Below are 57,671 nucleotides of genomic sequence, written 5' to 3' on the forward strand. Positions count from 1 at the left end.
AATGCCGATCATTTTTAGCTTGGCTATTGACCATTTATTTTACGATCGCGATCACACTTCTGAGTATTCTATCTCAGGAAGAAGGCATTGCTTCTACTGGTCACTTATTTCTGCCATCCTGCACTAGGTGGCGGGATGCTAATGTTTCTTTACTTAGCACTGCTTTATATGTCTATTGGATTAATTGAAACTGGGGTGGCATTAACTCTATTTTTTACTTACCCAATCTTCACTTCGCTATTTTCTTGGCTATTGTTAGGTATTCCCCCTACTAGCTTTCGGTGGATGGTGATGATAGTGGTATTAGTAGGAACTTTTTTGACTATTCCCTACAGTCAGACTACCTCCTGAATCCTTACTAAGTAATTAAAATGAATATCATACTCTAATTCAGCAACGCCTCATTTTATTTTTTAGTTTCGGAAGCATGACTGAGATAATTACCAAAAACTTGACTCAAAGCATCAGCTTTTAAATGATAATTCCAACGACACATTTGTGTCATTACTTTCATCAAACTATAACCAATCTCAAGACCATATTTGAGATGAGAAAACTTGATAATATCTTGACCAGAAGTTCGCTCTTTTTGATGATGATTTAAGAGTCTAATTACACGAGAGATACTGCCAATAACTCGCCGCAAAACCGAATCACCAAAACCCCATCTAGTGATTCCCCAAAACTTAGCCAAATGATTAACTTCATCTTGTAAAGGTTGAGCGATAGCCATTTGTAATGCCCCTGTAGAATGAGACATTAACCATATATAAATAGATACAGCACTCCATTCAGAACTAATTCTACCTACTCCATGATTATAGATTTCTGCCCGTACATTTCCAGTAGGTTGATAACCATGAACGGTATTAGGTTTTTGCTGTAATTTTTCCCCTGTAAGTTGTTGATAAATCTTGCTAAAAGCAGGAGCGTGTTGTCGTTCTTCTTTTTCCCAAATGCCAACTTCAATTATTTTCCCATTTTCATCAGTTACACCTCCCATAAATCTAGCTAGTTGAGGATGAGCTGTTTGTAAATAACCCCAACTTTCTTGGGAATAAGAACGAATGGGTGCTTCTATTTCTACTGCGGAGGCAATTACTTGTAAAAATAATTTTGGTTCGATACCAATAATTTGACTATGATTTATAGCTTGCCAATTAATTTTTTGCCATGGTCTTTGTTGAGGATTTTCAAATTGTTGGGGTAAGTCTAATAGTCTTTCTGTGAGAATATCTTGAGAAAGATAGCGTTCGAGTAAATAATTGATTCTAGCTCTGGTTTGTAGATAGTTAGGAGTGGAATGGCAATAACCAGCTAGGTCAAATTGCGTCTGATTAGTGGAATTAATTGTTGTTACTAAGTTCATAGTTTTTCAGTTAAGTTATTTTTGGTTTAATGATTTAGGCATATTTCACAAGGTGTTGCCTTATCTCTGGCAGCTTTTTGATATAAACTGACCAGATGAGAGGGTGTCACTGTGTGTTATTGCCTTTGTTAACTCCAATCCTAAGTTAACTGTTTACGTGAAACTTAGTATGAAGGTGACAGTTATTGAGTTGTCATAGAAGAAGGTAGACAGTTGTAGTGATTTTTCTAAACTGGCACAGTTGAAATAATTTCAATGAAAATGATTAGCTAGCTAAATTAAATAACCACGCTTCAAGCCAAAATTAATACCGCCCTCCCAATCAGATGTTAAGTAATCTCGAATATTAACAAATAAATGTTCTACCACATCTACATATATAGGATTTTTAATATACCCTTTCTGATATCGGAATTCTCTATCTGTATTCTTTTGTTTTCTTAATACATATATTTGGTCTATTTTGAATTTTCGTAAGTTGACGGCATCTGTTAATTTTAGCCATTCTGCTACTAAAATATAAATAGCGTTAGGATTTCTATATTTAAGTTGTTCTACTGCCGTTGCTGCATCTTGAAGCATAGTTTTATCCAAATAAGTTTTGCATTCTATAACTACAGCAGGTACATCCCAAATATGACTTTCTAATTCTTGAGAACCTTGACAATTCATTTGGGCGTGAATTCTCACTCCTATGGCAAAATCATTATCTTTTAGTTCAATTAAAGCATGAGGATCACTGAGCATATCCTGATAATTTTCAGAGCGAAAAAATATATCTTTGAAAGTACGAGACTTACCAATTAAAGCTTGTGATGAAAATTCTCTAACCAAATCTTTGAAGAGATAATACATAAATTCTTCTAACACAGATGAATGGAGATTTGAACGAGAATCAAATTTTTCAGCATAGTGTTGTTGTTCTAGAAAATCTTTATATTGATTCAAAAATTCTACTCGCTTTATCAATAATTCACTATCTTGGTCTGTTTTTTCAATCAATGGACCAATTAGCCCTTCATTAGCCAATTTCCACTCATTATATTTTTCTCTTATTTCTCTCAAATATCTCCGAGAATCTTCGTCTCTATATTTCGTTTTATGATTTTCCTTTTGCTCTAAATTCTGACCATGAACATACATTTTATTTAGCTCTATTTTACAACTGTTTTAATATATTATCAGCAATAGCTTTAGCTAACAAAGGAGGAACGGCGTTTCCAATTTGATTGTATTGACATAAATGTTTTTCTGCTAAACGACCTTCTCTAGATAGTAGCTTATGACTAACAACTGTTGGTTTACCCATGAATTTAAAACTATCTGGAAATGATTGTATTCTTGCACCTTCTCTAGCTGTGAAATTTCTATGTTGATAAGGGTGAACAAAATTAGCATAAAATGATGCTGGAATTGTATGGCATGGTTGATCTGGATGGAGTCTTCTATTATTTTGGTCGTAGATTTTTTGAGAGATTTTTTTAGAGTTTCTTTGCCGTGGTTGTAAATGTTTTGGTACATCTTTTCCAGAACTTCCCCAAGTCATTGTGGCAAATCTTTCTACCATTCTTTGAGTGTGATTCATGGCTTTATGATTAAACAGAATGTTATTTCCATTTCTCAACAATTTTTGATATTCATTCAATGGCTTTTTGACATAATTTGACTCTTCTTTTCCTTCACCAGCTTCTAAGGTAGGTAAGTCAGAAATAGCATCCCATAATGTCGGACAGAACTTTAAATTTTCTCCAAATAAAGACATTTGCTGATTGGTTAATATTCCATGAGTTGGCAAGGGAAAAGGATTTTCTAGTTCTCGTTTTGAAGCAACAATAAATAAACGTTTTCTGATTTGAGGTACTCCGTATGCTGTAGCTTCTAATATATTTATATAGACGTGATACCCAATCTTATTAAACTCTTGTTCAATAATGTCAATAACTTTGACTTGAGAATGAGTCCTAATTTTTATCAGATTAGGTACATTTTCCATAATTAATATTTCTGGCTCAAAAACTACAGCTATTCTAATTAATTCTCTAAAAAGATTATTTCTAGGGTCTTTAGGGTCTCCATAATTTTTATTACAAATAGAATATCCTTGGCAAGGCGGACCACCTATCACAATTTGTGGTTTATTATTACCCCAAATTGCTGCTATATCCTTATTAGTAATAGTCGTAATATCTTGATTGATGACAACTGCATCTGGATGATTATAAGCAAAAGTTTCTGATGCCCATTTATCTATTTCTATAGCACCAATAATTTGACAACCTGCCCATTTAAAACCAAGACTAAAACCGCCTGCACCGGAAAAAATATCTAATATTAATGGTTTCATAAACAATACTTCTAGCAAAAATAGTCAAGCAACTATTTCATTTTTAGTAGTTTCTCTGTCAATAGATTTTTCCTCAAAAATTTCTTGAATAACATCTTTAATATCTCGATCAGGAGGTCGTTTTTCAAATTGTTGATGATTATAAATCCATAAAGGCTTAATCACTCTTTCCTTCTCGTCAACTAAATACATTAATCTAATTTGTCCTGATGCACCTTTAGCAATGGTTAAAACTAATTTATAAAATTGCCATTTATCAGGTAATTTTAGACCACTTGGTAAAGGTTCAAATTTTGCTTTAGGTGGATAAGGATTAATAATTAGTTCTTCCAGGTGTTTACTAATAAACTGAACAAATTCCTGTTGTTGAGGTTTAGATTTGTAGGTTTTGACTAACTTTTTCAAACTCCGTTCAAAGTTAGTATGCTTCTCAATCAAGAAGGGAGTTGAGCCAGTCATTTACTTCTCCTTGCTGAATATATTGTGGTTTTTCCTTAGACTCTATTGCTGTTTTTAAAACATAAGAAACCATGGGGGCGTAGTGAGGATGTTCTTTCTCAATTTCTAAAAGTTTTTCTTCTCCTAATAAACGCATATCTTCTAATAATATAGGTTCGGTTGAACTTGCATAACTAGGTAAACCTTTTCTGGCTTTTTTCCAAGGAAATTCTAAGTGGGTTAAATTACTTAAATAGTAAGCATGATATTCACCGAAGTATTGCCAAGTTTCCCCTAAAACTTCCTTAACTTCTGAGGGAATATTAGTAATACTTTCCTGATTCGGGATTGGTAATTGTTCGGCTTCAAATTTACTGTAAAATTTATAAGCAGGAGGACAAACAGGACCATATCGCCAAGCTTGTATTTCATCAGTGAATAAAGGTTCGTCATTAAGGGCTAAATATAAGCATTGGCTATAGTAGAGAAGTTTTTGTATTTTCATATTGGTTATTTGAGCTTCTCTACCATCTTGATAAGCCCGCATAATGAAATATTTGGCTATTTCTAAGGGGTCAATCATAATACTTTTATCTGTTTTTTTTTAGTTGAATATAGCTATAGATATTTATCATTTTAGCACTAGGTAAGAATTTACATAAGTAAGTTACGTTCCCTACAAAAAGTTAGATTATAGTTAGATCAAAGATTAAGCAAGGACTTGAGAATCTAGCTGTAGTTCACATTGTTGAAAAATATAGTTAACCACGGCAAATAATTGGTCTAAGTCTTGAAAAGTATAAAAAGTCATATTTTTAGTAAAAATATTTGCTTGTAGTTTACCAAATTGCCAAATTTTGCCATTTGAAACAATCCCAAAAACTATCATATCTGGGTTTTCATTTAATTTTTGAGCAGCTACCATTTCTGCCAAACATTGCCCCCATCCTTCCTCAAATTTATCTTGTTTTGCTTCTACTAAAAGTAAATAAGGTTTGTCAAAGACAACTTTTCCTAGTGGAGAACGTTTCGCTAAAATATATTCTGGAAAACCCGCAAGATTATCGTTATAAATCAGCGACTGATGACTCCACAAAATCAATTTACTACAATAAGATTTCCAGACTTCTTTTAAAACTGGATAAATTAAATTTTCACAAATAGCAAATTCTGAATTATCAACTATTCCTTCCCGCATAACTATTTCTATATCATTTCTGAAATATTCAGGAATGCTAAATTCTGTCTTCAAAATAAAATCAGATTCAATGTAGGTAATTTGAAATTCTTGGATAACTGCACTAATACTTTTATAGTTACTAAAAGACATATAGTTTTTCCATTTGATTTACAAGCAGGTAGGCAAATGTTGCTTGAGTTAGGAATATTTTCCATCACTGAATATTTGCCCAACCTACTACTGATTTTAGCGATCGCCTACCTAAACTTTAAATTTCTCAGTTATCCGTTTCATCGCCTCATTAACATTTTCCCGACTATTAAAAGCAGAAATTCGGAAGTAACCTTCACCTGCTGCACCGAAACCTGAACCGGGTGTACCGACAACATTACAATTTTGCAACAACTTATCGAAAAAATCCCAACTAGACAAACCTGTAGGTGTCTGCACCCAAACATAAGGCGCATTCACACCACCATAAACAGTTAACCCTGCCGCTTGTAACTGGGAACAAATAATTTTGGCATTCTCTAAATAAAATTCGATCAACCCTTTAACCTGTGCTTTCCCTTCATCGGAGTAAACTGCTTCAGCACCACGCTGCACAATATAAGAAACTCCATTAAATTTTGTGCAATGACGGCGGTTCCACAACTTCCATAATTCTACATCGCTACCATCAGCAGCTTTCCCTTTGAGAGTTTTGGGTATAACAGTAAGCGCACAACGAGTACCAGTAAAACCAGCATTCTTAGAAAAAGAGCGAAATTCGATCGCGCATTCTCTTGCTCCTTCTATTTCATAAATGGAGTGGGGAAGACTTGCATCAGTAATAAATGCTTCGTAAGCAGCATCGAATAAAATAATGGCACTATTCGCTTTTGCATAATCTACCCAAGTCTTGAGATATTCCTTTGTGGCAGTGGCACCAGTTGGGTTATTTGGGAAACACAGATAAATCAAATCTACCTTTTGAGTGGGAAGTTCGGCAGTAAAATTATTTTCTGCGGTAATGGGTAAATAAACTAAACCCTCATATTCCCCTTTTTCATTCACATCTCCTGTATTACCTGCCATTACATTAGTATCTACATACACCGGATAAACTGGGTCAGTCACGGCAATAGTATTATCGTGGCCAAAAATGTCGAGAATATTACCAGTGTCGCATTTAGATCCATCAGAGATGAAAATTTCCGAGGCATCAATATCACATCCCCTAGCTTGGAAATCTTCAGCAGCAATTTTCTCCCGCAACCAACCATAACCTTGTTCTGGGCCATAACCTTTAAAAGTTGAGCGATCGCCCATTTCTTCTACTGCTTTAATAATGGCCTGACGACAAGCTTCTGGTAGGGGTTCGGTGACGTCCCCAATACCTAGTTTGATAATTTTGGCCTCTGGGTGAGCTTCAGCGAAGGTATTTACGCGACGGGCGATTTCTGGAAAGAGATATCCTGCTTTAAGTTTGAGGTAATTATTGTTAATTGTTGCCATGATAGATTGCCAAAAATGATTTACAACAGACAGTATGTCAGATTATCCTGATTTTTGTTAATTAGACAACATTGTTTCTTTTTTCCGCAAAACCTAACTATAACAATCCTATTTAAGTTGTAATATTTTGCTGGCAGTTAGGAGTTAGGAGTCAGGAGTCAGGAGTTAGAATTTATTCATGTTTTCAGTTCAAATTAAATATTATAAAAATTTTCACAACCAATTTAGGATTACTATATTTAAACCTGTAATTTTTTTTGGTAATTCCTGTGAATTAACTACTGCTCATAGGTAGTTTTAACAATTATTGAAGAAGGCAGAAGGCAGAAGTTAGAAGGTAAGCATTCAGGTGTCAGCTATACAGCCATCAGCTATTAACTTAATTGCGCTTTTTTGAGGAATCAGAATTGAAATATTTAACAGAATTAAAATTCTGAAATAAATTAGCTACTTGCTCACGACTCAAACTCAATATTACTCAAATCCTCAAACTACTAATTCCTGTTAACGTAGTTCCTCCGGAGGAGGAAAGCTGACCGCTAATGGCTGAATGCTGAGGTTATAAGTTAGATTTGATCGACTAAAAACTTTGATAAGACGATAGTTTCGGGCAATTATTTGACATTTAAACTTGGAAACTATTTGTGACATCCCTAAAGTTAATTGGTATAAGAAAGAAGAAGTAAAAAGTAATAAGGCTTTAGTTATCTAGGAGAGAAGGAAGAAGGCAAAAGTGAATGGGAATAGTCTTCGACAAACCACTTTTTGTCTACAATTGATTGGGGTTTATAGAAACCCTTTCAGGTGGGATATTAAACTCATCAAGAAAAAGATAATTACCTCTCCTAAAAACCCATAGGATTGACGAAGGGGATTTTTGGGATTTATTTCTTCTTTACAGAAAAGCTTTTTCACCTTAATTATTCGGTAAAACTCTTGTTTTGCTCTAGATTAATATCAATAACTGTCAAAGTATTTCTGGGAGATAAGTTAGTACTAATTAAATTATGCAGACTTCTACCTGAAGCTCTAGAACAAGTAATTTTAAATTACCTAGATAGACAGTGTGTTAGATTTTCCTGATTTTTTCTAACTAGGCAACATTGTTTATTTTTCCGGCAAAACCTAACCATTTCAACCTGTAATTTTTTCTGATAACTCCTGTAGGTTAACCACTACTAAAGTCTCCAGAACCTGTTGTGTAGAAACTCTGGGTTTGCTCTAGATTAATATCAATAACTGTCAAAGTATTTCTGGGAGATAAGTTAGTACTAATTAAATTATGCAGACTTCTACCTGAAGCTCTAGAACAAGTAATTTTAAATTACCTAGATAGACAGTGTGTTAGATTCTCTTGATTTTTTATAACTAGGCAACATTGTTTCTTTTTCCGGCAAAACCTAACCATTTCAACCTGTAATTTTTTCTGGTAATTTCTGTAGGTTAACCACTACTAAAGTCTCCAGATCATAGGTAGCATAAAAACTCTTGTTTTCCTCTAAATTAATATCAACAGCAGGACGCCACCTAAAGCTCTAGAATCAAGTAATTTTAAATTACCTCGATAGACAGTATGTCAGATTATCCCAATTTTTGTTAACTAGGCAACATTACTTCTTTTTCTCGTAAAACCCAACCATTTAAACCTGTAATTTTTTCTGGTAACTCCTGTGGATTAACCACTGCTAAAGTATTCATGTCATAGGTAGTATAAAAACTCTTGTTTTCCTCTAGATTAATATCAACAACTGTCAAAGTATTTCTGGGAGATAAGTTACTACCAATTAAAGTACGCGGACCGCTACCTAAAGCACCAGAATAAAGCAACTTCAAATTACCTTTATAACCAGGAAAATAAGCATGATGATGACCGCTAATATATAGGTGAACATTATACTTTTCTAGGATAGTTCGTAACTCATCAGCTTTAGCTAAAACATCACCAATTTTATTTTTAGTAGGAGCAACAGCATAAAAAGGTAAATGCCCCATGACAATTCGCATTTTTGCTGTTTGTGCTTGACTACTTGCGAGACTTTTTTCTACCCATTCTAATTGTTGTTTAGGAATCCGAAGCATAGAAGCATCCCAAATTAAATAAAAAATTTCTTTATGGAGAAAGCTGTAATAAAAAGGAAATCCATCTGCTTCTAAAAAATTTATGTTTAAATCATTTTGATGTTTGCTCCAATAAAGTTGTGCTTGTCTGCGCTCTTTTTCATACTTATATCCATCCCCAGATTTTTTGAAATAACCTGAAGCATCATGATTGCCAATAGTAATAGCAAAAGGTTGTTTTGCTTGATGTAATGGTGTGACAATATAACGGTCAAAACCATTCCACATAGCTTGAATATTTTCTTCAGTAAGTGACAGTTTTTGTCCGGCAATCATATCACCGGCACAAAGTAATAAATCTGGCTGCCATTCAGATATTAAAGGAATAGTTTTTTCTACTTGCTGTTGGTAAGTTGTGGAACCATAACTACTGTTTAAATCGCTGATAACTACGAGTCGAATATCTCCTTGTTTTGGGGCAAACATTCCTGGAGGAGCGGGTGTTGATGGAGTCGATATTTCTGAGGGATTAAAAGTCTGATTGCCGGGAATTTGAGACTTAAAATTTTCTACGTTTGTAGTCTTGGTTTGCTGAAAATTTTTGCAAGAATTAAAAGCTAATCCTAATGCACTGCCGAGAGAAATTAGGAAATAACGACGGTTGAATTTCATTTTTTTCTCCACAATTACAATTAATTAGGTTAATTATATCTGAACTTTAAGTAAAGGTTTGATTAGCTTGGTGTGAAATATAAAATTTTATGCAAGCATTCAGGTGTCAGCTATCAGCTATTAACTTAATTACCCTTTTTTGAGGAATCAGAGTTGAAAGATTTAACAGAATTAAAAGTACCAAATATATTAGCTACTTGCTCACGACTCAATATTACTCAAATCCTCAAACTACTAATTCCTGTTAACGTAGTTCCTCCGGAGGAGGAAAGCTGACCCCCCATGGCTGAATGCTGACAATTTTATTAATCTCTTGTTAACCTCTTTTTAAACAACTAATCCCTATTTTTGTTAGCTGTTATACATTGATTAAAACAAATAAAAATATTGATAAACTGCCTAAAAAATCCTGCTATTCTTTTTATTGGTATTTTTCAAATATTTAGATAAATTCAAACTAGATTGTCATTTTTTATCCTATAGACAACTGTGGGAAACTTTCCAAAATTTGCTTTTTCTGTTCCTTCAAAAATCGACTAAAAATGGCTAACAATCACAATCGACTCAGTTTATATCTGAGTTTAACTCTATTAATCGGACTATTGCCAGAACCAATAGTTGCTCAAACTACCTCTAATTTGAAATCTCTTAAATCTTGCAACAATGACAATATTCAATTATCAGAAATATCAGTCGATAATTCAGTAAATAAGTTACTAACTATTTCTAACTGGATGACGAATCCAGAAATGGGATTAGCTAACTTAATTACAACACTGGGAGAACAAACAATTGTTGCTGCTAATACCATCCCTAATCCTTGGCCGACAATTCACGAACGAGCAAGATTAGGGAAAGTTCCTGTAATGATGTATCACGATATTTTGCCCAAGAAAAAAGTTTCCTTTGATGTCACAGTAAAACAATTTGAAAAGCATCTTGAATTAATTCAAGAAAGTGGAGCAACACCCATTAGCTTAGACCAATTAATTCAGCATTTACGCACAGGAGAAGCATTACCAGAAAAACCAATAGTTCTGACATTTGATGACGGATATATTGGTCATTATGAAATAGTTTATCCCCTACTCAAAAAATATAATTATCCAGCAGTTTTCTCAGTATATACAGACAAAATAGAAGGCAAAATAGTTGGTCGTTCTACTCTCACTTGGTCACAATTGCAAGAAATGGCAAAAAATTCATTAGTCACAATTGCTTCCCATAGTGTTACTCATCCCAAAGATTTAACTAAATTATCTGACCGAGAACTACAAGCATAAATTTTCAAATCAAAGCAAATTTTAGAGAAAAAATTAGGAATAAAAATTAACTATTTTACTTATCCAGAAGGTAAATATGATGAACGTGTTAGTGCTTGGGTAAAAGTAGCGGGATATGAAGCAGCACTAACAATGGAAAATAATAAAAATATCTTTAGTAATGAATCAAAAAGTTTATTGGCAATAGACCGCTTTGGTCAATCAGGATTAAAAAAGGCAATTGCAAAAACTTTTGGTGGATTACAATTACCTCCCTGGAAATTTGGGTTTGATTTTACTGGTCAAATTATCAAAAATGAAATAACTCTTCAAGGAATTCCATTAATTTTAATTTCTGGAGGAAAACCAATAACTATTCATGCAGATAGTCGGTATCAAGTTAAAGATATTGTGGCAAAAAACGAGGCGATCGCTGGAGTGGATGGAGTATTTTTTTCTCTGGAAAAACTAGATTCTAACAAAGTAATTGGTCCGATTTTTAGTCAGAATACAAAAAAATTTGTGCCTGGAGATAACTATGACAACAATAAATTAAAGAATCGTCCGTTAGTATTAATTAGTGATGATCAAGTAAATTTTATTCCTTTTAATCCCGAAAATCACAATACAATCAAAGGCATAAAAGCAGAGATGCCAAATTTTACAGATGCTTTTGTGGGAGCTGCATTTTTAGTGAGAAATTATCAACCTCAACCACCAGAAAGTTTTGGTGAATTATTCAAGTTCAACGAACCTCGTCACCGAGCATTTTGGGGTATTCATCGTAGTGGTCAACCTATCATTGGTGTATCTTATAAAAGAATTGGTTCCGTTAAACTTGCTCAACTTTTAGCACAAGTAGGATTTCGGGATGCAGTTATGTTAGATTCTGGAGCTAGTACGTCTCTAGTTTATGAAGGTAAATCTTTAGTCAGGTATACTCCACGTCCTGTTCCTCATGTAGTGGCTTTAGTTTCACCAAAGTCAGCTTCCAAATCAACTTGTGTTGTCGCTCAGTATTGATAAATAAAAGTCAATTATTAGATTGAAAAAATGATTAACTAAATCAATATAAATTCATATAGCAGTCGGAAATTATTTACTGCTACATAACTAATTAGCATTCAGAATATTGCTAAGGCAAAGCTACCTCACCAGTATTAAAAATGCTATACTTGTTAAGCTGACTTTTAAAAAAGTTAATATTGAATCAGCATTAGAATTAACTTTAGCAGAAGTTTGTCAAACAATGAATTGGGATTTTGGAGAAGCATGGATTCCTGACCCAGAAGCTACAATGCTCAAATTTAGTAGAGGATGGTATTCTAGTAATAGTAATAACGGTACTTTACCAGCAGCTTTGAAATTTCGACAACAGCATCAAATTATTACCTTTAACTCCCAAGAAAGCTTACTACAAAGGGTGTGGAATTCTCAGCAAACAGAATGGGTAAAAGATATTTATCAGGAAAAAGATTCAGTTTTTATTTGTTTTAAAATTGCCGAAAAAATAGGTATTAAATCTGCATTGGGAATACCGATTATTCTAGATAAACAGGTTTTAGCTATCTTAGTATTTTTCCAGAAATTTTCTCAAACATTAGATCAAAATTCTATACAGTTAGTTAATGCTGTGGCAACTCAGTTAGGTGGATTAATTCAACGTAAAAAATCTGAGTTAGCTCTGAAAAAAGCAAACCAAAATTTAAAACTAATTGCCAGTTTTGATATTTTAACTTCTTTGGCTAATCGTCGTACATTCGATGAATATTTTCATCAAAAATGGGAGCAACTTAGACAAGACAAAAAATATTTATCTCTCATCCTTTGTGATGTGGATTATTTCAAATATTATAATGATTGTTATGGGCATCCAGAGGGAGACAAATACCTCAAAAAAGTTGCTCAAGCTATTAGCAAGGTAGCTAAATTTTCTACAGATTTAGTCTGTCGTTATGGTGGCGAAAAATTTGGAGTTATATTACCAAATACAAATATTAAGGAAGCTTTACGAAGAGCAGAATTAATTAGGAGAGAAATCAAAAGGTTTGAAATACCTCACGCTTGTTCAAAAGTAAGTCCTTATGTAACTGTAAGTTTAGGAGTAAGTAGCGTAATTCCTACGTTACAATTATCTGTCGTACATGATTAATAGATGCTGATCAGGCGCTTTATCAAGCAAAAGAACAGGGACGAGATTGTGTTATTGCTCATAGAATTAATTATGTTTGTTAGGAAAGAAAAAATCATATAAGACTCAGGTATAATTTTTTTTGTTTCCCCTACTGATATTAAATACTAAAATTTTTGCTACAAATACTTAGGCTGTTTCAAACAGTCAGGAGTCAGTAGGAATAGCCTATATATTATTTAGCTAGAGTCAAACTCTGTTTTTAGTAAAATCTATATTTCTAAGTACAGTCTTTTAAGCAGGGAAATTATTCATAGCGTTCTTTTTTATAGTTCATATGATTACTAAATTGAAGTGAGGTTATTCAACCTGATTTGAGATGATATGAAATACGAAAAATAATGGTAGAGTTATTTCACAAAGGCTGAAAGTTGAACTAGAGAGTCAAAGATCAATTTTATCTGAAATACAAGTAATGATCTTTTCCCTTATGGATTTAATACACTACCGTCACACTGTTTACAAGCTTGTTGGGGTTTGTATAGGTAAAGTTGCAATTTTTCAGTATCCCCATGCACTTTTTCCTTCTCTCCTAGGATATAACTAAAGCTTTCTTCCTTCTTCAAAACTAATTTATTCAAAATTAATATCAGATATTTCAATACACCCTTGAATTTAATTATTAGATTTAGTATATATTTCCATTATAACTCCTACGAATGAGCCAAATATTCCTCCAATAATTGCTCCCCAAAAAGGGATAAGTAGTGGACTGAAACAGGCATAAAATCCATCTAAACCATCTGCACAATTTAGAGGTTGAATTTTTTGATGAGCTACAACTATAAAAATGAACGTACTAAAAAGTGAAGTAAAAGTTGCTGCATTGAATATTCTCATCGTGCATCTAAATTTAGTGATTAAATTAGTAATTGCACCAACAATTCCCCCAATAGTACCTCCAATGATAATACCTACACAAGCTCCAAATAATGTGATAAACCATACGAAAATAACAGGAATTATACTACTCATAAAATCCTCCTTCTCTTGTTAATAAATATTGGTAGTACTGTACAAGTAGTAATATTTTAATACCCAATTAAAATAAAGCTGTATAGAATAAGATTCAATTTTGAATTGACCGTAGATCGACAGAGATAAATGAATTAATTTCATAATTATCTATATTTATTTTAATATTAGGTTCAAGACTCTCAGTATATTTAAAAAAATTAGTGGTACACCTTTGTGGCGGATCTGAGTCCTCCATCATACACCTGAATTTCGCACTTCCGACCCAGGAGACTAACTGATTCAAGTGCAGCCTTACATAAAATTGGTATTAGAAAAAGTCAAATAATTTGTCAATACTATTTCTTTGAAACTTAAAAATTGGAAATATTTTTTGTTTCCTCTTTTTTTACACTACCAGGTTTGTTTATGCCGACCCATTATCCCATCTCTGTTACCTGACTCCACAGGAAATTACTACATCTATAAAATGACCGATAATATTTTAGTTTTTTTTTGCTGTTTTTAAGTCCTCCAAAAAAGCTTTAATTTGCTAAAAATACTTACAATTAATGCCACTATTAATGTATAAATAAATCCCGTTAATAATCCTAACCTTGTTGTTTGAGTCATTTGTGCAATTTTTTCATACCATCCAGTTAATTTCAAGATAGGTAAGAGTAAGTTACCAAAAACCACATAAGCTATCATTGGATTTTGACCATTATAGATAAATAATTTGAGAATACTTTTTTGCTGAAAATAATCTCTAACAACAGTGAATAGAATTAACAAAAAAATAGACATTCCTGTAGTAATGAAAAAGTAGCTTAGAGTAGCACTATCTTTTTTAATCCCACCTTGAAAAGGTTCAAAAGCTAATCCTAATACTAGCCAATAAATTCCCCAACCATAAAGTTTATTGAGTAAATTTTCTATCTGATTACTTGGTTGCTGGAATAATAACCAACCAGAAGCACATAAAACTCCGCTGATTAAAGTTGTTTCTAAAACTAGCCTAGATTGTAACCCAATCAATAATACCAAGTCAATAGTAAGCATTAATACTGCAATAATAAAAAAACGACTAGCTGGCCATTTTTCTAATGTCGAATCGCGATCGCTACTTTCATTATTTCTCATCCATTTTAAAATTAAATCTCCGCTAATAGTACCTGGAATGACGATAAATAAGTACTTCAAATAATCAAATCTAAAAATCCAAGGCAAAGGAGAGTTAAACCAAAAATCTTTTACCCATCCATCATCAGCAGCAGAAAATCTTAGCCCTAATAATATTCCCAATAATCCTAAACGTAACCACCAATTAGATTGAGTAAATAACCAAATTATCGAACCAAAAACAGCCATATTAGTTAAAACGATGAGAATAATATCACTACGTTCTAATGAAAAGTTACTACCATCTGGATATACTAATCGACTGAGAACTAAAACACATAAAAACCAACCAACTACAGTAATTAATTGATTGATTAACTTGGGGATAAATTTTGGCAAACGACTGTACATTAAAAATAGGATTAAAAATCCCAATAAAGCCAATTTCCACTTTTCGGGAATTTCCTCTGCACTATTAATAATGTGCGGTCGAAAATGTTGTAAAACTATAGCAAAAGTGCCTAACAAAAATCCTCTTTTCAGGATGAAGAAAAATATTGAAATGTATCGCCATCCTTTATTTATTAATCGAGATAAAGCTAGGGGTATAGATGCTCCCATTGCAAATAAGAAAATTGGAAAAACAATATCTACCCAAGTCAGTCCAGGAATATTAGGATTAAATACATAATTTGGTGGTGGTGTTTGAGCATGATACATCCAAGTAGGAAGTGTTCCATCACGAGGAATTATACCTGATAATACCATCATTAAAATAGCAAATCCTCGTAGAGCATCTAGAGCTTCAGCACGTTTTTTAGAGGTTAGTTGTTTTACCATAGTTATATAGTCATCCTAATTTCATTTGTGATATTTTAGTGTTGGTTAGGAGCAAGAATTGCTGGAGTCAGCGAGTCAGAATATAAAGGATTTTTAATAGATATCTACAGAAAATCAACTTGCTCTTTATTTAAGATAAGCTAAAGTTGTAAAAGTCACTTACAAAATCATTTTTCGTATCTTGATTGCGAAAATATATTCTCTGTTTCCTGCCCTTACAAAAAGTCTATATCTTGATCTTTTTTTTAGAGATGTCGAATGGCTATTAACTATAATTAAATTTTTCACAACCTATTTAGGATTGTCATATAGGAAATAGTTAGATTAAAATGTCAAAAAATTGAATTAAAATACACTTGATGCTTGACATTATATTAATTATAAAACTTGAGGCTGTAGTTAATTTTTGCTAATTTTATATTTCTAATCTTTTAAAGCTATACCCATAATTTTACCTCCACCTTGAGCTTTAGCTAGACGCATTGCTAAAGCAACTTCAGGTAATTTTTGACCAAAAAATTTAGTGCTTGAGTCGTAAATTGTAGAAATGCAAATGCTAAATGAGAAGACAAGCGAGATTGAATAGCTATTATATCCTTTAAATAACTATTTTCTGAAGAAGGATGAGCAATATGATTTCGTACTGAGATGATTAGTCTAGTAATATGTTCTAGTATTTCAGTATTAACGAAGTATTTGGGATTTTGAGAAAAAACATCCCGCACTTCATCTAACTTTTTCCTAGTGTTTTGTTTTCCAAATCAGCACTTTTTATAATCGTTAAAATGATATTTGCGACTTCTTCAACTCCAGCAGAGGAAGAAAAAATAGAATGACGATAACTATAGGTTTCTTCAGTTAATTCACCAATTAGGCGAGAATTTACCCCAGATAAAAGCGATTCTCCTAAATGTTCGATATCAAGTACAGAAGGTAATAAATTTGTTAGGCAATTTACAAGATCGTTAATGTTTGAGCGATGGCGTAAAACTTCTGTTTAATTTAATTTTCCGAAATTATCAAACTCCCTTATCGGAGGAAATTTGCGATATTTTATGCTTACGCCTGCTTTTTCTAAATCATGGTAAAAAAGACTAGCTTGCTTTTTTCTAATAACTGTATATTTAGAGAAATCTATTTCCAACGAATAAATATTTTTTATATCCTGTTAGCGGAGCTTTTCCGCACCGAAAACCCTTTAAAAATTTACTATTCCCTATTCCCTATTCCCTAGCGCGTAGCGCTATAAAAAATTAGTTGCCAGTAGAAATTTTTCCGACTAACAACTAATAATAATTAACTATTAAATAATTAATCGACTTACCTAGGAACAGGCAAAGAAAGTTGAGGTTTAGTATCTGGTTGATGACCATTACCATTACCATTAGAATGCTCTGGAGATAATAATACTTGACGAATCAAACGAGCGATCGCCCGTTGAGTCAAACCACTTGCCACTTGTTGCCCCATCTTTTGCATTTCTGGTTTAACCAACAAATTTGGTACTAACTGCGCCAACTGCATAGCATCAAAACCAGGAGTATCTTGAATAATTTGCCAAATACGTTGAATATGCTCTGCTCTTTTTTCTTCTGGAGAATTTGTAGATGTAATTCTGGTCGGTTTTTCTTCCTTCATACCCAACAATTCACCCACTCTATTTCTCACATTAGAAAAAGTATTTCTGGATGCTAAGTCTAGACTATTAATCAACTCTTCAACTAAACGCACCCGAATAAAATCACCACGTTCAGATAATAAGAAATCTAGAGCTTGGTCTAACACCTTGCTAATATCATAATCATCACTATTACTCGCATTTCTTAATAGATTTTCCAATCTATTCCAACGAAAATCACCATCTTTAAAAAGTAAATCTTTCAGAGAAGTTCTTAACTCAGGAGCAGGGTCAGTTAGTAAACGTTTTGCCACATAAGGATAAGCTTTACTCAACACCTTAAAATTAGGTTCGACATTAATCGCAATACCTTCCAAAGTTACCAAAGAACGAATAATCAAAGCATAATAAGCAGGCACAGTAAATGGATACTCATACATTAAAGCTGATAACTGGTCTGTAATACTCTTAAAATTAAGTTCTGCCACACTAGCACCAAGAGCATTATTAAACACACCAGCTAAGGCAGGAATAATTGGAGTTACATCAGTTTCAGGAGTCAAAAATTCCAGCTTAATATAATCCTGAGCTAAAGCTTCAAAATCACGATTTACTAAATGTACAACTGCTTCTAATAAACCATATCGTTGATAAGGTTTAACCTCACTCATCATGCCAAAATCTAGATAAACCAACTTACCTTCTGGACTAGCTAATAAATTACCAGGATGAGGGTCAGCATGAAAAAAACCATGTTCTAATAACTGTCTCAAAGAACATTGCACGCCTACTTCTATCAGATATTTAGCATCAATATTTTTAGCTTTTATAGCTTCCAAATTAGTTAACTTAGTACCTGTTATCCACTCCATTGTTAATACACGACGACCCGTATATTGCCAATAAATTTTAGGAACATAAATATCTGGAAGATGACCGTAGAGTTGTTTAAACTTTTCCGCATTACGACCCTCTTGAGTGTAGTCCATTTCCTCAAATATTCGAGCCCCAAACTCATCCATAATAGCTACTAAGTCACTGCGGAGTCGCTTAATACTTTTATGTGTCCAAATAGCTAGTGTTCTTAATATATAAATGTCTAAAGCAATATTTTCCGCTAAACCAGGACGTTGTACTTTTACCGCTACTGCTTCGCCTGTTTTAAGTTTGCCTTTATAAACTTGTCCAAGAGAAGCTGCAGCAATGGGATTAGGTGTTAATTCTGCATAAATTTCTTCTGGACGGAAACCTAATTCTTCTTCTATAAAACGATAGGCTAATTCATTAGGAAAAGGGGGTAATTGGTCTTGTAATTTAGTCAACTCTTCTAAATATGTGGGAGAAGCTAAGTCTGGTCGAGTAGATAGTGCTTGTCCCACCTTAATAAAAGCAGGACCTAGATTTGTCAAAATTTCTCTTAACCTAATTGCCCGTTTTGGTTCATTTTTAGTGGCATTACCTGTAATTTTGTCCAACCACAAGCTAAAAGCAAATGATAAAAAAGTCCATAAAACACTGATGCGTCTTTTCCATACTGGCAAAGGGCGTTTACTGTAGAAGGCTGTGATTGCTTCTGGGTCATAGCGTAGAGCATTATTTTCTACTGGTTTTGAATAATCTTGAGACTTAACCATATTTATATTTGTCACTGGCATTGCCTCTATTTCTAATGTGTCTAATTTCTTAGTATGTGAATTCAAATATTCTTTTTGGGTATTAGATGATATTTTTTCCAGATTCATAAAATTTCAGATTTTTTTTATAAAGGTTGTTAAATATTGTAACAATATGGCTGTTGTTTCACTGAAGTCTTTGGTGAAGTCAAAAGTCAAAAGTCAAAAGTAAGAATTTGACTATATTTCTACCCAGAATTTCCTCTAGTCACAGAAAAATTATTAGTGAATCAAGAATCGAAAAATTAATTATTAAATCTGACTATTGCGACATACGCAACAGTAGAACATTAAACCTAGAGAGCAAGGAAACTCAGAGTTGATTTCTGCATCCCAGAAAATATTTGACTATCTCTCTACCGGAAACTTCCTTTAGTCACAAACAAATTATTAGCAAATCAAGAATCGAAAAATTAATTATTAAATCTGACTATTGCGATATACGCAACAGTAGAACATCAAACCTAGAAAGTCAGGAAACTGACAGTTGATTTTCACATCCCAGAAAATATTTGACTGTCTCTCTAACCGGAAATTTCCTCTAGTCACAGAAAAATTATTAGTAAATCAAGAATCGAAAAATTAATTATTAAATCTGACTGTTGCGACATACGCAATAGTAGAACATCAAACCTAGAAAGTCAGGAAACTGACAGTTGATTTTCACATCCCAGAAAATATTTGACTGTCTCTCTAACCGGAAATTTCCTCTAGTCACAGAAAAATTATTAGTAAATCAAGAATCGAAAAATTAATTATTAAATCTGACTGTTGCGACATACGCAATAGTAGAACATCTAACCTAGAGAGCAAGGAAATTGAGAGTTGATTTCTACATCCCAGAAAATATTTGACTCTATTTCTCCCTACCCGGAATTTCTTCTAGTCACAGAAAAATTATTAGTAAATCAAGAATCGAAAAATTAATTATTAAATCTGACTGTTGCGACATACGCAATAGTAGAACATCTAACCTAGAGAGCAAGGAAATTGAGAGTTGATTTCTACATCCCAGAAAATATTTGACTCTATTTCTCCCTACCCGGAATTTCTTCTAGTCACAGAAAAATTGTTGGTAAATCAAGAATCGAAAAATTAATTGTAAAATCTCACTGTTGCTACATACGCAATAGTAGAACATCAAACCTAGAGAGCAAGGTAACTCAGAGTTGATTTCTACATCTAAGAAAATATCTAACTCTGTCTCTCTACCCAGAATTTTTCGACTCACAGAAAATTTATTAGTTATTAGTCCGGAAGTTTTAGTATACTTTCCGTATTAATGAGTATTAATGATAGTATTGCGACTTTAAATCATGAAAAACTTGATATGTCTGTAACAAATACGAGTCAACAAAATCACATAATAAATGGGTGTACCTTTATGAGAAGTACACCCTCAAATGCTAATTACGAACTTACTTTAGCAAAAGATTGGTCTATTATTTCAATAAGCTTTCCCTCCTTACCTCAAACTTCACTGGTACATCACATATCTCTATTTCAATTGATGTAGTTGATGAAGTTAGTAAACACACAGTTACAGACGTAATCAAAGGCAATACTAGCTTTGCTAGAATCCAACCTTTGTTGTTGTGATTCGTATTTTTCATTGATTTTTTCCTGTTAATAACCAAGCTAGGTTGCAGTAAAATAATGTTTTCCGCCAAAAAACATTTATGGCAACTGAGCTTTTATTTTGCCGTTGCCGTTTTACTTTATTACTAATATCTATCTAATGTATTTGTTTATTTCCGGACTAGAAAATAAAATAGACAGCAAGGCAACTGAGAGCTGATTTCTATATCTAAGAAAATATTTGACTATCTCTCTACTCGGAATTTCCTCTAGTCACAGAAAAATTGCTAGTAAATCAAGAATCGAAAAATTAATTGTAAAATTTCACTGTTGCGACATACGCAATAGTAGAACATCAAACCTAGAGAGTAAGGAAACTCAGACTTTATTTCCACTGACAGAAAATATTTGACTATCTCTCTACCGGGAATTTCTTCTAGTCACAGAAAAATTGCTAGTAAATCAAGAATCGAAAAATTAATTGTAAAATTTCACTGTTGCGACATACGCAATAGTAGAACATCAAACCTAGAGAGTAAGGAAACTCAGACTTTATTTCCACTGACAGAAAATATTTGACTATCTCTCTACCGGGAATTTCTTCTAGTCACAAAAAAATTGTTAGTAAATCAAGAATCGAAAAATTAATTGTTAAATTTCACTATTGCGACATACGCAACAGTAGAGCATCAAACCTAAAAAGTCAGGAAACTGACAGTTGATTTCCACACCCCAGAAAATATTTGACTGTCTCTCTACCTAGAATTTCCTCTAGTCACAAACAAATTATTAGTAAATCAAGAATCGAAAAATTAATTGTTAAATTTCACTATTGCGACATACGCAACAGTAGAACATCAAACCTAGAAAGCAAGGAAACTGAGAAAGGTGAAATAATACCAAATAGAAATTTGATTTTATTTCAAAAATTCTTGCAGTTTTACTTTAATCAGTAATACCCAGATTGTTGTTTCTGTCAGGATAGTAAAAGAAAATAATCTGAAAAATCTTTGACAGAATTTGAGCGTATCTCTCTACCTAAAATTTCCTCCACTCACAGAAAATTAATTGTCAAATCTGACTATTGCTCTATACACAATAATTAGAAAATACACCCATCTCCCTATCACCCCATCTCCCTATCACCCCACCTCCCCATCTCCCCATCTCCCTTTCAGCTATAATTACCAGGAATCCTCAACAAAAGAAAAAGCCTTACCCCATGCTAAAAAACGACCCACTTTGGTTCAAAGACGCCATAATTTATGAAGTACCAGTTCGAGCTTTCGCTGATAGTAACGGTGACGGTATTGGAGACCTTCAGGGACTTACAGAAAAATTAGACTATTTGCAAGACCTGGGAGTAACAGCAATTTGGACTCTACCATTTTTTCCCTCTCCCCTCAGAGACGATGGTTATGACATTGCTGACTATAGAAGTATTAACCCCATCTACGGCAACATAGAAGACTTTCAACAACTTCTAGATGCTGCCCATGACAGAGGAATTCGGGTCATTATCGAACTTGTAGTCAACCATACTTCTGACAAACACCCTTGGTTTCAAAGAGCACGTCGCGCTCCCAAAGGTAGTGTAGAAAGAGACTTTTATGTTTGGAGTGATAGTGCTGATAAATTCCCAGAAGTCCGCATTATTTTCCAAGACTTTGAAAATTCTAACTGGGCATGGGACTCTGTAGCTCAAGCTTACTATTGGCATCGCTTTTTTTATCATCAACCAGACCTCAACTACGAAAACCCTGCGGTACAAGATGCTGTTTTAGAGTTGGCAGACTTTTGGTTGAGCATGGGAGTTGATGGAATGCGCCTTGATGCAGTTCCCTATCTTTGTGTTGAAGAAGGTACTAACTGCGAAAACCTGCCAGAAACCCATACCTTTCTCAAAAAATTACGGGGGCACATAGATGCCAAATATCCTAATCGAATGTTATTAGCAGAGGCTAATCAATGGCCTGAAGATGCCGCTAAATATTATGGGGCGGGAGATGAATGTCACATGAACTTCCATTTCCCTTTGATGCCTCGTTTATTTATGGCTTTGCGGATGGAGGATAATTTTCCGATCTCTGATATTCTCAAACAAACTCCTTCTATTCCTAATAACTGTCAGTGGGCTTTGTTTTTGCGTAACCATGATGAGTTGACTCTGGAAATGGTCAGCGATGAAGACCGAGATTATATGTATAAGGCTTATGCTCAAGACCCACAGGCCAGAATAAATTTGGGTATTCGTCGCCGTTTATCCCCTCTATTGGGAAATGACCGTCGGCAAATAGAATTGCTTAATAGTTTATTGTTGTCTTTACCTGGGACTCCCGTTTTGTATTACGGGGATGAAATAGGTATGGGAGATAATATTTATTTGGGCGATCGTAATGGTGTGCGGACTCCGATGCAATGGACTGCTGATCGCAATGCTGGTTTTAGTCGTACAAATCCACAAAAGTTATATGCTCCTGTTATTGTTGACCCTGAATACCATTACGAAACAATTAATGTAGAGGCTCAACAGGCTAATTCTAATTCTTTGTGGTGGTGGATGAAGCGTTTGATTTCTACCAGGGAACGTTTTCAAGCTTTTGGACGGGGTTCCTTTGAGTTGTTGCATCCGGAAAATAGGAAGGTTTTGGCTTTTACTCGTACTTATGCTGGTCAGCATATTTTAGTAGTAGCTAATCTCTCTCGTTTCGTGCAAGTAGTAGAGTTAGATTTATCAGCTTTTAATGGTATGGTTCCTGTGGAAATTTTTGGTAGAACTAAGTTTCCAGCTATTGAAGAGCATCCATACTTTTTTAGTTTAAGTCCTTATGCTTTTTACTGGTTTACTTTACAACCACAACAAACTTATATTGAGACTCCAAAACCTCTAAGTAAACTTCCTGTTTTGACCGTAGCAGGTAATTGGAAAGATATATTTTCTCAGGCAGAAATCAAGAGTAGATTAGAGTCAACTTTACCTAATTATTTGAGCAGCTTCCCTTGGTTTGGAGGTAAAAATAAGGTTATTCAATCTACAGAAATTACAGAGGTAATTCCTATTGATTATCAACAAAAAGAAACTGCTTTAATATTTTTAGATTTTAATTATACAGAGGGGTCGCCAGAAACATATTTGATTGGTTTGAGCTATTTAATTCCCACAGAAATAACTCCTCAAATTCCTCGGGAACAGATTGTTGCAGAGTTGCAAATGCAGCAGCAAGAAAAGCCTGGAATTTTGTTTGATGTGTTGGGAGATAGAGATTTTTTAAATATGCCTTTTGATGCCATCGCCCAAAACCAAAAATATCACGGAAATAAAGGTGTTATTCGAGGAAAATCTAACGATGTATTAGCAGAGATGATGCAGACAAATACAGGGAATATTAATCCTCAGATTTCCTCAGAAAAACATGATAAAACTCTGATTAATTTCGGTACAGGATTAATGCTTAAGTTATTACGAAAACTAGAAATTGGTATTAATCCAGATTTAGAAGTTGGCAACTTCTTGACAAATAAATCTAGGTCTCAAAACTCAGAAATTTCAGGAAATATTTCTCAAATAGCAGGATATCTGGAATATCACCAACAGGGAACTAATTTAATAACCATTGGTATATTAGAACAATTTATTCCTGAAGCAATGGATTGTTGGTCTTATACTTCTGATATTTTGAGGGATTATTTTGATAGAATAATGGTGGAACAAACCTCTGTAAATGAGTTAGAAATTCCTCAGATTACTGTTAATAATGCTTTAAATATTGAAATCACTGAAGAAGTCTCCGACCTGATTGGTTCTTATATAAGTTTCGCTGAAAATTTAGGCAAAGTTACAGGAAATATTCATCATGCCTTAGCTTCTGATTTAGAGAATCCAAATTTTGCTCCCGAACAGTTTACACCTTTTTATCAAAGGTCGGTTTATCAGTATATGAGAAACCAGACAGGAAGAATTTTATTAAAGCTGAAAAAACACCTATCAGGATTTTCACAAGATAAACAACAATTAGCGAAAAATGTAATTAATCGTCAGGACCAAATTATGACACATTTAGGTTCTGTCGTAGAACGAAAAATTACTGCGATGCGTACTCGTTGCCATGGAGATTATCATTTAGAAAACGTTTTATTTACAGGTAAAGATTTTGTAGTTGTTAATTTTGAAGGGGAAGGTGTTCGACCTTTAAATGAACGTCGCATGAAGCGTTCCTTACTTCGAGATATAGCAATAATGTTAGAGTCATTTTATTATGCAGCTAACGTTGCTCTCCAGGAAGAAATTAAAAATGGAATGATTCGTCCTGAAAATTTGCTTGCCATGGAACAATGGTCTACATTTTGGTATAGCTGGGTGAGCATATCTTTTTTAAAAGCTTACCTCAACAATACAATGTCAAGTTCATTCTTGCCAAAAACTGAAGAGGAAATACAGGTACTTTTAGATGTTTATCTCTTAGAAAAAGTTGTTTATGAACTTGATTATGAACTGAATTATCGTCCTGAATGGGTGGAAATTCCTTTGGCACGAATTCAACAGTTAATTCCATGATTGATCGAGAAAGAATTCAGGAGTCAGTCCTCAGAAGTCAGAAGTTGTTTTTATAACGGGGATCTGAGCAAGTCTCCAAAAAGATTTCGCCAATCAAAGCGGGGTTGCGCGACCCAATTATTTTGATAAATAAATGGGTTTAATATCCCCACTAAGTTTGATGATTTGCTGGTACTCAATTAGTTGCGGGTCTGAATACCACTAATTGATTCAGACTCCTTCTTCAAGTCAAAAAAACTTTTATTATACCAATTCTCATGCATTAATGCTATACTAAGGTGACGCTTCATTTATTAAATAGGGTTTGCTGAATAAAGTCTTTTTGCTGGGGTAGGAGACAACCCACCCCTAACTCCTCCCAGGAGGGGAAGACATCTATACTGGAGACAGGAGAAATGGGTCGGGAGCGAGGAAGTAGGAGTAAGAATTGTCAGAATGATTTTTCTGCCCAACTTTGAACCTAAAATACGCCCCATGCATGAGCGTTTTAGACGTGATACCAGGTACTTTTTTCGACCCCAAAAAGGCTAAATTCTTTATATTTCAATGCTTTTAGATTTAATCAGCAAGCCCTAAATAATTAATACAGACAAAGTCCCTTTTTGCTAATTAACAACTCCGTTAATGTTAATTATTCTTATGTTTATTTCTCCCTGTACGGACGTTGCATGCAACATCCCTACCTACTCCCTTACTCAAGAAAATGTAGAAAAATTTTTGAGAAATGGTATTATTTAGAGCCAATTTAGGAATAATAGCTGTGAGTTGATTTTCCAACAAATTTATTAATACTCAATCACAAATTTTGCTAAATTATATCCTTAATAAATGGTTTATTTGACTTGCCATTTATTAGGGATTCATACAACTATTATTTTGCATAAGATGTTTGCATTAACACGATTAGATAAAACTTATCAATAAAATAATTTTATGGCAAGATATATACTGTATTAATTAGCAACATTGTAGTGCTAAAATAAAAGTAAAGTATATAAAAATTGGGATATTAAATATATTAGGTGGATAATAAACATCAAAATGGGACAAAAAGCCTTCAACTAAACTCTATGAAATTGAATTTCGCAGGCACTACTGATAAAGGTTGTATTCGCTCAGTTAATCAAGATTCTTATTACATAGACCCTGAAGGACGATTTTTTATTGTTGCTGATGGTATGGGAGGACATGCAGGTGGCCAAGAAGCTAGTAGAATTGCTGCGGAAGTAATTAAAAATTATCTTGTTAGCCATTGGCAGGATGTTATAGAATCATCAAAATTGTTAGAAGATGCTTTTCTCAAAGCCAATGAAGCCATTTTATACGACCAACTAGAAAACCCAGAACGTTCAGATATGGGCACCACCGCAGTAGTTGTTATCTTCCGAGAACAAGAACATTGGTGTGCAAATGTAGGTGACTCTCGCTTCTATCGACTTCGAGACCAAAACTTAGAACAAATTACAGAAGACCAAACTTGGGTAGCTCAAGCAGTGAGACAGAATGCTTTAACTCCCGAACAAGCTAGAGTACATCCTTGGCGTCATTTACTATCTCAATGTTTAGGTAGGAAAGATATGGGTAAAGTAGACACCTTATCTATTGATATTCAAACAGGCGATCGCCTATTACTCTGTAGTGATGGATTAACAGAAGATTTATCTGACACAGTAATTACCCCCATGTTAAGTTCTAGTGATGATTGTGAAACTATTGCTAAAGAACTTGTAGATGCAGCTAAAGATGCAGGAGGTCGGGATAATATCACAGCAGTAATTGTCATTGTTGGTAATGAAAAATGACTTAAACATTCTGGTTAATAGCGTTCCCTTTTAACCCACAAAATATAGCATAAAAATCTAAATCAAAAGTCAAAAGTCAAAAGTAAAAATTAAGAAAAAAATTATAGTGGTCAAGAAAATATTCCAGATTTCAAGTCTCCTTATTGCAAGAGGTACTTATAACTAATAACTGATAACTGAAATGACCAAAATTATTGGTTTGATTAGTGGCACTTCCGTCGATGGTATAGATGCTGCTTTAGTTGATGTTGCTGGTGGTCAAACAAATTTAAAAGTTGAACTCCTAGCAGCAACTACTTATCCCTACTCAGAAAAATTACGCTCGCAAATTCTTAGTGTTTGTAGCGGTTCTTCTCTGTCAATAGCTGAATTGGCAGAACTTGATGATGCTATTGCCCAAGAATTTGCCCAAGCAGCATTTACAATTAATCAAAAAAGCGATCAAAAAGCAGAAATTATTGGCTCTCACGGTCAAACTGTTTATCACCGTCCACCATCTCAACAATTAGGTTATAGCCTTCAGTTAGGACGTGGTGAAGTAATTGCTAACATCACAGGTATTCCCACTATTAGTAATTTTCGAGCTGCTGATATTGCTGCAGGAGGTCAAGGTGCACCCTTAGTTCCTTGTGTAGATATTCATTTACTGAGCCACCCTGAATATAATCGCTGCATTCAAAATTTAGGTGGAATAGGAAATGTCGCTTATATTAAAAGTCAAAAATCACCATACCTCAAAAATAGTATTTTAGGTTGGGATACAGGTCCGAGTAATACACTATTAGATTTAGCAGTACAACACCTTTCTCAAGGTAGGAAAACCTACGATAAAAATGGAGAATGGGCAGCCAGTGGAATACCATGTCAAGACTTAGTAGAAAAATGGTTAAAACAAGACTTTTTCCAACAAAAACCACCAAAATCTACAGGTAGAGAATTATTTGGCAAAGACTATTTATTTAACTGTCTTGCTGATGGAGAAAATTATAATTTAAGTGCTGCTGATATACTAGCAACTCTCACAGAATTAACAGCAGCTTCTATTAATCATAGCTATCGAAATTTTTTGCCAAATTTACCAGACCAAATATTATTATGTGGTGGTGGTAGTCATAATTTATATTTAAAAGAACGGATACAGAATTTATTAGTACCAATTCCAGTAATTACCACTGCTGAAGTAGGTGTAGATGTAGACTTTAAAGAAGCGATCGCCTTTGCAGTTTTAGCTTATTGGCGTTCTTTAGAAATTCCCAGTAATTTGCCAGAAGTTACCGGAGCTAAAGCCAAAGTAATGTTAGGAGAAATTCATCAACCAATTATTTAATTAGGAGTCAGGGAGTCAGGGAGTGGCTCACACGGATTATGGCACGGATATACGGATTAGGTCAGGGAGTAGGGGAGATTAGAGGGTGCATCTCATCGCAAGCAAAAATACTTTTTTCCTATATATTCCCTATTCCCTATTCCCTGTTGCCTAAAAGGGATAAATTTTTGGTTTTATTCATACATTGAGATGCACCCAGATTGGATATTGAAGTAATTATAGAATTATCCACGTATACTATTAGGACTTACGCAGATACGCTATATATAGCGCTCAAAACTATTGTCCAACAGTTACTTTACTCTATAAATAGTGCCTTTCCGTAAGTCCTGACTATATAACCGGATTTTAGATTACGCAGTAATATTATGTCTGGATAATTAGTGATAAAAAAACTTTCCCCTTTAGCGATAGCCAATACCATTTGCCCCTACAGATGGTGGTTTAAAAGTCAATTTGCATAAGTCCTGAATAAAAAATAAAATCAATTATCCCACTGTTATTCATCAATTATTTCCCCCTACTTTGTACGGACGTTGCATACAACCTCCCTACTACGTTCTTACCGAATAATTAATAATTAATAATTAATAATTAAATAATCCTGGTTTAAAGCCTCCCCTTTTAAGGGAAAAAAAGTGCTAGGATATTTCCTTATATTCAATTCCGTAACTGTTTTAACCAGAGGTAATTATCAATTATCAATTATCCATTATCCATTATCAATTAATTACTCCCTCTTTTCTAGAAATGTCTAATGAAAACAACCGATTATTTTCAAAGATTATCTCAATATAATCAATGGATGAACGAAAAAATTTACCAAGTTTGTGCATCCATACCCGATGAAATACGCCGGGAAGATAAGAGAGCATTTTTTAATTCAATTCACGGCACACTCAACCATATTTTGTTAGCAGATAAATTGTGGTTAAGTCGTTGTGAAAATTATAATTTTGAAATTGAATCTTTAAGACAAGAATTAATTTATGAATTCGATTTATTATGGGAAGAACGTCAAAAAACAGACAAAGAAATTCAGAGTTATATTGATTCGTTAACAGATGAAAAATTGTCTGAAACTTTGACTTTTACAAGTAGGTCTCAGAAACGAGAATGTACATTTCCAGTTTGGTTCTTACTCTTACATTTTTTCAATCATCAAACTCATCATCGCGGTCAACTTACTACTTTAATTAGTCAATGTGGCAAAGATTTCGGAGTAACAGATTTATTGTGGTTACCAGAAGCTGAATTATAACGAAGTCAGAAGTCAGAAGTCAGAAGTCAGAAGTTGTTTTTGTAACGGAGATTTAAGCAAGTCTCCAAAAACATTTTGCCTTAAAAGGCGGAGTTTTAGACCCAATTATTTTGATAAAAAAATTTATTTTGGTAATAAATAAGAAACATAGCTTCCCTATGATTTACTTCCTCTTTTTGTAACCCTACAATTTATTCCGCAAATATGCCAAGCTAGATTTAGTATTAATTTATATCTAACCTAATTAATATTATGTGCCCTTTCCAGGGGAGCTACGCTATTAGTAGAACAGTTATAATTAGGCTATTATTAGGGCTAAAGCCCAACTAGAAAAAGCTCCCCCGGAGGGGTACACCCTCGACTCTAAACTGAAAAATTTAAAACTATAATTTCATTAACTTTACCTCTTTTCAAACCTTTAGAATTGATATTTCGTGCTGCCTTAACTATGTGAATTTTATCATGATAATCTTGATATAAATCCATAATAAAACCAGTCTGAGAATTACTCAACATAACTCGACAACCTCTCTCTGTTAAATTATCAACAACTTCCTTCAATCTTTCCTGTTCATTCCGGTTAAAACCATTAGCATCATATCCAGTAAAAGATGCTGTATCAGAAACTGGGTCATAAGGTGGATCGAAATAGATAAAATCACCTTTTTTTGCCTTCTTAACAGCCTCTGCAAAATCCATATTTAATAGTTTTACTTGAGGTTTGTTTAAATATTTACTAACAGCTTTTAAAACATCTTCATCTAATATTTTAGGTTTTTTGTATTTGCCAAAAGGAACATTGAATTGACCTTGAGAATTCACTCTAAATAAACCGTTGTAACAAGTTTTATTCAAATAGATAATTCTGGCAGCCCTTTCTACTGCTGACAAACTTTTATATTTAGACATACGGTCTAAATTTCTTACTTCATAATAATAATCTGGACTATTTTTTTCTTGATGTTTTTTTAACTCCACAATTAAATCATCCAAAGAATCTTTCACCACCTGGTAACAGTTAATTAATTCCGGATTTTTATCATTAATAACTGCCCTAGTTGGTTGTAACTCAAATAAAAGCGCTCCACCTCCAATAAAAGGTTCATAATAGGTATGCTTTTTTAGGGATTTTTCATCAAAATATTTGATTAATTCAGGCAACAATTGTCTTTGTTAGAGTCGAGTAGGATATCGCTATCCCAAACTCTCCTTCAGAACCGAACATGAAAGTTCCCCTTCATTCGGCTCCTCCTAGCTAGTTTGACTTGCGATCGCGACTACCATCTTGAAAAATTTTCTGATGATGGCAGTAATTGTGCAGGAATTTTTTGTTAGCCATATTGTTTTTACCCTCTAAATATTAGAGAGTTATATGGTCTATTTCCAGGTTGTCTTCACTGGTAAAATACTAGGGAATTATAGGGAATTATATGGTTTATTTCCAGGTTGTCTTCACTGGTAATTATGTAGAATCCGGTTATATAATACCTATGTTTATAATTCTATAATTACTCTCCCACTCCCTGTAGGGACGTTGCATGCAACGTCCCTACCCACTCCCTGACCTATCCGTATATCCGTGCCATAATCAGTGTGAGCAACTCCCCCACTCCCTGACCTATCCGTATATCCGTGCCATAATCAGTGTGAGCAACTCTCCTTATGGTTTCGCAATACTTTCCCGTCTGGTGTGATAAACTTCCATCCTTGTCCCTTATCAACTCCCCAATATTTGTTTACAGTATGCTTTTTACCCTGCATGGAGGCACGATAGTATCCCCATCTGAGAAGTTGATGGAATAAGATATTATCCATCTTTGCGAAGACTCTTGAACTTACCACAGAGTCATAATAATTGCTCCACTCCCTTATTTTAGGTGTTAGCACTTCTATTAATTTCTCTTGCGCTGCATTGCGATACAGTCGAATTGTATGTTTTAGGACTCTGGTATGGCGTTTGATAGCTTCCTTTGTAGGTTTTATGAGAGTTTTAAACCCTAGTTTGTTACCATTTCCATCCGTTGCACTGTTTATATCTTTGACTGGATATTGCCTAACATTAAACCCTAGATAGTCAAATCCTGTCTGAACTTTTCCATCTCCTAGAGTGTGAGCAATTCTTGTTGTTGAGTCTTTGAGTTTTAGACCAATATTTTCCAAGTAGTCATTGATAATTTCCAGGCATTCCTCTATCACCTTTTTGCTTTCGTGCAAGATAACAAAATTACCCGCATATCTATGGAATAGAGGTGGATTGAAATTGATATCAGGTTGTATCCCATAGGTGGTATTTTTCTCAGAAAATACCTCTTGTAATGCTTCCTGCATTCCATGTAAAGCTATGTTAGCTAATAACGGAGAAATTACACCACCTTTTGCAGTACCATTTTCGGCTTTGTAGAAGACATCCTTTTCAATAACCCCTGCTTTAAGCCATGCCTTAATTTGACGACGCATAGCTGGATAAGTATTGAGTTTATCCAATAATCTTCCATGGTTTATTTGGTCGAAGCACTGCTCTATTTCAGCACCTAGAACATAGTAACTTGTTTTTTTGATGTCACTATAGATAGCTGTGATCGCATCTTTAGCACTTTTTCCCGGTCTGAAACCATAAGAGTTAGCTTCAAACCTTGCTTCCCATTCTGGTTCTAGAGCTATTTTAGCTAATACCTGTTTAGACCAATCTTCCATGGTGGGTATTCCGAATGGTATTTTCTCCTGTTTGTTTCGCTGAGGAATTTCAATCCTGCGGACAGGTTGAGCTTTGCCATCCAGTTGAATTTTTTGGGCTATTTGAGCTATTCCATCAATTCCTGGAGTATTTTGTCGGGTAATATTGGACTGTGTTACTTTCCTGACTGCGAGTAGTTTAGCTGATTTAGACTTTACCAGTAATTTCTGTAGTTTCCTGACAGTTTTGGTATCACCATTTAGCGACGCTTTGTAGATTCTTTTCTGAAGGCGAAATACTGCTCTATTAACCGATTTCCAGTTAATATCACTCCATTTCATTTCCACCGTAGTTGTTTCACTCGTATTGGTCATTTTGCCTCTTACTTAGTTTCTACTCTCTAGACTTAGGGATGTCCGTCTGCATATCCTGGAAATTACTCCAGACATTAGCTTTTGACATCATCCTTCCCCAATAAAGTTTATAGCTTGGCTGCCTACTCAATGAGAACTTTATTCGGGTTACTTCGTTCCGTAGAGGTTTTGTCTGGTCGGGTTGGGTTCTGACTATACGCCGAGGAATGCTCTTATCGGTAAGAGAAGGATGTTAATCAGAAAGAGGAAATTCTCTGATTCTCATTCCTATAGCAGGGAACAGGGAACAGGGAACAGGGAACAGGGAACAGGGAACAGGGAACAGTAGGAAAAAAATTTCCCTGTCTAAAGATCATTATCAAAATCATAAGGGTCGCGCAACCCCGCCTTGATTGGCGCAATATTTTTGGAGAGTTGCTCAAATCCCCGTTACAAAAATAACTTTTGACTTCTGAGTTCTGAGTTCTGAGTTCTGACTTCGTTAACAGTCTATGTCCGCACCCCATCTGTCTATTGCTATATTTGGATAGAGACTTGACCTATCGTATCTCCATCTTGGACTAACGACGCTTCCAATCATCAGTTCACAAATGTTAACCCTTTCGACCTCCCTCGCAGGGATTTAACCTAGATAGTTTAGTTATTACCTGCTTTTTATCCCGCTTCACTAATTCGAGCGCCACTCTCCTTAATGGGGATAATGGATTCAATCGAACATCTCGATGCTAGGACTTAAACCTAGAAACTCTCTACAGTTGTAGTTGATCTAAAAAAATCAACCCAGGTCATCCCCCGCTCCTAAAAGCAGTTTCGACCTAACGAATCGCACTACCTCCTGCCCATTTTAAAAAAGGTCTAGCTACTGAATTTTTGCTCACTCAAAAACCTCTATAAATCTAAGAAAGAAAATTATATAGCAGGGAACAGGGAACAGGGAACAGGGAACAGTTGGAAAAACATTTTCTAGTCTAAGATTCGTCATTATCAGGACTTACGCAAATTAACTTTTAAAGTACCATTTGTAGGGGCGAATGGTATTGGCTAACGCCAAGCTCCGAATGGCGCCCTTGCTATATGTAGAGTCTCTGCGCAAGTCCTACAAATTAAATGTTTGTAGTGCGGACATCTTGCCCGCGATGGGTGTATCTCACACTTAGTGGAATCTGCTGTATCAAAAGCTTAAAACTCAGACAATGCCAGATTTTTCCTTATTCCTTCTGCTATACAATCAAAAAACAGGGAATTGGTCTGCTATTTTCCCTGCCAATTCCCTCAATATTTTGTATTTGTTATTACTGAGTTCTTAGTCTGCAAAATTGTAACTTTACGGATCTACTGACTTGTCTGTACTATCCTTTGATAAATCTGATTCTAAATTCTTATTTTCAGATTTTTCCTCAGAAGAAATGGAAGTACCTTTTACTTCCAATTTTTCACTATCTTGAGTAGTTATTTCGTCTGATGACACCGAACTATCTTGAGTTTCAATACTTTGTGTATTAGTCTCTAAAATAGCTTTTTCGGAATCCGTAGATGTATAATTTATATCTGAAGATATAGTTGATTCTTCCTCAACTTCTTCCAAAGTAGTCTCTTTTTGTACATCAGATACAACAGGTGCTTCTTTATCTACTAAAAGTTCTGGATCAGATGAATTTTCTTTTCCATCACTAACTAAACTATTAACCTCAGAAGTAACTTCTTCACTAGAGACTAATTCTTCTGTCTCAACTTGATTTTCTTTGGATACTAAGTCAGAATTTGTATCTGTATTTTTACTATCTTTACCTTGAATTGCATTTTTAATATTACTCAATAGACCACTAACAGGTGTCAATAACTGAGAAAAACCACCACCTTTTTTAGATGAACTTTTCTGTGAATTCTGGGGTGTTTCTGAAACATCTTTCGTCGTATCTGTTATGACATTTTGTTCTGCCATATTTGTAACTGCATCTACCTCAGAATCTTTTGTTATATTGCTTGAATCTAAATTCGTTTCAGATGATACTAATTCAGATTCAGTTTCCGCAGGTTTAACTTCATTTTCTTCCTCTTGAATAGAGGTAGCTATTTCCGTAATATCTGATTTTGAGATAGTGTCTACTTCTTCTGTAGATGGTGCTTGAGGAACAGTAGTTGATTGTTCTTGAGTTTTATCTTTAGTACCTTTCTGAGTAGATATTTTTGTTTGCTCTACTACTGGAGTAACTTGGCGACGCAATGTCAGGGTTTGCCAACCAAAATAACCCAATAAAGCTACACTTGCCATTTGACCCAATAACACTGCACCTGTAATTCTACCTGCACAGAACCATAATACTAAGCCATAGAAAAGACCTAAACCACTCCAGATAAAATCATTTTTTCGATGGACTTCTGGAAAGAAAAAGGCCACCAGATATAAGGCTAAACTACCAAGACCAACAGTTAAGGCCAGTATTTTTGTCAGCATAAGTTGATGTACTCCCACTATATGTTTGGTATATGGGCTAATTTTATCGTTCAATAACTCCTGCTATAGCAGAAGGAAGAAGAAAGAAGGAAGAAGGAAGAAGGAAGAAGGAATTTGGTTATCTATAGCGCTACGCAAATATGTTAGGACATTCATCTATTTCCTATTCCTATCTTGGTCAGCATTCCCTTGGGTATGTCGCACCTCGGGGAGTCGCACCGTTGTTCCCTTACAACTAAAATTTATTGTCAAGCGCCAAAAGACGTAGTGCTATAGGACAGACAGGATTTACGCAAAATATTACATTATACGCCATTTGTAGGGGTTGACAGCGGTTAACCCCTACTATATTTGGTGGTTATACGTAACTCCTAACATAAGGAAGAAGTAGAGAAGACTTTATTCATCTAGGAAACAAGGAAAAATCTGGCGTTATCTGAGTTTTAAGCTTTTGATATCTTCTAACCTTGTGCTTAGACTGCTATAACTTCTACATTTTTAACTTCAACCGCTCGGAGTGGACTAAATAGGGATATGTCGCCAGAGTCTTCCCAGCTTACATCTGAATTATTTGAACTAATTGATCTTGATTTATTAATTAATTAAACAGTGATTAAACTCACGATTTTACCTACTTTCAAGTCACAGACAATTAGTAAGTTTGTTTTGTAATATTTACCTAAATAACATGGGAGCATGAAAGCCATCTTCTTTTAAGCGATGGATGAAAGGTGACTCGTCGGATTTTAATCCACGGTAGCCTTAAGACTAATTGTTCTATATTTTAAGTAAAATTAAATTTAGGTGTGAGATGTGGGAAAAATTTTGGTTAGCAGTTGCTGTTACTTTATCTTTACATATATTTGCTGGGATAGATTTATCTGATATTAAATTGCCCTTTACTTCTCTATCTCCTGTGGTTAAAGCAGACAGTGAGATACCCGATACATTATTTGTGGAAAAAAATTTTCCATCTTCAAATCTAACAAATATCAAGATTTTGATTAACCGATAATCTAAATTTATTGCTGCAAAAAATAAATAATTTTCATTGATATTATTTGCAGCAGTAGAGTAATTCTGAAGTTGCAATAAATTAGAATAAATGTGTTTAAAATTTTACTAATTTTTTTGATAGGTATGACTCCTTGGATAGTTTCTTTGTGGATACTGCACAAGTTTAAAGCACGAACTAGAGAAAGACTTATGTCTATTAGATTGGCAGTAAACTATACAGGAATACCAACTATATCTAGTCAACCAGAACAACAATATATTGAAGGATTAGGATATATTATAGGAGACCTAAGTTGTAAGTTCAATGCTAGGTCTCCCCTCATCCGTTGTGCTGTTAACCCTTTCGGTCCATGTAAGGATTGTTCTGATTATAAGTCCATAGATACCTAATATTAATAATTTAATACCAAATTCATTTCTAAATTCCATAGAATAATATCTCGATTGGGGTTGACTGTAGATTGAGATAGACAAGTTAATAAATTTCTTCAAGAAGGGAGAAGGAAGAAGGAAGAAGCAAAAAATAATTGTGTGCCACCTCAAATAAAATTTTTATCAGACCTAACACCTAATTATGTGCCACCTCAAATAAAATTCGACTTGTGCAAATATTCCAATCCTAAAAATATTGCTGCTACAGTTCCAGAAACACTTATTTCTCCTATCAATACTCTTTTAATAACTTCATCGACAGGTATTAGCACTACTTCAATTTCTTCTGTAATATCAAGTTTTTGTTGCTGAGATTGGATAACATTTTCTGCTATAAATAAGTGAATATAATTTGTATCTTTAACCGGATTATCATATAAAGTTGTTAATTTAATTAATTTCTCAGCAACATATCCAGTTTCTTCAGTAAGTTCTCTACTAGCAGCTACTTCAGGAATTTCTGCTTGAGGATTAAAAGCACCTGCAGGTAGCTCTAATAAAACTTCTTTGACTCCATGTCTATATTGACGGACAAATACAATTTCTTGTCGAACAGTTACAGGAAAAACAAGAGCAATATCTGGTCTAACATTAACAAAAAAATCATCTATAATTTTGCCATTCGGTAATTCAACTTCATCCTGTCTTACCTGACACCATTTATTATTAATTACTAACCTAGATTGTAAAAGCTTCCATTTTTTTAAATTAGTCATAAATCAATAGATATGAGTAACCATTTAATCAATTCAACTAGACCCAGAAAGGGTGCAGTGGACATGGCAAGAACCCACATTCCGCACCACAAAATGTAACATCAAAATATAAGTCAAAAGTCAAAAGTAAGAAATAAGAAGTAAGAAATAAGAAATAAGAAGAAAATTATAGTGGTCAATAGGAGTCAAGGATTCAGTAAGTATTTATGCTGGCATATTTAACTGAGAATTTGACTCCCGATCGAGGTAAATGAAGATAATTTATATAGTATAAATACTTAAGCAAGCTACGGATTTTATACTAATTTTCATGTGACAAATTGAAGTGCCGAATGTGGGCAAGAATATCAAAATTCTGATTACATCCGATTTTTAGAGATTATCTGGCAGTAACTCTTTAAATAAATTATTTAACTCTTGAGGATGAATCGGAGAAAGTATAGCATCATCTAAAATAACAGCAGCTCCAAAATGTCGATTGTGTAAAATTTCCCAGTCAATAATAGTTAAATGATTGCGTCTCATAAAGGGCAGTTTTCTATGCCAATGTATCTTCATTTCTAATACTGACCCCCCACCTTCTCTCTCTGCTAACGAAATTGGTTCTGTTTTGTCAAACTCTCCGTGGGGATGAATAATTAATATAGCTAATTTCCCAATTTCATTCCTTTTACTGTTGAGATTTTTCTGTAAATCTAAAGCTAATTTATCGGCTGATTTTTGACTTTGCCCTACGGTAATTTGCAAATCATTTTGTGCAGACAAGCTAAATCCTGAGAGAATATTTTCTGCATTAGCTACAGGTAGATTAAAGTTAGGTATTGCAACTGATAATAAAATCAAAACTATAGCCAAGATGAGAGAATTTACCTTGTTAATCATTGGTTTGAAGACAAAATAACGCATAAATAAATAAAAGCTGAAAATTGAAATAAGTCTAGAAACTTATAGCATTTTAAAATAAGATGTCAAACAACTGTTGGTGATTTTCTGACATTAAAAAGTCCTGGAAACCTTTTTACCGAAAAATTGTTGTCTAAAGCTTCCCCTTTTAAGGGGATCAAAAAAAAGATAATTCCGTATTTCAAGTCTCCTTATTGCAGAGGTACTGATAACTGATAACTGAAATGACACCGATGTTTTTCTTTTCTTTTATCTATCAATTTCTGCTGTATGTTTTTCTCGTTCCAACTTAAATACATTATCTTCCAGATTAAGTGGAATTAGTTCTCTAAATCAATCATTTAACTCTTATACCAATTTTATGTGAGAGTAGGTGTTAGGTCTTAGGTGTTATACCAATTTTATTTTAGGTGGCACACAATTATTTTTTCCTTCTTCCTTCTTCCTTCTTACTTCTTCTTAAAAATTTAACCACTGTATTACCATTTTTGGTGCAGGCAATAAAATCATTACCAATAAACCTAGCATTAATAATCCTAAAAAGTCGCGTTTGTCATCTAATTCACTAACATCATTCAAAGCAGGTTCATCAGCAAGAGGCATTAAAAATAAAAAGATTGCTAGAAATAAAAATTCCTGATTTATAAAAGCTAATAGTAATAACAAAAACCGAGAAATTTGACCAATAACCATACCAGTTCGTTGCCCAAACATTGCGTGTACTATATGACCGCCATCAAGTTGTCCAATAGGCATTAAATTATATGCAGTTACTACTAAACCTACATAACCTGCTACTGCTATAGGATGTAAATCTATGCCTTTGTTATAAGTTAATTCTGTACCTAATGCTAATTTACTTAATACAGCTAATAAAAAAGAAAAAGTGGGATTTAAAGAGTCTATCGATAATATTCCTGATTCCTCAGATAAAGGAACTATATTAGAGTGGGACAAACCCCAAATTAATAGTGGGATTGTAACTACTAACCCGGCAATTGGACCTGCTATACTAACGTCAAATAAAGATTTACGATTAGGTACAGGACTCTGCATCCGAATAAATGCTCCAAAAGTCCCTAAGAAAAACGGTACTGGAATGAAATATGGTAGAGTAGTACGAATTTTGTATAAATGAGCTGTTATGTAGTGGCCAAACTCATGTAATCCTAGAATCAGGATTAGAGCAACTCCATAAGGTAAACCCTGGATTAATAAATTAGGGTTAGATTGTATGGCATCTTCAGAAATACCAACTATTTCTCTAGCTCCTACTAAAGTAGTGGTGAATAAAGTTATGAGCAATAATCCTAAAGCCAAGAGTACAGGTTTTTGAGACTCCTGAGGAATCTGAGTTTCGTCATTTTTGCCACGGGGGTTAGGAACTAGAGCAAAAAAAGGTTTACCTTGAAAGCTATTTTGAAATACTACTAGGAAGCGATCGCCAAATTTTCCTTCTATATTTTCTGTTACTGTTTGATACGCTTTTTCAGGGTTTGAGCGTAACTGACCTCGACAAATAACTGCTTGAGGTCTAAATTCAAGATTCCTGAGATAGTAAACTGTCCAAGGAAAACAATTTCTCAGACTAGCTTCTTCTGTTTTATCTATTGTTAGTTTGGGTGGAGTTTGATTGAGAGTTTGAGTAGGAACTATTTTTGGTTTAGTCTGGGAATTACTATTATCTTTTGTTGATCGATCTGATTCTGATTGATTGGGTTGCTGTTGTCCCCATTGCACTAATAACCAGTATAAGTAAGGACAGAAGATAAAGGGAATGATAATTAATCCTGGTGGTAGTTGCTTTTCACCATAAATTAACATCCAAGTTGTCCATATTAAAGCTGGTGTCATCATTACTAGCCATAATATCCAGATTGGAGTGCGGGTAATTTTACTTACGCTGCGTTGTAACATGAAGTATGTCATCAACCCTAATAAAATCAATAAAAAGAGCATAATAGTTTGAGTTCAGTTTATTTTTAATCTAAGAATACTGCTTTGACACAACAGCCTTTTGTCTCTAAATCTCCCCAGTTTGTCCTAGAAAATATTTTTGCTTTTTCGCCAAATCGGGATACTTTAGGAGGAACATCTTATTTTATTGTAGATAATCAGACCAACATTCTCATTGATTGTCCTGCCAATATTGAAAATAATCAAAAGTTTCTCTCTCAACATGGAGGAGTAAAGTGGTTGTATATTACTCATCGTAGTGCTATTGGCAAGGCACAAGAGATTCAAAAAGCTTTTAACTGTGAGGTTCTGATTCAAGAACAGGAAGCGTATTTATTGCCCAACCTTAAGGTAACAACCTTTGAGCAAGAATTTAGTTTAAGTCAGAATATTACTGTTTTCTGGACGCCTGGTCATTCTCCTGGTTCGTCTTGTTTATACTACTCGGAAAATGGTGGGGTCTTATTTACAGGCCGTCATTTATTGCCTAATAGTCAAGGGCAACCTGTGCCATTGCATATTGCTAAGACTTTTCATTGGCCTAGACAACTTCAGAGTGTTAAATTTTTGATTGACAGATTTTCACAACAGACTCTACAGTACATTTGTCCTGGTGCTAATACTGGTGCTTTGAGGGGTAAGCGAGTAATTGAGTCAGCTTATGATAAGTTGACATCTTTGGATTTAGAAGTTTTTTCTGAGGTTAAACCATAACTTTTAATCGGTTGCTCGGATCTGTTCTATTACCGAATAATTAAGGTTTAAAGCTTCTCCTTTAAAGTAGCAGTCAGCACTCAGCTATCAGCAGTCAGCTTTTCAAGGTGTATAATGGGGGATTCAAACCCCCATAAAAGGTGCACCACTAATTTTTTCAAATAAGCGTGGGGGACTTAAACCCTCGAATTTTTAGCGCTCCAGCTAAATGCTATTTGCGGAGCATTCCGTAAGGAAAAGCTGATAGCTAGTTAAAGGGGAAAAAAGCCGTCGTTAGCGTAGCTTCCCGCAGGGTGGGATGGCTAGGTCTCCTCGACATATCCAACCGACCAAGAGAAGAAAAAATTTTCACGCTCCGCGTCAATCTTCTTCTTTTCAAGCAGAGGTAATTGTTAATTATTAATTGTTTAACAGTTGCTCGTCATTAGGTAGGAAAAAAGCTTGATCTAGCAACCTTTTAGCAATTAGCAATTCCAAAAATTTGTAAATATATAGCACTACGTCTTTTGATTAGGAAAGTAAATTTGGGTTTTAAGGGAACAGGGAACAGGGAACGGAGGAATGTCAAGAGGGTATTTGTGTATAGCTATACCAATTTGTCTCCCTGTAGTATCTAAATATATTTTTAGTAGTAAAATAGCCCATAATAACTTACATAAGCTTATTTTTACACAAAATTTTGGTTTGCTCAATTTTAGTATCAGATTTTTTTGAGGAGTTAGTTACCTGAGTTGGTAAAATTAAGACTTATGTATCTAAAGAATTAAAAATTAGAATAGCTTATGGCAACTGTTTCTGCTTATCCTAATGCCCCAGATTTATCTACTGATGACTATTTGGTTATTGGCTTGGCAACCTGCTTTATCAAGGAAGATGGTGAAATTTCTCAAGTAAAAGTTGTTGAACCAATACCCTCAGCAGCTCTCGAAGCTATTGTTAAAGGAATTCCTACTTCATATCAAATGGCTTGTGGGACAACTTTGGGTGCAGTTTTATCTGGGGACACACCTCTACTACCTCAAGATTTTCCTCCGGAAGCTCAATTCTCTGATAATTTTGCCTCAAGAGCGATCGCTACTACTCGTACATATAAAATTCACCCAGAAGTTAAATCTTTAGTTCCTCTGGGCACTCGTCGTGATGATTTGAATTATTCTTTGGAGCGTAAACGGATACTAAATGCTGAAAATATTGTTAGTTCAGAAGACAATGTGAAGCAACATGAATATACTCACAAAGTTCTTTAATATTTCTGTTGATTTACTTAGGGAAAATTGTAGAAGTTACAGTTCTGAAAAATTAGGTATATAGCCGTGCTAAAACTTTATGGTAGCGCTCGTAGTCGAGCATCAATTGTTCTCTGGTATCTTGAAGAAATAGAGGCTGATTATGAATTTATTAATCTCGATATGCAGTCAGAAGAGCATCTCAAATCAGATTTTTTAGAGATTAATCCGATGGGAAAAGTTCCTGCTATTGTTGATAGAGAATTTAAACTTTGGGAGTCAGGAGCTATTCTGTTATATATTGCAGAAAAATATGGCAAAATGCCTGATTCTTTAGAACAGAAAGCTGAAATTTTTCAGTGGGTATTGTTTGCTAATTCTACTCTCGGAACGGGAATTTTTGTAGAGGCAAGTCGTGAAAAGGAAACTCCTCGTTTATTAACTCCATTGAATAAAATTTTTGAGATTCAACCTTATTTAATGGGTGAAGAATTCAATGTAGCAGATGTAGCTTTAGGTTCAATTTTAGCCTATATTCCCATGATGTTAAAGTTGGATTTAAGTTCTTATCCTCATGTTTTGACTTATATCAAACGTATATCTGAAAGACCTGCTTTCCAAAAGACAATTGCTAATCCTTCTTAGATTTATCTAAGTTTTTTTACTAACGATAATCAAATAATTTTCAAGTAAGAAGTATAGCAGAAGTAAGAAGGAATAAGAAATAAGGAATAAGGAATAAGGAATAAGAAGGAACCGAAGTTGGAAAATATTACCGAAAAATTGTGGTTTAAAGCCTCCCCTTTTAAGGGTATAAAAAGAAAAAAAATCCTTTTGACCAATCCTCTTATTTATAATAACAGGTAATTCTTAATTCTCAATTCTTAATTCTCAATTCTTGAAGTTGTCTGAGTTTATAGCTATCAATATGTCCTAACCTTTCCTTTGACTGCTATAAGTAGAAATAAAGACATATAACAATTAGGAATCAGATGTGATAATTTTATTGCTTTGGTATTTCCCATTCCCTGTTCCCTGTTCCCTATTCCCTAAAAATCTACAATAATCTCACAACTCAAATAAGAGCGCTATAAATCAAGAAAAATAATCAGTGTTGCATATTAAATTGATAATTAGTAATAGCTAATTTTCAAGAAGCAATTAATTATTCCCTAAAAGTCGTTTTATCCTCCTACAATGCAACACCGATTTAGCTTATATTCCCATGATGCTAAAGTTGAATTTAAGTTCTTATCCTCATGTTTTGACTTATATTAAACGTATATCTGAAAGACCTGCTTTCCAAAAGACAATTGGTAATCGATCTTAGATTTATCTAAGTTTTTTTACTAACGATAATTAAATAATTTTCAAGCAAGAAGTATAGCAGAAGGAAGAAGGAATAAGGAAAGACTGAAGTTGGAAAAATCTTACGTTATCTGAGTTTTAAGCTGTGGATATGTATTAACCTTTCCTTCGACTGCTATAGACAGAAAAAAGACATATAGCAATCAAGAATCAGATGTGATAATTTTATGGCTTCGGTATTTCCCATTCTCTAAAAATCTAGAATATCTCACAACTCAAATAAGAGCGCTATAAATCAAGAAAAATAATCAGTGTTGCATATTAAATTGATAATTAGTAATAGCTAATTTTCAAGAAGCAATTAATTATTCCCTAACAGTAGTTTTATCCTACTACTATGCAACACCAATTTAGCTTATATTCCCATGATGTTAAAGTTGGATTTAAGTTTTTATCCTCATGTTTTGACTTAGATAAAACGTATATCTAAAAGACCTGTTTTCCCCAAAAAAAATGCTAATCTGTCTTAGATTTATCTAAGTTTTTTTTAGCGACGATAATCAAATGATTTTCCAGTAATAACTAAGTAGAAAGAAGACATAAATCAAGAAAAATAATCAGTGTTGCATATTAAATGAATAATTAGTAATAGCTAATTTTCAAGAAGCAATTAATTATTCCCTAACAGTAGTTTTATCCTCCTACTATCCAACACCAAATTACTTTGGAAAACAAATTATCTTATCTTATAGATGAGTAACCTAAATTTTTTTTATAGGTCTATTTAACTGATGCAATTAATACTGGTTAAATAAGTTAGGTTAACCACCATGTGCTGTGGGATGGTACGTTAAATAACACACTTCGCACCCCACGTTTCTAAATATTTATTTGATATTTATTTGACAAAGACTCTATTATAAGTTTATCTTTTCTGTAGTGGGTTTAATGCTCAACCGTCTACACAATGTTTAAAATTTTTTGGGGTTTGTAGACACGAAGTGGCTTGTCGTTGACTATCCATAAGCAATTTTCCCTTCTGCCTTCTGCCTTCTGCCTTCTTCAATGAACTTATCCTATTAATACTGGTTAAAAAAGTTAGCTATCAGCTTCCCAATTATTATGCCTAATAAATTCTGATAAATAATTAGAATGGTAACTGATAGCTATCTTTAAGATTAATCTTTATTTGAAACCAACTGCTGCTTGCCACACAAAAGCTAACAACAAGAAGAAAACAGGAATTACTGGTAAAACATCAACTAACGGGTCAAAAATAGAGTAAGCTTCTGGCAGTTTTGCCAATAACATTGTTAATTCCATAAAATCTACCTACCTTTTTCACAAAATTTTTATGATATTTAGTATATCTTAACCTGAGCAATTAACATCAAAACTTATCTCCTCATATCTAAATCTCAACTAATGGAAATATTGGTGTTGGTAAATCCAGTAATTAATATCTGAGGGACAAAAATATTTCAAAACTTCAGATAGTAAATGAACGGCAGGCTAAAATATTTGAGCATTTCTACGGACTAGGAATAGCACAAAGTTTTAGGATTTAATCTAAAGTAGAATATCTACTATTAATAGAATATTGAATAACAAAAGAATGTCTGAGATAGAAACAAACCAGTGGTTAAAGTGGATTTGTTCGAGTCAAAATATTGATGAGTTAGTGGAAAACTACGACCAATGGGCAGATACCTATGAGACAGATATTGAGAGATTTTGGAAACCAGTGCCTTTAGCAGCATCACTTATGCTTGCTCAATATGTGGCCAATAAACAGGACACAATTCTTGATGTTGGGGCGGGAACAGGTCTAGTTGGTGTGGCCTTAGCTGAATTGGGATTTGAACAAATCATAGGTATGGACATATCACCTAGTATGTTGACCAAAGCAGCAGAAAAAGGCATATATAAATCCTTAGTTTGTTGCTTTATAGGTGATGAGCAATTCAGAAACTTAGAGAGGGCGAGTGGTATTGTCGCTACAGGAGTATTTGCGGAAAACCATGCTGGTTCAGCAGAACTGAATCAACTTCAAGACAATATCAAGTCTGGAGGTGTGTTGGTTTTCACGGCACGTCAGAGTTTCTTGCCTAAACTTGAGAAAGTCTTAAACCAACCAGAATGGACTCTTATTGATTCCAAAGTAATGCCGATTTACGATGATCCTATTAATCTTTTAGCGTACAAAATTTGTCAAAAATGAATTCAGAATTGAAAAGACTTAAGCAAATTAATCAAAAGTTGGCAACATCTCCTAATCTAAGTCGCCGTGAATTGCTGGAGATGAAAGTGATTCAAGAAAGCCAAGAATTGGTTAATCGAGTCGGTGCTACAAACGAACCTAAACAAAGTCTGCCATTCACGAAGTTATATCTACCGATGGCCTTCACAGGTATTTTAGAGCCAAATAAGTTAGTTGATGATACTCATCGTGCAATTCAGATCCTATTACCTGGTACTGGAACGACCTTTTCTGTTGCTGAAACACTATGTGATGTTGCAGGTACTTTTCATGGGCGAAAAAGCAAAAACCGTGGACGTGGGCGTAAAAGTAACCAAAGCTTACTAACTGAATTACTACCCGATGGTGAGACATTCCGTGTAGCATCTTTTCCTACTGACCTTCCTCTCAATGGTATGGGTTCAGATGCCCCATTTGAGTTTGCCAGCGAGCAAGGTCTAATGATCATGCTTCGTCATGTCCACCTGGTTTTGTCACGACTTTATCCCGATCGCCCAGTTTTTATTGCTGGACGTAGTCAAGGTGGTATAGCTGCCATACTTTATGCACAACATTATGATGACTTAGCTGGGGCAATTGCAGTTAATCCGCCACACCCAGACCCAGAGTTGTTCCAGTTTACTGTTCAATATTTGGAGGATAAAGCGGAAGTTTTGGCCGACCTTCTCCATGCTCCCGGTGTTACTTTGCATCCTCGTAGTTGGGAAGCTTACAAGACTTTTACTCCTGAGTTTAACTATCCATCTAGAACATCCCGATCTCCAATCCTAACTTTGGTTAGCTTGGGCGATCCATTCAACTTGTTTCCCCAGTATGCTCATGCACTGAAGGAATTTGCAGAAAATGACGAAAAATGTAAGTTACATATACTTGATGCAGGACACAATCTTTGGGATAGAAAATCAGAAGATACATATCGAGAAGTAATTCGTTTGCAAACTCAATTCATTTTGAACCAGATGAAATATGAGTTTGCTCTAGCTTGAATGCTATGGGAGATAAAACAGATATTATGATAATCTAAATAACTTAGGCTTGTTAATTATCAGAAAGGTATGAACTCAAGTAATTAGAAGTTAATAAAACATGAAGTGAATTAGGATAAAAGAATAAAATTTTGGAGGAATTACTTTCACATTTTTATTACTATGCCAATATTTTTTAGATCTAAAAAATACTCATCAAGAAGATATTGAAGTCCTTTAAACTGTTCAGCGCGGTGGCGTTGCTGAGGGGCGGGATGAATCTTTTTTGAACAGGTAAATCTCATCCTTAATACTTCATACTTCTTTTTTGCCCAAGCATACAATTCGTCCCACAAATATGCAACGCCGGGGGGTTAATCATCTTTAGGTTAAAAGAAAAGCTTATTTATCATTAATATTAAATCGGAAGCTATTGAATGGGAATAAATAATTTTTGAACGAATGGAAAAATTGACTAAAAAGACATTAGATGTTGAAGTATATCTAAATTTGCATAGCTATTTTAACCATAATTTACGATCTATAAAAATCTTGATCTGTGATTAGCTATTTTTTGCTTTAGTCAAGATATTCACTTCAAATGTATAAATATTGTCTCGTTGTTTTAAAAATATTAATTTCAGGTTGCCGATCAAATAGTAAGTTACTAAAAAAGCATTAGATGTTTAACTCGTTTTGAGAAATTATTCGCCAGTAAGTGTATATTATTATGTTTTCTACTACCCTACTCCTCCACTCAAGAAAACATAGAAAAGTTTTTGATATTTGGTATTAAATATTTTAGGAAATCCTCAAACAATTAATAAGTATGTATCAAGTCACAATCTTAGGAACAGGAAAAATTGGATCGGCGATCGCCAAGCTCTTACATTACAGTGGAGATTACAGCATACTTGTTGGAGATATAGACCCTAGAGCTTTAGAAAACTTAACCGCATCTTTGCCAGTCAATACTTTTGTCATAGATGTGACTGATGAAGTTGCTCTTGCAGAAAAACTAGAAGGCCAAGATTGTGTTGTTTCTGCTTGCTCCTATGAGGTCAATCCTATTATTGCTCGTGCTGCTGCCAAAGCTGGAGTTAGTTATTTCGATCTAACAGAAGATGTGGCCACTACCAATGCAGTTCGCTCCATTGCTGAAAAAACTCCTGATGATTTGATCTTCGCACCCCAATGTGGACTTGCTCCAGGGTTTATCGGCATCCTTGCTCATCATCTGTGTAGTGGTTTTGAGAAGCTTGACGAGGTAAAAATGCGTGTCGGTGCTTTACCCCAATATCCATCTAATATGATGATGTACAACCTCACCTGGTCTACCAAAGGTCTGATTAATGAATACTGTAATCCTTGCGAAGCTATTCATAACGGTCGTAAAATTGAGGCAATGCCTTTAGAAGAGGTAGAACATTTCTCTGTAGATGGGGTAAATTACGAAGCATTTAATACTTCTGGCGGCTTGGGGACTCTTTGTGAAACTCTTGAAGGCCAAGTGCGTACTCTCAACTACAAGACCGTGCGTTATCCAGGTCATCAATATCTGATGAAATTTTTAACTCAAGAATTGGGTTTAAGCGATCGCCGCGAACTTCTGCAAGAAATATTGGAAAATTCTATTCCTATTACTAAGCAAGATGTAGTAGTTATTTTCTGTACTGTAACTGGTTGGAAAAATGGCTATCTTCAACAAATAAGCGATGTCCGCAAGATTTACTCCCTCAATTTGCATGGAGAAACCTGGAGTTCTATCCAGCTTACAACTTCTGCTTCTGTTTGTGCTGTCTTAGATATGTATCTCCATGGGGAAATTCCACATACTGGTTTCCTCAAACAAGAGCAGATTAACCTAGATGCCTTTCTTAGAAATCGTTTTGGTTGTTATTATAACCTGTAACTGTTACAGGATTTTTGCTCCTAATTAACAATGGTTTCCACTTGTCGAGTTTGATATTTTTTAGACCGTAAACTTTGTGAGTTATACCATTTTCAAAAAATACTGTTACAGTGCTTTATTCTGTTAGTAGGAGTTTTGAGATTAATACTGTAGCGACCTTTTTTGAATTTGGTATTAAACTATATTCAAGCATATTTTTCGTGACATCCTCTCTAGCTATTAGGCGCGGAGATCCCTACTAAAATTATAGCTCTTCAGTGAGTTGGCGTTTTTATGGCGCAAAGCTTCTGCTAAAATCGGATGCTGCGAACTAATACGGTAGTCCTACACTTTCCTCTGCGTCCGTTTAGAGTTTCTGAGTGGCCCTCGGCAGCTAATATTAAAACTTAAATTATCAACCTGTATTTTCTTTTCCTTTCTTCAAAGACTCTAACCAAATAGGAATCAAAATCCAAGCTACCACTAACACCAAAGCAGCTACACCAAATTGTGCCACCCAAGATACTAACTTTTCTAGAGGTACAACTTGTCCCAAAAAGAAGGATAAACTGACCATTGTTAATGCCCAAATAGTCGCTCCACTAGCATTGCATAATAAAAATTTCCAGTAAGGCATTTGAGCAATTCCCGCCAAAGGGCCAGCAAAAATCCGTAGTAACGTAATAAATCGACCAAAAAATACTGCTTTAGCTGCATTTTTACTAAACTGATTTTTCGCGTCTATCAGTTTTTCTTCTTTAATCCGAAATATTTGACCTAACTTCAACATTAATGGCCAGCCACCATACTTGCCAAGCAAATATCCACAACTGTCGCCGAATACTGCACCTATAATTGCACAGCTAAGTACATATCTATAAAGTAATTCCCCACTACCTGCAAGGAACCCACCTACGAGTGTAACTGTTTCTCCTGGTAAGGGAACTCCTGCATTTTCGAGGGCTATTCCTAAAAAAATGGCTAGATAGCCGTATTTATTGGCAATTAATTGAATTGTTTCTAATGATACAAATTCTAGGGACATTATACGGTAATCTTTAAGCGAACTTGATCAAATTTATCATTTTTTTATATTTTATTGCCAAATAGTGGCTTGTAAAGTCTGTAAAGATGGTTTTGAGGGGTAGCCAATCTCAAAAAGCATTACCCAAAAATCATGTCTTACAAAAATCTATCCATCATTTCAAAGTTGATAGACCAGTAGTTATATCTAAACGGAACTTATTTATTACTCAAGCAATATTTATAGATTATAGAGAACTAATTGATGTACCCAAGAATTATTAAATATATCACAAAAGTTAACAACTTGCACTATAATTGACAATAATTACTGTCAATTTTGTATTTTATACAGGGAACTCTATTTCTAGTAAAGTGAATTTCCTGAGTATCATTACAACTTCTGGATTGTTGATAATTAGGGTGTAATGAATTATCTTTAATCTAAAACAATTTATATTTCAGAGCAAAGTAAAAAATAATTTTTTTTCTTTTTAATTAATGGTGATACCTATGAAAGCTATTGATGTCAGTCAACATATTATTCTCATTCCGAATCACCGCTTAGACTTAGCTGGAGCAAATGTGATTAAGCAGCAATTCATATCTCTACTAGAAAAAAACTACAATCTTTGGATTATTGATATGGCCAATGTGGAGTTTATAGATAGTTCTGGTTTAAGTGCATTAGTTATTGGTTTAAAAAAGGCTCGTGAACATGGCTGTAATTTAGCTATCTGTAACCTTAACCCCACAGCTAGATTGGTTTTTGAAATTACTCAGTTAGATAGGGTTTTTCAAATTTTTGATAGTATTGATGATGTTTTTTTAGATTCTCATGGAAAATTAATAACAGCTTAAGTTAAGCTGATTTTTAAATTCTCGGCTCAGATGCTAAATTTAATAGTAACTGAGCCGTTCTTACAGTAGTTCACTAATTATAAAAATACTATTCTCTTGAGATAAAACTTGATAATAATGCTAAGATAGAATATCATACCTATCTCAGCAAATATTTACTTAAATTAAGCATTTCCAAACGTCGGCATCTCTACAGAAGAACCTGGTTGTCCCTGACCAAAAGCAGGTAAATCTAGGCCATTAGCACGACGATTTCTAACTGCTAGACGATAACTAACACTTTGTAACTCTGCATGAAGTTGACGGTTTTCCTTTTGCAATATTTCCACTTTTTCAAGTACTTCTGCAAGTCGTTCGGAGAATTTTTGACGATAGACTTCTGGTAGCTCTTGTACTACTTGTTCTAACATTTGGGAGCGGTCTGTTAACTCTTGCACAGAATGACGTAAATTATATACTTCTGCATCTCGTTCAGAGATTTGTTCTTGATAAAAATTTACTTGTTGTTCAACTTCATTGAGTTGTTCCTTTAAACTCTGCATTTGAGATTGGTAACTTTCAGGAACTGTTGATGTTGGTACTATACTTGTATTTCCCTTAACTAATCGAAAAAGTTCTTGAGACAATTGTTGAATTAATTGGTCTCGCATTTGTAATTCTTCGTTAAGACGAGATACTTCAAGTTGAAGTTGTTGTGAATTTAACTTTTGCATCTGCTTCACTTTAAGTTTGCTCCTAATTATTCAGTAGTTCCTATATAACTTATATTTTATATTTAGAAATAGTATAGCTCTATAGCTAATATAATTAGACATCTCCAATAATAAAAAATAAAATCAATTATCCCACAGAAATTATCAATTCTTTCCCCCTACTCCCGACTCCCTTTTTTCTGGAGATGTCTATTGATAATGTAAAGGAAATAGGAGAGGAGTCTCCCCTATTTTAAGATGCTCAAGTTCTACTTTTTTGTTGAATTTGCCTTTTTTGGGTTAATCAAAACTCTCAAATTTGTTAGTCCAAATAATTAGGGTGCATCTCAATGCAAGAATAAAGCCAAAAAATTATCGCTTTTAGGCAACAGGCAACAGCTCATCTGGCAACAGGCAAAAGGGAATAGAGAATAGGGAATATATAGGAAAAAAGTATTTTTGCAAATATTGAGATGCACCCAATAATTATGTGCTGCCGTGAAACATTACTATTCCACTGCTGCTAATGGTTTTGGTCGTTCTTGAGTATCTGGTACAGTAGTATCTGGTGTAGTATTTTTGGGTACTTCCTGTTTAATCGTTAAGTAACGAATAACCTCTTCACTCAAACGCATTGCCCTCTCCAATACAGCTATTTGAGTCGGAGGACCTTGATAATTCATCTGAACATATGTACCTTCTCGATGATCGTTGATCTCATAGGCTAAACGACGCTTACCACGATGTTGAATTTCTATGTCGTAAGCGCCCTGCTCCTGCAATAAATCTTTATATTTTGCAATTTCTTGTTCTACCTGTTCTTCATTCAGGTCTGGACGCAGGATATACATTGTTTCATAAATGAATGGTTTCATGGAAATAATCTCCTTTCGGACTACATGGCTTCTAGCAAATTTATGCAGAAGCAAGGATCTTTTATTTTACAAAATTTTCACCACAAAGACAAAATAAAGGGTGTGAGTGTGAAAAATATTTAGCGCACTTGCATATAAACAGCTTCAGAAATAGTAGGTATTTCTGCGTAGCGTCCCATGACTGATTGAACTACTGCATAGATAAATGATGCTAGAATTCCGATGAATATCATATTAGAGAGAGTTTCCAGAATAAATCCTCCTAAACTTGCTCCCAAGATTTGCAGAATTAGACCACACAAGATTAAAATAATATCCAGTAAAATTGCTTGCATTGTATTGAAACGAATAAAGTGAGATATATTTTCATTTCTCACTACTAACAAGAACAGAGCGAAGAAAACTATTAGGCCAAAGAAGGGTATACCTCTATAAATCTGTAACAAAGGGCTAAGAAGAACTGGTATTATCTGTATGGGAGGGAACTGTTGGAATAAATATCTGCCATACACTAACCCATCTAGCAAGGGTAATAGATAAGGTAAGCTAGCAAAAATTCGGTCTTGAACAGTTGTAGAACCGCGCCAATTCATTGTAAAATACTCCTGAGTTTGATGATAAGTAAGTAAATATAAATTCAGGATAGCGCAGTAGTTAGATAACTTCAGCCCTGGATCGTATTTTGTGGCCTAAAAAATCACTAAACTTTCAAATTTTCAGTAATTTTAAGAAAAAAATAAAAATACTTTCTTTCTTTGGGAAAAAGTCAAAGGTAGGCCCTTCCTTACTAGGACTCAAGTTTCAAGCACAAGTGCCTAGTTTTTCACTATAATTAGGTAGATAGTCACCATCTAAAAAATGATGCAATAGAAGCAATACTTGTATTAGTCTACCTGTTGGTGCCTCTAAAAATATTATTCTATATTCTTCAAATAAGTAGTCCTAAATAATTGATCAAAAAAACAAAAAAGTAGATAATTAAAGTGTTAAGTGTTTAAAACTGTGTTTTGCTCAGTAATGAAGATATTTTCTACACAACTCAAATCTGAGCGAACTATTTTGTTTACTTTTAAGATACATTTAAATGATTAGCTTCAAGGCTAAATGCACTATTTTAATCTACTTTTAATTTTCATCCTGACTATAGTTTTTTTATTTGAGATGTAAATCTAGATAGAGTTTTTTGTTATAAAAAAAAGCGCACCGAACAAATACCCTATCTCCTGGTGTTTGCTACTAACTATATTAATGCTGTTTTTCCTCCTTTACTATTCCCTGTTTAATAGTACTTGGTTTTCACTTCCCAGATAAAAATGCTATATCAAACTAATAATTTTTTGTAATTATATGAAATCCGGTTATACAGGTTATACAATTATTGCAAAACTACCTCCACTCAATGTAGACATTTCACGGAATACCTCTAGATAATTGCCATGCTCAATTCTTCTTTTCTCCTGACTCGCTCTTCCTGACTCCTGACTCCGAGGGCTATACGATAAATTATCCGGATTCTATATTATTCTATACTGGCAACGCGGAAACCCATTTGACACTCATACTGATCTGCTTGAGTATCTGATAACTTAGGAACTGGATGACCACAACGTAATTGACCACCTTTCCATCGGGGTTGACCACTTCTATCGGCTAACAAACAACTTTGACAAACTTGTTGAGGAGCAACTAGCTGATTTTCCATTAAAATAACTAACATAAATTACACCTCCAGGAATATCCCATATGGTGTATCTATTGTAAGCGATGATTATAGCAGAAGTAGGTATATTGGTACAGAAATTAACATTTACTGAAGATGCAGTGATGAAATCAGCTTATGAAGTCAAAAGTCAAAATTTAAAAGTCAAAACTCAAAAGTAAGATTTTAACTTTTGAGTTAAAAATTATGGGATGAAGTCAAAAGTCAAAATTTAAAAGTCAAAAGTAAGATTTTATAGGCTCGAAACTTTAATCTCATAGTAATTTCAGGAAATTATTTCATATCTACATATCTAAAAAAGTATGAAAATTTTGACTCACTTCCACTGATTTTAACAGAATTTGTAGTAATCAACTATTTATTCCCCCGCACTAGACCAAATTTTATTAATCCTCGTTCATATCCACTACTCATTAACTCCAAGGAAAGGGCAGCTTGAATTGTTGTCCAACCACTAAAGAGTAAGTTCATAATTACTTTAGGGTCAAAAGCTGATTCGATCACAATATTCCAGAAGGGAGCAGCAGCAGTTGACCAGTCAGCAGTGCAGATATTTTGAAAGCCGACATTTTGGGCGATCGCTTCATATTCTGGCAAAGAAATAACATAAGGCAGAGCATAGACGCGATATATTTCGGCTAGATGTCTCCTTTCATCGTCAGTTAGTTGTCCATAGGAGCTACCAACTGGACGATGACACCAAGTAGCCATAATTATAGTTCCACCTGGTTTGAGGACTCTATGGCATTCTTGCAAAAATTTCTGTTTATTAGGCATGTGTTCTCCACTTTCGAGAGACCATACCAAGTCAAATGATTCATCGGCAAAGGGCATTTCTAAAGCATTTGCCACTATAAAATTAGTAGTTTGACTTAAGTTGGCTACATCAGCTCGTTCTTTAGCTCTTTGGGCCTGGACGGGAGAAAGGGTAATGCCAGTGGCAGTGGCATGAAATTTTTCGGCTAAGTACAATGTACTACCGCCTATACCACAACCGACGTCCAGGATCGAGGTAGGAGGCCAAAAATTTGATTTTTCATTTAATGCTCCCCATTGAAGTAGTTCTTCAATCATGTCTATTTGGGCTTGTCGTCTATTTTTTTTCTGCTTACCATCTTGTCCATAATGGCCATGGTGCATGTGTTCGCCCCACGCTTGTTCCCATAGACTGGAGGAAGCATCATAGAATTGTTGAATCTGTTCGATTAAGTTTGAGGTCATAATTATTAATCAATTAAGATTGAGGATTTATTTTCCTGGACTATTATATAGCAATCATATTTCAGTTGTAAGATTTTAGTAGTAATTAGGAGTCAGGAGTCAGGAGTCAGGATTAAGAATATAAAAGGATTTTGATGGCTTTTAATTGTTATTAAATATCTCATAAATTTTTCCTGATTACTACATAATTTAACACAAAATTTAAAGGTTTAAAATTATTATTTTTCTAGAAAAAAATTAAGTGTTTGTAATTTTAGATGTTAATTTATGCCATTATTAATGTGAATTACTGTAAGCATTTAGGTGTCAGCTAGTCTCCTACTGAGAAACTATGTTAACAGCCATCAGCTATTAACTTAATTGCCCTTTTTTGAGGAATCAGAGTTGAAAGATTTAATAGAATTAAAAGTCTGAAATAAATTAGCTACTTGCTCACGACTCAATATTACTCAAATTCTTAAACTACTAATTTCTGAAAGCTGACCGCTAATGGCTTAATGGTTACGAATTAGTATAAGTTATTTGTGATTGAAATAACTCGCCTAAATTTTAAATATACATACTAAAAATTTGAAATGAGTTTAGCTAGAACTGTATGTAAAGGTTTTATTGCTGTTATTATTATTGGTGCTATATTACTCATGTTACCTATTTCTGTGAGTAATGGAAATTGGAGTCATCCTGTAACTGCTTTATTCACAGCAACTTCTGCTGTTTGTGTGACGGGACTTTCTGTTGTGAATGTGGGGGAATATTATTCTTTTTGGGGGCAATTATTTCTATTGTTATTGGTTCAAATTGGAGCTTTGGGTTATATGACTGCTACAACTATTCTTTTGTTGTTGCTTGGTCGTAAATTTCGTCTGCGGGAAAAAGTGGCTCTTCAGCAATCTTTGGAACAAGTAGGATTGGCTGGTGTAGAACCTTTAATTAAGTCGATTTTGGCTACAACAATTGTGTTTGAATTGACTGGTATTTTGTTGCTTTTGTTTGTTTTTGTTCCAAATTATGGGTTTAAAGAAGGTCTTTGGTATTCTGTTTTTCATAGTATAAATGCTTTTAATAACGCTGGTTTTAGTTTATATGCAGATGGGTTTATTAAGTATGTCAAATCTCCGTTACTAAATTTTGTGATTACTGGCTTGATTATATTTGGAGGATTGGGTTATCAAGTGATTATGGAAATATATTTATGGCTGAAAAGTTGTTGGAAAAAAGAGCAAGTTTTTCACACTTTTTCTCTACATTTTAAAGTGGTTACTAATACAAATATTTTTTTATTAATTTTTGGTATTATTACTTTTTTTATTGCCGAATTTAACAATCCTCAGACTCTAGAAAATTTTAACTTAGGGCAAAAATTAATTGCTGTTTGGTTTCAATCTGTTACTACTAGAACGGCGGGTTTTAATACTATTGATATTGGGAATTTGACTGATGCTGGTTTATTTATCACGATTGTTTTAATGTTTATTGGTGCTAGTCCGGGTAGCACTGGAGGGGGTATTAAAACTACAACTTTTAGAATATTATTGAATAGTACAAAAGCAGCTTTACAGGGTAGGGAAGAAGTTTTATGTTATCAACGTAAGATTCCGGTTATAGTTATTATTAAGGCTATTGGTGTGGTTTTTGCCTCAGGTTCATTAGTGGCGATCGCTACTACTTTAGCTGCTTTTGCTGACCCAGAATTAGAGTCAATTCAAATTTTATTTGAAGTTATATCTGCTTTTGCTACAGTTGGTTTATCTACGGGAGTTACTTCTAATTTTACAATTCCCGGGCAATTAGTATTGATTTTAACTATGTATATAGGTAGGGTGGGTGTCTTACTATTAGTTTCTACTATTTTTGCTGAACAAAATCCTAGTGCGGTTCAGTATCCAGAGGAAAATTTATTTGTATAATTTTTGAGTTTTAGGGAGTAGAGAGTAGGGAATAGAAAAGAAGAAAAATAACTTTACCTTAGTAACTTGAGAAACCCTATATTGATGCTAAAGTTAAAAACACAGCAAAAAAACTAAGAGAACAAATTTAGTTAGTTGTGAAAAATTTTTCTCAGCATTGGTAAAATCTGAAAATAGATATTTTGGAGGCAACGTTATTTTTGCTATTTATAGCAATGTGCGCTGGCATATTTACAAATTACAGGAACTGTCCAATAGCTAAAAATCTTATATTATCAGTTTTTTATTCCCCTATTGCCTGTTGCCTGCGCGCAGCGCCATACAATATAGAAGCTATAACGTTGAATTTTTAGTGAAATTATCGTCTTGGAATTTTTGGCAAAATTTAAAATCTGAAACTAAACAATTTGCAGTAATTGGTTTGGGAAGATTTGGTAAAGCAGTGTGTCTAACTCTGCATAATTTGGGCTATGAAGTTTTGGCTATTGATAGAGAAGAAAAAAGAGTAAATCAAGCTTTAACTGACAAAATATCTTCTCATGCTTTAGAGCTTGATTCAACAGAAATTAATGCCATTAAACAAGCTGGTATTTCAGATTTTGATACAGTAATTGTTGCAATTGGCAATTATTTGTCGGAAAGTATTATTACTACTCTCAATCTTAAAGAAGTAGGAGTAAAATTTGTAGTAGCTAAAGCTTCTTCAGAAACTCATGTCAAACTTTTAAACAAGGTTGGAG

Annotated in this window: 46 protein-coding genes (1 of these 46 running past the window's edge); 21 read left to right on the plus strand and 25 right to left on the minus strand. The window is 34.3% G+C overall.

Annotation, left to right across the window (positions count from 1 at the left end; translation table 11 throughout):
* Both F6K06_RS20660 and F6K06_RS20665 read left to right on the plus strand, forming a co-directional pair.
* Positions 1 to 188, plus strand: a 188-nt coding sequence (locus tag F6K06_RS20660; protein WP_287241383.1) for a hypothetical protein, incomplete at its 5' end; no start/stop codon positions are given.
* Positions 142 to 351, plus strand: coding sequence for an EamA family transporter (locus tag F6K06_RS20665; RefSeq protein WP_240038945.1), 210 nt, complete (start codon positions 142 to 144; stop codon positions 349 to 351). The genes F6K06_RS20660 and F6K06_RS20665, both read left to right, overlap by 47 nt.
* A 55-nt stretch (positions 352 to 406) precedes the next feature.
* Here F6K06_RS20665 and F6K06_RS20670 read toward each other — a convergent pair whose 3' ends face one another.
* The 8 genes from F6K06_RS20670 to F6K06_RS20705 form a co-directional block, all read right to left on the minus strand.
* Entirely contained in the window at positions 407 to 1,369 is a 963-nt protein-coding gene (locus F6K06_RS20670) for a hypothetical protein (RefSeq protein WP_287241384.1), read from the minus strand.
* Positions 1,370 to 1,642: 273 nt separating this feature from the next.
* A complete protein-coding gene (locus tag F6K06_RS20675; protein WP_287241386.1) occupies positions 1,643 to 2,512 on the minus strand; it encodes a Bpu10I family restriction endonuclease in 870 nt (289 codons plus the stop codon).
* Positions 2,513 to 2,528: 16 nt separating this feature from the next.
* Positions 2,529 to 3,713 (minus strand): DNA cytosine methyltransferase, encoded by a 1,185-nt coding sequence (locus tag F6K06_RS20680; RefSeq protein ID WP_287241388.1) that lies wholly within the window; start codon positions 3,711 to 3,713, stop codon positions 2,529 to 2,531.
* 24 nt (positions 3,714 to 3,737) lie between these two features.
* On the minus strand, positions 3,738 to 4,172 hold the full coding sequence (locus F6K06_RS20685; protein WP_287241390.1) for a hypothetical protein: 435 nt from the start codon (positions 4,170 to 4,172) through the stop codon (positions 3,738 to 3,740).
* A complete protein-coding gene (locus F6K06_RS20690) occupies positions 4,144 to 4,734 on the minus strand; it encodes a Panacea domain-containing protein (protein ID WP_287241392.1) in 591 nt (196 codons plus the stop codon). Before F6K06_RS20690 ends, F6K06_RS20685 begins: the two co-directional genes overlap by 29 nt.
* Positions 4,735 to 4,860: 126 nt before the next feature.
* Positions 4,861 to 5,481: a hypothetical protein gene (locus F6K06_RS20695; RefSeq protein WP_287241394.1), complete on the minus strand. Its 621-nt coding sequence runs from the start codon at positions 5,479 to 5,481 to the stop codon at positions 4,861 to 4,863.
* 111 nt (positions 5,482 to 5,592) lie between these two features.
* Entirely contained in the window at positions 5,593 to 6,828 is a 1,236-nt protein-coding gene (locus F6K06_RS20700; RefSeq protein ID WP_287241396.1) for an LL-diaminopimelate aminotransferase, read from the minus strand.
* Positions 6,829 to 8,424: 1,596 nt separating this feature from the next.
* Positions 8,425 to 9,558 (minus strand): metallophosphoesterase, encoded by a 1,134-nt coding sequence (locus F6K06_RS20705; RefSeq protein ID WP_287241398.1) that lies wholly within the window; start codon positions 9,556 to 9,558, stop codon positions 8,425 to 8,427.
* Between the two features lie 542 nt (positions 9,559 to 10,100).
* On the opposite strand from F6K06_RS20705, the gene F6K06_RS20710 reads away from it, so the two are divergent.
* The 3 genes from F6K06_RS20710 to F6K06_RS20720 all read left to right on the plus strand — a co-directional run bounded on the left by F6K06_RS20710 (position 10,101) and on the right by F6K06_RS20720 (position 12,972).
* Positions 10,101 to 10,841, plus strand: coding sequence for a polysaccharide deacetylase family protein (locus tag F6K06_RS20710; protein ID WP_287241401.1), 741 nt, complete (start codon positions 10,101 to 10,103; stop codon positions 10,839 to 10,841).
* 132 nt (positions 10,842 to 10,973) lie between these two features.
* Positions 10,974 to 11,843, plus strand: a complete 870-nt coding sequence (locus F6K06_RS20715) for a phosphodiester glycosidase family protein (protein WP_287241403.1) — start codon at positions 10,974 to 10,976, stop codon at positions 11,841 to 11,843.
* 109 nt (positions 11,844 to 11,952) lie between these two features.
* Positions 11,953 to 12,972: a sensor domain-containing diguanylate cyclase gene (locus F6K06_RS20720; protein WP_287241405.1), complete on the plus strand. Its 1,020-nt coding sequence runs from the start codon at positions 11,953 to 11,955 to the stop codon at positions 12,970 to 12,972.
* Between the two features lie 467 nt (positions 12,973 to 13,439).
* On the opposite strand, the gene F6K06_RS20725 is transcribed toward F6K06_RS20720, so the two are convergent.
* From F6K06_RS20725 to F6K06_RS20740, 4 genes are all read right to left on the minus strand, one after another.
* Positions 13,440 to 13,592, minus strand: coding sequence for a hypothetical protein (locus F6K06_RS20725; RefSeq protein WP_161564629.1), 153 nt, complete (start codon positions 13,590 to 13,592; stop codon positions 13,440 to 13,442).
* A 34-nt stretch (positions 13,593 to 13,626) separates the two neighbouring features.
* A complete protein-coding gene (locus F6K06_RS20730) occupies positions 13,627 to 13,986 on the minus strand; it encodes a hypothetical protein (RefSeq protein ID WP_124146161.1) in 360 nt (119 codons plus the stop codon).
* Positions 13,987 to 14,490: 504 nt separating this feature from the next.
* Positions 14,491 to 15,927, minus strand: a complete 1,437-nt coding sequence (locus F6K06_RS20735) for a DUF5009 domain-containing protein (protein ID WP_287241408.1) — start codon at positions 15,925 to 15,927, stop codon at positions 14,491 to 14,493.
* 1,320 nt (positions 15,928 to 17,247) lie between these two features.
* Positions 17,248 to 19,287 carry an AarF/ABC1/UbiB kinase family protein gene (locus F6K06_RS20740; protein ID WP_287241410.1) on the minus strand — a complete coding sequence of 680 codons (2,040 nt, stop codon included), beginning with the start codon at positions 19,285 to 19,287 and terminating at the stop codon, positions 17,248 to 17,250.
* A 2,731-nt stretch (positions 19,288 to 22,018) separates the two neighbouring features.
* Between F6K06_RS20740 and treS the strand changes: the two genes are divergently transcribed.
* The 4 genes from treS (at position 22,019) to F6K06_RS20760 (ending at position 29,741) form a co-directional block, all read left to right on the plus strand.
* Complete coding sequence (treS, locus tag F6K06_RS20745) at positions 22,019 to 25,351, plus strand: maltose alpha-D-glucosyltransferase (protein WP_287241412.1); 3,333 nt, start codon at positions 22,019 to 22,021, stop codon at positions 25,349 to 25,351.
* A 1,070-nt stretch (positions 25,352 to 26,421) separates the two neighbouring features.
* Positions 26,422 to 27,153 (plus strand): Stp1/IreP family PP2C-type Ser/Thr phosphatase, encoded by a 732-nt coding sequence (locus F6K06_RS20750; protein ID WP_287241414.1) that lies wholly within the window; start codon positions 26,422 to 26,424, stop codon positions 27,151 to 27,153.
* Positions 27,154 to 27,334: 181 nt separating this feature from the next.
* The gene (locus tag F6K06_RS20755; protein ID WP_287241416.1) at positions 27,335 to 28,480 is read left to right on the plus strand and encodes an anhydro-N-acetylmuramic acid kinase; all 1,146 of its coding nucleotides are present in this window, start codon (positions 27,335 to 27,337) and stop codon (positions 28,478 to 28,480) included.
* A 757-nt stretch (positions 28,481 to 29,237) separates the two neighbouring features.
* Entirely contained in the window at positions 29,238 to 29,741 is a 504-nt protein-coding gene (locus tag F6K06_RS20760; protein WP_287241418.1) for a DinB family protein, read from the plus strand.
* Positions 29,742 to 30,104: 363 nt separating this feature from the next.
* On the opposite strand, the gene F6K06_RS20765 is transcribed toward F6K06_RS20760, so the two are convergent.
* The 3 genes from F6K06_RS20765 to F6K06_RS20775 all read right to left on the minus strand — a co-directional run bounded on the left by F6K06_RS20765 (position 30,105) and on the right by F6K06_RS20775 (position 35,244).
* A complete protein-coding gene (locus F6K06_RS20765; RefSeq protein WP_287241420.1) occupies positions 30,105 to 30,902 on the minus strand; it encodes a DNA adenine methylase in 798 nt (265 codons plus the stop codon).
* A gap of 480 nt (positions 30,903 to 31,382) precedes the next feature.
* A complete protein-coding gene (locus F6K06_RS20770; protein ID WP_124146170.1) occupies positions 31,383 to 32,789 on the minus strand; it encodes a reverse transcriptase N-terminal domain-containing protein in 1,407 nt (468 codons plus the stop codon).
* Between the two features lie 1,324 nt (positions 32,790 to 34,113).
* Entirely contained in the window at positions 34,114 to 35,244 is a 1,131-nt protein-coding gene (locus F6K06_RS20775; protein WP_287241422.1) for a Ycf66 family protein, read from the minus strand.
* 811 nt (positions 35,245 to 36,055) lie between these two features.
* Between F6K06_RS20775 and F6K06_RS20780 the strand changes: the two genes are divergently transcribed.
* The gene (locus tag F6K06_RS20780) at positions 36,056 to 36,259 is read left to right on the plus strand and encodes a hypothetical protein (protein WP_124146171.1); all 204 of its coding nucleotides are present in this window, start codon (positions 36,056 to 36,058) and stop codon (positions 36,257 to 36,259) included.
* A gap of 92 nt (positions 36,260 to 36,351) precedes the next feature.
* Complete coding sequence (locus F6K06_RS20785; protein ID WP_124146172.1) at positions 36,352 to 36,651, plus strand: DUF6464 family protein; 300 nt, start codon at positions 36,352 to 36,354, stop codon at positions 36,649 to 36,651.
* A gap of 194 nt (positions 36,652 to 36,845) precedes the next feature.
* Here the strand turns inward: F6K06_RS20785 and F6K06_RS20790 are convergent, their stop codons facing one another.
* The 3 genes from F6K06_RS20790 to F6K06_RS20800 form a co-directional block, all read right to left on the minus strand.
* Complete coding sequence (locus F6K06_RS20790; protein ID WP_124146173.1) at positions 36,846 to 37,409, minus strand: NUDIX hydrolase; 564 nt, start codon at positions 37,407 to 37,409, stop codon at positions 36,846 to 36,848.
* Positions 37,410 to 37,781: 372 nt separating this feature from the next.
* On the minus strand, positions 37,782 to 38,291 hold the full coding sequence (locus tag F6K06_RS20795) for a hypothetical protein (protein WP_287241425.1): 510 nt from the start codon (positions 38,289 to 38,291) through the stop codon (positions 37,782 to 37,784).
* A gap of 480 nt (positions 38,292 to 38,771) precedes the next feature.
* Positions 38,772 to 40,271, minus strand: coding sequence for a site-2 protease family protein (locus tag F6K06_RS20800; protein WP_124154118.1), 1,500 nt, complete (start codon positions 40,269 to 40,271; stop codon positions 38,772 to 38,774).
* Positions 40,272 to 40,313: 42 nt separating this feature from the next.
* On the opposite strand from F6K06_RS20800, the gene F6K06_RS20805 reads away from it, so the two are divergent.
* The 3 genes from F6K06_RS20805 to F6K06_RS20815 all read left to right on the plus strand — a co-directional run bounded on the left by F6K06_RS20805 (position 40,314) and on the right by F6K06_RS20815 (position 42,853).
* Positions 40,314 to 40,982 carry an MBL fold metallo-hydrolase gene (locus F6K06_RS20805; RefSeq protein WP_287241428.1) on the plus strand — a complete coding sequence of 223 codons (669 nt, stop codon included), beginning with the start codon at positions 40,314 to 40,316 and terminating at the stop codon, positions 40,980 to 40,982.
* Positions 40,983 to 41,764: 782 nt separating this feature from the next.
* Positions 41,765 to 42,229 (plus strand): hypothetical protein, encoded by a 465-nt coding sequence (locus tag F6K06_RS20810; protein WP_287241430.1) that lies wholly within the window; start codon positions 41,765 to 41,767, stop codon positions 42,227 to 42,229.
* 66 nt (positions 42,230 to 42,295) lie between these two features.
* A complete protein-coding gene (locus F6K06_RS20815; protein ID WP_287241432.1) occupies positions 42,296 to 42,853 on the plus strand; it encodes a glutathione S-transferase family protein in 558 nt (185 codons plus the stop codon).
* Between the two features lie 1,848 nt (positions 42,854 to 44,701).
* Here the strand turns inward: F6K06_RS20815 and F6K06_RS20825 are convergent.
* On the minus strand, positions 44,702 to 44,839 hold the full coding sequence (locus tag F6K06_RS20825) for a photosystem II reaction center protein K (protein WP_124146178.1): 138 nt from the start codon (positions 44,837 to 44,839) through the stop codon (positions 44,702 to 44,704).
* A gap of 277 nt (positions 44,840 to 45,116) precedes the next feature.
* Here F6K06_RS20825 and F6K06_RS20830 point away from each other — a divergent pair, with 277 nt between their 5' ends.
* The 3 genes from F6K06_RS20830 (at position 45,117) to F6K06_RS20840 (ending at position 48,653) form a co-directional block, all read left to right on the plus strand.
* Entirely contained in the window at positions 45,117 to 45,737 is a 621-nt protein-coding gene (locus F6K06_RS20830; RefSeq protein WP_205127583.1) for a class I SAM-dependent methyltransferase, read from the plus strand.
* On the plus strand, positions 45,734 to 46,762 hold the full coding sequence (locus tag F6K06_RS20835) for an alpha/beta fold hydrolase (RefSeq protein WP_124146180.1): 1,029 nt from the start codon (positions 45,734 to 45,736) through the stop codon (positions 46,760 to 46,762). The genes F6K06_RS20830 and F6K06_RS20835 overlap by 4 nt, the downstream gene beginning before the upstream one ends.
* An 808-nt stretch (positions 46,763 to 47,570) precedes the next feature.
* Positions 47,571 to 48,653, plus strand: coding sequence for a saccharopine dehydrogenase family protein (locus tag F6K06_RS20840; RefSeq protein WP_124154120.1), 1,083 nt, complete (start codon positions 47,571 to 47,573; stop codon positions 48,651 to 48,653).
* Between the two features lie 394 nt (positions 48,654 to 49,047).
* On the opposite strand, the gene F6K06_RS20845 is transcribed toward F6K06_RS20840, so the two are convergent.
* Positions 49,048 to 49,677 (minus strand): DedA family protein, encoded by a 630-nt coding sequence (locus tag F6K06_RS20845; protein WP_124146182.1) that lies wholly within the window; start codon positions 49,675 to 49,677, stop codon positions 49,048 to 49,050.
* An 86-nt stretch (positions 49,678 to 49,763) separates the two neighbouring features.
* Between F6K06_RS20845 and F6K06_RS20850 the strand changes: the two genes are divergently transcribed.
* On the plus strand, positions 49,764 to 49,940 hold the full coding sequence (locus F6K06_RS20850; RefSeq protein WP_161564630.1) for a hypothetical protein: 177 nt from the start codon (positions 49,764 to 49,766) through the stop codon (positions 49,938 to 49,940).
* A 228-nt stretch (positions 49,941 to 50,168) separates the two neighbouring features.
* Positions 50,169 to 50,516, plus strand: coding sequence for an STAS domain-containing protein (locus F6K06_RS20855; RefSeq protein WP_124146183.1), 348 nt, complete (start codon positions 50,169 to 50,171; stop codon positions 50,514 to 50,516).
* 164 nt (positions 50,517 to 50,680) lie between these two features.
* On the opposite strand, the gene F6K06_RS20860 is transcribed toward F6K06_RS20855, so the two are convergent.
* The 5 genes from F6K06_RS20860 to F6K06_RS20880 form a co-directional block, all read right to left on the minus strand.
* Positions 50,681 to 51,238, minus strand: coding sequence for an Npun_F5560 family protein (locus F6K06_RS20860; protein ID WP_375339357.1), 558 nt, complete (start codon positions 51,236 to 51,238; stop codon positions 50,681 to 50,683).
* 479 nt (positions 51,239 to 51,717) lie between these two features.
* Positions 51,718 to 52,083: a 30S ribosomal protein S6 gene (gene rpsF, locus F6K06_RS20865; protein WP_124146185.1), complete on the minus strand. Its 366-nt coding sequence runs from the start codon at positions 52,081 to 52,083 to the stop codon at positions 51,718 to 51,720.
* Between the two features lie 119 nt (positions 52,084 to 52,202).
* A complete protein-coding gene (locus F6K06_RS20870) occupies positions 52,203 to 52,676 on the minus strand; it encodes a Tic20 family protein (protein ID WP_124146186.1) in 474 nt (157 codons plus the stop codon).
* A gap of 926 nt (positions 52,677 to 53,602) precedes the next feature.
* On the minus strand, positions 53,603 to 53,800 hold the full coding sequence (locus F6K06_RS20875) for a hypothetical protein (RefSeq protein WP_124146187.1): 198 nt from the start codon (positions 53,798 to 53,800) through the stop codon (positions 53,603 to 53,605).
* Positions 53,801 to 54,157: 357 nt separating this feature from the next.
* The gene (locus tag F6K06_RS20880) at positions 54,158 to 55,024 is read right to left on the minus strand and encodes a methyltransferase domain-containing protein (RefSeq protein WP_124146188.1); all 867 of its coding nucleotides are present in this window, start codon (positions 55,022 to 55,024) and stop codon (positions 54,158 to 54,160) included.
* 575 nt (positions 55,025 to 55,599) lie between these two features.
* Here F6K06_RS20880 and F6K06_RS20885 point away from each other — a divergent pair.
* Positions 55,600 to 56,931 (plus strand): TrkH family potassium uptake protein, encoded by a 1,332-nt coding sequence (locus F6K06_RS20885; RefSeq protein ID WP_124146189.1) that lies wholly within the window; start codon positions 55,600 to 55,602, stop codon positions 56,929 to 56,931.
* Between the two features lie 352 nt (positions 56,932 to 57,283).
* Positions 57,284 to 57,671 carry the 5' portion of a TrkA family potassium uptake protein gene (locus F6K06_RS20890; RefSeq protein WP_124146190.1) on the plus strand. The gene runs 311 nt beyond the window's last position, so only the first 388 of its 699 coding nucleotides appear in the window; the start codon lies at positions 57,284 to 57,286; its stop codon lies beyond the right edge, outside the window.

The sequence above is a fragment of the Okeania sp. SIO1H4 genome (assembly GCF_010672695.1).
GTDB lineage: Bacteria > Cyanobacteriota > Cyanobacteriia > Cyanobacteriales > Microcoleaceae > Okeania > Okeania hirsuta.

What these genes read in the sequence shown, in the direction of transcription:
- F6K06_RS20695 (WP_287241394.1), bottom strand. Translation starts at nt 5,481, where the DNA reads ATGTCTTTTAGTAACTATAAAAGTATTAGTGCAGTTATCCAAGAATTT.
- F6K06_RS20790 (WP_124146173.1), bottom strand. Translation starts at nt 37,409, where the DNA reads ATGACTAATTTAAAAAAATGGAAGCTTTTACAATCTAGGTTAGTAATT.
- F6K06_RS20810 (WP_287241430.1), top strand. Translation starts at nt 41,765, where the DNA reads ATGGCAACTGTTTCTGCTTATCCTAATGCCCCAGATTTATCTACTGAT.
- F6K06_RS20845 (WP_124146182.1), bottom strand. Translation starts at nt 49,677, where the DNA reads ATGTCCCTAGAATTTGTATCATTAGAAACAATTCAATTAATTGCCAAT.
- F6K06_RS20800 (WP_124154118.1), bottom strand. Translation starts at nt 40,271, where the DNA reads ATGCTCTTTTTATTGATTTTATTAGGGTTGATGACATACTTCATGTTA.
- F6K06_RS20665 (WP_240038945.1), top strand. Translation starts at nt 142, where the DNA reads ATGTTTCTTTACTTAGCACTGCTTTATATGTCTATTGGATTAATTGAA.
- F6K06_RS20670 (WP_287241384.1), bottom strand. Translation starts at nt 1,369, where the DNA reads ATGAACTTAGTAACAACAATTAATTCCACTAATCAGACGCAATTTGAC.
- F6K06_RS20870 (WP_124146186.1), bottom strand. Translation starts at nt 52,676, where the DNA reads ATGAATTGGCGCGGTTCTACAACTGTTCAAGACCGAATTTTTGCTAGC.
- F6K06_RS20690 (WP_287241392.1), bottom strand. Translation starts at nt 4,734, where the DNA reads ATGATTGACCCCTTAGAAATAGCCAAATATTTCATTATGCGGGCTTAT.
- rpsF (WP_124146185.1), bottom strand. Translation starts at nt 52,083, where the DNA reads ATGAAACCATTCATTTATGAAACAATGTATATCCTGCGTCCAGACCTG.
- F6K06_RS20780 (WP_124146171.1), top strand. Translation starts at nt 36,056, where the DNA reads ATGTGGGAAAAATTTTGGTTAGCAGTTGCTGTTACTTTATCTTTACAT.
- F6K06_RS20840 (WP_124154120.1), top strand. Translation starts at nt 47,571, where the DNA reads ATGTATCAAGTCACAATCTTAGGAACAGGAAAAATTGGATCGGCGATC.
- F6K06_RS20685 (WP_287241390.1), bottom strand. Translation starts at nt 4,172, where the DNA reads ATGACTGGCTCAACTCCCTTCTTGATTGAGAAGCATACTAACTTTGAA.
- F6K06_RS20760 (WP_287241418.1), top strand. Translation starts at nt 29,238, where the DNA reads ATGAAAACAACCGATTATTTTCAAAGATTATCTCAATATAATCAATGG.
- F6K06_RS20855 (WP_124146183.1), top strand. Translation starts at nt 50,169, where the DNA reads ATGAAAGCTATTGATGTCAGTCAACATATTATTCTCATTCCGAATCAC.
- F6K06_RS20755 (WP_287241416.1), top strand. Translation starts at nt 27,335, where the DNA reads ATGACCAAAATTATTGGTTTGATTAGTGGCACTTCCGTCGATGGTATA.
- F6K06_RS20705 (WP_287241398.1), bottom strand. Translation starts at nt 9,558, where the DNA reads ATGAAATTCAACCGTCGTTATTTCCTAATTTCTCTCGGCAGTGCATTA.
- F6K06_RS20675 (WP_287241386.1), bottom strand. Translation starts at nt 2,512, where the DNA reads ATGTATGTTCATGGTCAGAATTTAGAGCAAAAGGAAAATCATAAAACG.
- F6K06_RS20710 (WP_287241401.1), top strand. Translation starts at nt 10,101, where the DNA reads ATGGCTAACAATCACAATCGACTCAGTTTATATCTGAGTTTAACTCTA.
- F6K06_RS20850 (WP_161564630.1), top strand. Translation starts at nt 49,764, where the DNA reads ATGGTTTTGAGGGGTAGCCAATCTCAAAAAGCATTACCCAAAAATCAT.
- F6K06_RS20775 (WP_287241422.1), bottom strand. Translation starts at nt 35,244, where the DNA reads ATGCTGACAAAAATACTGGCCTTAACTGTTGGTCTTGGTAGTTTAGCC.
- F6K06_RS20795 (WP_287241425.1), bottom strand. Translation starts at nt 38,291, where the DNA reads ATGATTAACAAGGTAAATTCTCTCATCTTGGCTATAGTTTTGATTTTA.
- F6K06_RS20730 (WP_124146161.1), bottom strand. Translation starts at nt 13,986, where the DNA reads ATGAGTAGTATAATTCCTGTTATTTTCGTATGGTTTATCACATTATTT.
- F6K06_RS20715 (WP_287241403.1), top strand. Translation starts at nt 10,974, where the DNA reads ATGGAAAATAATAAAAATATCTTTAGTAATGAATCAAAAAGTTTATTG.
- F6K06_RS20825 (WP_124146178.1), bottom strand. Translation starts at nt 44,839, where the DNA reads ATGGAATTAACAATGTTATTGGCAAAACTGCCAGAAGCTTACTCTATT.
- F6K06_RS20750 (WP_287241414.1), top strand. Translation starts at nt 26,422, where the DNA reads ATGAAATTGAATTTCGCAGGCACTACTGATAAAGGTTGTATTCGCTCA.
- F6K06_RS20875 (WP_124146187.1), bottom strand. Translation starts at nt 53,800, where the DNA reads ATGTTAGTTATTTTAATGGAAAATCAGCTAGTTGCTCCTCAACAAGTT.
- F6K06_RS20885 (WP_124146189.1), top strand. Translation starts at nt 55,600, where the DNA reads ATGAGTTTAGCTAGAACTGTATGTAAAGGTTTTATTGCTGTTATTATT.
- F6K06_RS20740 (WP_287241410.1), bottom strand. Translation starts at nt 19,287, where the DNA reads ATGAATCTGGAAAAAATATCATCTAATACCCAAAAAGAATATTTGAAT.
- F6K06_RS20700 (WP_287241396.1), bottom strand. Translation starts at nt 6,828, where the DNA reads ATGGCAACAATTAACAATAATTACCTCAAACTTAAAGCAGGATATCTC.
- F6K06_RS20770 (WP_124146170.1), bottom strand. Translation starts at nt 32,789, where the DNA reads ATGACCAATACGAGTGAAACAACTACGGTGGAAATGAAATGGAGTGAT.
- F6K06_RS20680 (WP_287241388.1), bottom strand. Translation starts at nt 3,713, where the DNA reads ATGAAACCATTAATATTAGATATTTTTTCCGGTGCAGGCGGTTTTAGT.
- F6K06_RS20735 (WP_287241408.1), bottom strand. Translation starts at nt 15,927, where the DNA reads ATGGTAAAACAACTAACCTCTAAAAAACGTGCTGAAGCTCTAGATGCT.
- F6K06_RS20880 (WP_124146188.1), bottom strand. Translation starts at nt 55,024, where the DNA reads ATGACCTCAAACTTAATCGAACAGATTCAACAATTCTATGATGCTTCC.
- F6K06_RS20835 (WP_124146180.1), top strand. Translation starts at nt 45,734, where the DNA reads ATGAATTCAGAATTGAAAAGACTTAAGCAAATTAATCAAAAGTTGGCA.
- treS (WP_287241412.1), top strand. Translation starts at nt 22,019, where the DNA reads ATGCTAAAAAACGACCCACTTTGGTTCAAAGACGCCATAATTTATGAA.